The following is a 42,960-nucleotide window of genomic DNA, read 5'->3' as shown; positions in this document are numbered from 1 at the left end:
GAAGTAGTCAACGCCGGTCAGGCACATCACCTGCCACCAGGGATGCGCGGCCGCCCGGGGTGCTCCCGCCGGGCCGCCGCGGGGCTCGGCTCAGCCGGTCAGGCCGACGCGCCGGCCCGCCGTCGGTCACCTCGCCGTGCAGGTGGCGGTGCCGGACGGGCCGACGCCGGTGCCCTGGAAGCCGAACTCGGTGCTGGCTCCGGCGCCGAGCTGGCCGTTGTAGTCGACATTCCGGAAGTTGACCGTGCCGGTGGTGCCGCTGGGCTGGGCGCTCCAGGTGTTGGTGATGGCCGCCCCGCCGGGCAGGGTGAGCACGACGGTCCATCCGTTGATCGGGTTCGCGCCCGCGGTGACCCGGACGTAGGTGACGAAGCCGCCCTGCCACTGGTTGAGGGCCAGTGTGGCGGTGCAGCCGCTGCCCGAGGGCGGCGGGGTGGTCGGCGGGGCGGTCGTGGGCGGGGGAGTGGTGGCCGGCGGGGTGGTGGTCGGCGGGGGAGTGCCGCCCCCGTTCAAGGCGTTGAGGACGGCGGTGTAGGCCGGCTTCTTGTTGCCGCTGCCGTCGAAGAGCAGCGGGGTGCCGCTCGCCCGCCACGAGTCGGTGTCGCGGATGCCCCAGACGGTGATGCCGGTGCAGCGGGACACGGCCAGGCAGGCGCGCACGACCCGACCGTAGTTGTCGGCCTGGGTGGTCCCGGAGCCTTCGATGTCCAGCTCGGTGATCTGCACGTCCACGCCGAGGTTGGCGAACCGCTGCAGGTTGGCCTGGTAGTCACTGGGCACCGGCGAGGCGCTGTTGAAGTGCGACTGGAAGCCGACGCAGTCGATCGGTACGCCCCGGGCCTTGAAGTCCTGCACCATCGCGTAGACGGCGTTGGACTTCGCGTTCTGCCCGTCGGTGTTGTAGTCGTTGTAGCAGAGCTTCGCGCCGGGGTCGGCGGCCCGGGCGGTGCGGAAGGCCACCTCGATCCAGTCGTTGCCGGTGCGCTGGAGGTTCGAGTCGCGCCGGGCGCCGCTGGTGCCGTCGGCGAAGGCCTCGTTCACCACGTCCCAGGCGTAGATCTTGCCGCGGTAATGGGTGGCGACCTGGGTGACGTGGTTGACCATCGCCTGCCGCAGCGCGCTGCCGGAGAGGTTCTGCGCCCAGCCGGGCTGCTGCGAGTGCCAGGCCAGGGCGTGCCCGCGCACCCGCATCCCGTTGGCCTGAGCGTGGCTGACGATCCGGTCGGCGCTGGTGTAGTTGAACTGGCCCTGGGACGGCTCGGTGGCGTCCCACTTCATCTCGTTCTCGGGGGTCACCATGTTGAACTCGCGGTTCAAGATGCCGACGTACGTGCTGTCGGACAGCTTGTTCGCCGCCACGGCGGTGCCGAAGTAACGGCCGCTCTCCGCCGCCGAGGCGCCCAGGGTCGTGCCGGCGCTGGCACTGGACGCCACCGCCACCGTCGCGGCGACCACCGCGGCGCCGGCCACCATCGACAGCAGCACGGCACGGGGGCGTGGCCGGGCTGTCGAGCCGCTCCCGCTGCCGCGGGCGAGCATCTTGTCCATCAGGAAGCCTTTCCATAGTCGGGTGGATCAGAGGAACTTCGACCACTGCCCGCCACGGTGACCGGCTCGCTGCGCGACCGCCCGGAGGCCGCGCGGATCGGGAACATCTCCCGCGCACCGTGAGTTGATCGAAGGTTATCTCTCGAAAAAGTACCGGTACCGTTCCGAATTCTCAACCTGTCGTCCGGCGGTAGCCGGCGGCAGCCGGCATGGCCTGGGGCGTTGCCTGATGCGGCGCCGGATGCCGAGGGGCGCGGCCCCCGTGTGGGGCTCGCCTGACGTGCCGCCATCCGCGGGGCCGAACGCGGTGCTGCGCCGGTGGCGTCAACAATTTCCGGAAACTATCGGGCCTGACGCCCGCCCGGCCGGTCACGAACGACGGCGGGGTCGGTCGCTGGACCTGCCCCGCCGTCGTCGAGCGGATGCCTACCGGCGCGGATTCCGCACCACCCGCGGCCGCATGTGGGGCGGCCCGGCGTAGCTCAGGTCGGCCTTGAGCTCCTGGTACGCCGCTTCGGCTGGTAGTTCTCGTCGTAGACGGTGGCCAGGCGCTCCGGCGGGTTGCTGAACCAACCCGGCACCCACGAGTGCCGGTCGGTGAAGCCCCAGAGGGTGAACGACAGGCAGCGCCGCTCGGCCACCTCCACCCTGGAGCCACCGCTGCAGGCCGAGCTGCGTCGTCTCAACATCCCCGTCGTGATCGTCGACCCGGCCGGGGTGCCCCCGCAGGAGGCGCCCACGATCGGCACGACCAACTGGGTGGGCAGTCTGCGCGCCACCGAGTACCTGCTCGGTCTCGGCCACCGGCGGATCGGCTTCATCGCCGGGCCACCGCAGCTGATGTACAGCCGGGCGCGCCTCGACGGCTACCGCGCGGCGATCGAGGCCGCCGGCCTCACCGTCGACGACCGGCTGATCCACCAAGGAACTTCTACCACGAGGCCGGGTTCGCCGGAGGCACCCAGCTGCTGCGCCTGCCCGACCGCCCCACCGCCATCTTCGCCTCCAGCGATCAGATGGCCCTCGGTGTCTACGAAGCCGTACGGCAACGCGGCCTGCGGGTGCCCGACGACCTCAGCGTCGTCGGCTTCGACGACCTGCCGGAGGTCCGGTGGTGCTCGCCGCCGCTGACCACCGTCCGGCAGCCCTTCGCCGAGATGGGCCTGCTCGCCGCCCGCACGGTCCTTCGGCTGGCGCAAGGCGAGCAGATAGAGAGCCCGCGGGTGGAACTGGCCACCGAGCTCATCGTCCGCGACAGCGCCGCTCCGCTGCCCGCCTGACAGCGCCTCGGGCGGGCCTCGGCCTCGGCGTCAGGGGTGGGGACAGCAGGACGCGCGGACGACCAGCTCGGTGGGCAGCCGGATGTGCGTGTCGCGTTCGACGCCGCCGATCAGGTCGACGAGCAGGCGCAGCGCCTCGGCGCCCATGCGTTGGAGCGGTTGCATGATCGTCGTCAGCGGCGGGTTGACCAGCGCCGACTCCGGCACGTTGTCGAAGCCGATCACGGACAGGTCGTCGGGCACCGTCAGGCCCATGCTTCGGGCGACGTCCATGGTGGAGATCGCCGAGAGGTCGTTTCCCGCGAAGATCGCGGTCGGCCGGTCAGGGAGCGCGAGCAGCTCCGCGGCGGTACCGGCGGCGCTCTCGATCCGGAACCCACCAACGCGCACGAGGCTCTCGTCCACCGCGACCCCGGCGTCGGCCATGGCCTTGCGGAAGCCCGCCTCGCGCAGGCGTGCCGACTCGAGGTCGGGGCGCCCGCTGATGTGCCCGATGCGGCGGTGACCGAGCGACAGCAGGTAGTTGGTCGCGAGCACGGCGCCGGCGAAGTTGTCCGAGTCGACGGTGGGCAGACCGGACGGGCCCGTGTGGGGGTCGACGGCCACGACGTGGAAGCCGTGCTTGGTCTCGACCACCGTCGGCGTGACGATCACGGCCCCGTCGATGAGCGTTCCCGACAGGCGTGCCAGCGACCGTCGTTCCCAGCCGACGGCCGCGCCGTCGCCGTCGCCGCCGGAGTACGCCAGCAGCTGGTACCCGGTGCCGGCGACCTCCCTGGACGCCCCCTTCAGCAGCTCGGCCGAGAACGGCTCGAACTCGGCGACCAGGATGCCCAGCACGTTCGTGCGGTGGCTGCGGAGGCTCTGTGCGCCCAGGCTGGCCTCGTACCCGAGCTCGTGGATGACCTGCTGGACGCGCTCCACCGTCGCCTGCGCCACGCCGTACCGTCCATTGACTACCTTCGATACGGTTGCCACCGAGACGCCGGCGACATGAGCCACGTCCGACATCTTGACGCGCTGCGGGAACGCCACGCCGACGATGATAGAGGGGCGGCCCGAGCCTCGTCATGGGCAGTCGAAAACGTTATCGATACCGATTGACACAGGGATAGACGACTGTAAAACTCGCCGGCAGGCCGAGTACCGCGACTGACTAGTCGAGGAGACAACGATGGCGATGAAAAGCCGCGCAGGCACGGTCCTGGCGCTGCTCACGACCAGCGCACTCCTTGTCGCCGGGTGCAACAGCGGCGACAGCGAGGCGCCCACCGAGAACGAGCTGTACCAGAACCCGGTGACCCTGACCTGGTGGCACAACGCCTCGCAGGACGGGCCCGGCAAGACCTACTGGGAGAAGGTGGCCAAGGACTTCTCCACGGCCCACCCGAGCGTCACGATCAAGATCGAGGCGATCGAGACGAACCAGCTCCAGCGCACCCGGCTGCCCGCCGCGCTCCTGAGCAGCGACCCGCCGGACATCTTCCAGGCGTGGGGCGGTGGTGAGATCCGCGAGCAGGTGGAGGCCGACTACCTGAAGGACATCACCGACCAGGTCAAGACGGAGGTCGCCAGCATCGGCAGCGCGGCCGAGATCTGGCAGGTGGACGGCAAGCAGTACGGCCTGCCGTACCGAATGGGCATCGAGGGCATCTGGTACAACAAGGATATGTTCGCCAAGGCGGGCATCACCTCTCTTCCGACCACGTTCGAGGAGCTCAACGACGCGGTCACGAAACTCAAGGCGATCAACGTCACCCCGATCGCCCTGGGCGCCGGCGACAAGTGGCCCGCCGCGCACTGGTGGTACAACTTCGCGCTGCGCGCCTGCTCGGTCGACACGCTGAAGAAGGCCTCCGCCGACCGCGTCTTCGACGATCCGTGCTTCGTGACGGCCGGCGAGAACCTGAAGACCTTCATCGCCACCAAGCCGTTCCAGCCCAACTTCATCGCCACGCCCGGCCAGAACGATCCGACCAGCGCGAATGGCCTGCTCGCCAACGGCAAGGCCGCGATGGAGCTCATGGGCGACTGGAACAAGGGCACCCTGGAGACCGTCGCCGAGGACCCGGCCGTCCTCAACAAGTTCCTCGGCTGGTTCCCCGTACCGGCGATGTCCGGAGCCGCGGGTGACCCGAAGGCGGCCCTCGGTGGCGGCGACGGGTTCGCCTGTGCCAAGAACGCCCCGGCCGAGTGCGTCGAGTTCCTCAAGTACATCGTGAGCCCCGAGGTACAGAAGGGCTACGCCGAGACCGGCGTCGGTCTGCCCGTCACCAAGGGCGCGGAGGCCGGCGTGGCCGATCCCGCTCTCAAGTCCATCCTGGCGGCCACGTCCAACGCGACCTACGTACAGCTCTGGCTGGACACGGCCTTCGGCAGCACCGTCGGCAACGCGATGAACGACGCGATCGTCGCCATCTTCGCCGGCACCGGCACCCCTGAGCAGGTCGTCTCAGCGATGAAGTCGGCTGCACGCAAGTGACCTCCACCAACCCGACCCTGAGCCCCGCCGGCGGCGCGTCCGCGCCGCCGACGGGCCTCCGGCCCGGCCGCTCGTCCGCCCGCGCGGCCGAAACCCGCCGCAAGTGGTACGAGATCGTCGGGCTGACGACGCCGGCGATCCTCGTCTACGTGCTGTTCGTGCTGGTGCCGATGGGCTTCGCGGTCTACTACAGCCTGTTTCGCTGGCGCGGGGTCGGGCCGCCCACCGAGTACGTCGGCTTCAACAACTACCTCCTCGCCTTCCAGGACCCGATCTTCCTCGACGCGCTGCGCAACAACGCCCTCATCGTCGTCGGGTCGCTGCTGGTCCAGGGCCCGATCGCACTGGGCGCAGCCCTGCTGCTCAACCGCCGCTTCCGCGGGCGCACCGTGTTCCGCCTGCTGGTGTTCGTGCCCTACGTGCTCGCCGAGGTCACCGTCGGCATCATGTGGAAGCTGATCCTCACCGACGGCGGCACGGTCGACGCGCTGCTGCGGTCACTGGGGCTGGGCAGCTGGGTGCAGGCGTGGCTCGCCGACCTCGACGTCGTCATCTGGACGCTGCTGCTCATCCTCACCTGGAAGTACGTCGGCTTCGCCATCATCCTCCTGCTCGCCGGCCTGTCGAACGTGCCGCGCGAGCTGAGCGAGGCTGCCGCGATCGACGGCGCGAGCTGGTGGCAGATCCAGCGCCACATCACGCTCCCACTGCTGGGCCCGACGATCCGGATCTGGATGTTCCTGTCGATGATCGGCTCGCTGCAGGTCTTCGACGTGATCTGGGTGACCTCGGTACCCGCGGTGCGGTCGCTCGGCGCCTCGGCCACGATGGCGACGTACATGGTGGACAACGGCTTCTTCGCCCGGCTGTGGGGCTACGGCAACGCGGTGGCCGTGATCCTGTTCGTCATCTCGTTCGTCGCGGCGCTGCTGTTCCAGCGTTTCCTCCTCCGCCGCGACATCGAGGGCGCCATCACCAGGAGGGTGAACTGACCGTGGCCACGAACGCCGTCCCTGCCCTGTCCTCGGAGCGGCGCCCGGTGTCGTGGAGCACCGCGCTCACGTACGCGCTGGCGCTCGCGGTCGCAGCCGTGTCGATCGCCCCGGTGGTCTACGTGATCGTCGGCGGTTTCCGCACCACCCCGCAGATCGTCGCGAACCCGGCCGGCCTGCCCGACCCGTGGGTCTGGGACAACTACGCCAGGGTGCTGACGCAGAGCAACTTCTGGCGGCAGGCGTTCAACAGCGCACTGATCGCGCTGGCCACGACGCTCGGCGTCGTGGCACTCGGTGTCTGCGCCGCGTACGTGCTCGCCCGGTACACCTTCCGGGGGCGTGAGGCGCTCTACACCTTCTTCACGCTCGGCCTGCTCTTTCCGGCCGGGGCCGCGATCCTGCCGCTATACCTCCTGCTGCGCGACCTGAACATGATCAATTCCTACTACGCCGTGATCCTTCCGCAGGTCGCCTTCTCGTTGCCGCTCACGATCGTGATCCTGCGTCCCTTCCTGTCCGCCATCCCCCGCGAGCTGGAAGACGCCGCGGCGATCGACGGCACGGGCCGGCTCGGTTTCCTCTGGCGCATCGTGCTGCCGCTGTCGCGGCCCGCGCTCGTCACCGTCGGGGTCCTCGCGTTCGTGGCGAGCTGGAACGCCTTCCTCCTGCCCCTGCTCGTCCTCGGCGACGCCAGCCGGCACACCCTGCCGCTGGGTGTCCAGAACTTCTCGAGCCAGTACACCACCGACACGGCGGGCGTCCTCGCCTTCACCTCGCTGGCGATGCTGCCGGCACTACTTTTCTTCACGTTCGCCGAGAAGCAGATCGTCGGTGGCCTGCAGGGCGCGGTCAAGGGCTGAGCGACAGCGGTACCAGCACAACCCAAGGGGGAGGCACAGCATGACTGAGGTCCGCGGGACGGTGGACGGGCCGGCGCCGGCTCGGACCGGGCCGGACCACGGCCGGTCGGACGGCCGGGACGGCGAGGCACGCGTACGTGAGCTGCTCGGCCGGATGACGATCGAGGAGAAGGTCGCGCAGCTCGTCGGCTTCTGGGAGAAGGAGGACGGCGAGGCCGTCGCACCGCTGCAGGGCGAGTTCGGCGACATCGCCAAGCTCGAGGACTTCACCCGGCACGGGCTCGGCCATCTCACCCGCGCCTACGGCACGCGCCCCATCGACGCCGCCGCGCGTGCGTCGTGGCTGTGGAAGTTCCAGTCCGACCTGGTGACGGGTACCAGGCTCGGCATACCGGCGATCGTCCACGAGGAGTGCCTCACCGGGCTCTCGGCGTGGAAAGCGGCCACCTTCCCCACACCACTGGCGTGGGGCGCCGCGTTCGATCCCGAGCTCGTCACCGAGATGGCCGCGGCGATCGGGGCGTCCATGCGCGCCCTGGGCGTCCACCAGGGCCTCGCCCCGGTGCTCGACGTGATCCGTGACCCGCGCTGGGGCCGGGTCGACGAGTGCATCTCCGAGGACCCGTACCTGGTCGGGACCGTCGGCACCGCGTACGTGCGTGGTCTGCAGTCGCAGGGGGTGCACGCCACGCTCAAGCACTTCGCCGGCTACTCCGCCTCGCGCGCCGGGCGCAACTTCGCCCCCGTGCACGCCGGCCCGCGGGAGCTCGCCGACGTGCTGCTCCTCCCGTTCGAGATGGCGATCCTCGACGGCGACGCGCGCTCCGTCATGCACTCCTACGCCGAGATCGACGGCGTGCCCGTCGCCGCCGATCCGACGATGCTGACCGGCGTGCTGCGGGACAGGTGGGGCTTCGACGGTACGGTGGTGGCCGACTACTACGGAGTGGCCTTCCTGAACCTGCTGCACCATGTCGCGGGCGACCACGCGGAGGCGGCCGTGCAGGCGCTGACCGCCGGTGTCGACATCGAGCTTCCGACCGGCGACGCCTACCAGACCCTGCGGGAGTCGGTGCGGGCCGGCAGGCTCGACGAGGCGCTCATCGACCGGGCGGTGCTGCGGGTCCTGCGCCAGAAGCTGGAACTCGGCCTGCTCGACGCCACCTTCACCGACGAACCGCCCCCGGCGGTCGACCTCGACCCGCCCGAGCACCGGTCGATCGCCCGCCGCCTCGCGGAGGAGTCGATCGTCCTGGTCGCCAACGGGGACGTACTCCCGCTGCCCCCGGGTCGCCGCGTGGCGGTCGTCGGCCCGAACGCCGATCGGCAGGGCGCGCTCTTCGGGTGCTACTCCTTCCTCAACCACGTGCTCGTCCAGCATCCCGGCGTGGAGGCCGGAATCGAGGTGCCGACGGTCCTCGACGCGGCGCGCGTCGAGTTCGGTGCCGATCTCGTCACCTGGGCGCGCGGCTGCGACGTGGACACCGAGGACCGGTCCGGGTTCGACGAGGCCGTCGCCGTGGCCTCCGCCGCAGATGTCGCCGTACTGGTCGTCGGCGACCACGCCGGCCTCTTCGGGCGCGGCACGGTCGGCGAAGGCTGCGACCGCGACGACCTGGAGCTGCCCGGGGTCCAGCGCGAGCTTGTCGAGGCGGTGCTGGCGACGGGCACCCCGGTCGTCCTCGTGCTGGTCACGGGCCGGCCCTACGCGGTCGACTGGGCACTGTCGCGATGCGCGGCGGTGGTGCAGGCGTTCTTCCCGGGTGAGGAGGGCGCCGGGGCGATCGCGGGCGTGCTCTCCGGGCGGGTCAACCCGTCGGGCAAGCTGCCGGTCAGCCTGCCCCGTTCGGCAGGGGCGCAGCCGTACTCGTACCTGCATCCCACGCTCGGCGAGGGCAGCGAGGTGACCAACCTGCCGGCGACGCCCGCGGCACCGTTCGGCCACGGCCTCTCCTACACGGCGTTCGCGCACACCGGCCTCACCGTGCCCGCCACGGTGCCGACCGACGGGTCGCTGCACGTGGCCGTACGCGTGACGAACACCGGTGCGGTCGCCGGCGACGACGTGGTCCAGCTCTACGGCCGCGACGTGGTGGCCTCGGTCACCCGGCCGGTGGCGCAGCTGCTCGGATACCGGCGGGTCCACCTGGCGCCGGGCCGGTCGGTCACGGTCGAGCTGACGGTGCCCACCACCCGCCTGGCCTTCTCCGACCGCACGCTGACCCGCGTCGTGGAGCCCGGCGACGTCGAACTGTGGGTCGGTACGAGCGCACGGCGGGACACCGAGACACTGACCACGTTGGTCGGCGACACCGTGCCGGTCACCAACGCCTCCCCGCGCTGGACGACGTCCGAGATCAGCTGAGTCCGTCCGCCGGCTGCCACGTCGGAGACGGTCGGCCCGTCGTCGCCCCGTGGCGCGAACCGGAGCATTTTGCGCCACCAGGGGGCCAGGAAGGCGGCCGGGGTGAGGAGTCGATGTCAGCCCGTACCCGATGAGGCGACCTGCGCTGATCGTCAGATTCAGGTGTGACAACCTTTCCGCACCGTCGTGAAATCGCACGTTGGGCTGTGCACCGCGGCGCGAGGCGCGTGGCGAAGAGGCTGGTTTCCTGTTGAAAGGTGGCGGGTGGTGGCACGGTTCCGGATGTCGCGGCGGCAGGTACTGACGCACGGGGTGACGGCGACGGGAGCGCTGGTTGCTGGTAGTGCGGCTACTGTCGCGGTAAGCCGATGGGCGGAGCAGGGCAGGATCCCACCTACCAATCCGTCTGCGGCGTTGCTCGACGACGCGAGCAGGCTGAACCCGACCGCCGTGCGGGGAGTCCTCTTCGCTGGCAACTCGGTGGAATCCACCACCCAGGTCGTCGCGCCGCTGCTGCGCCGTATCGCCGAAGGCGATGACCCGCCGTTGGCGATCGCAGGCGTACGTCATTCCATGGGCCGGCAGAGCCTGCTCGCCGGCGGCTGGGTCCTCGACACCCGGCCCATGAACGAGATCTTGCTGGACAGTGCGGCTGGTGTGGTGCGTGTCGGCGCGGGCGCGACCTGGCGCGAGATCGTTCCGGTGCTCAACGCGGCCGGCTTTGCGCCAAAGGTGATGCAGTCCAACCACGACTTCTCGGTGGGTGGCTCACTGAGCGTGAACTGCCACGGCTGGCACACCAACCATCCCCCGATCGCCGCCACCGTACGCAGCTTCCGGCTGCTCACTGCCGACGGCGACGTGATCACCTGCAGCCCGACCGAGAACGTGGAACAGTTCGGACTGGTGCTCGGCGGCTACGGCTTGTTCGGGGTGATCCTCGACGTTGACCTCGACGTCTGGCCAAACGCGCTGTACAGCCCGCATTTCAGTACCGTGCGCACCCGCGACTACGCGACCACCTTCACCGAACGGGTGTACGCGGCCGGTTCCGCGGTGGAGATGGCCTACGGGCGGCTGTCGGTGGATCCGCGCAGCTTCCTGGAGGAAGCCATTCTGGTCACCTTCACCCCCGATCCTGGCACCCGTGGTGCTGCGCTGCCCTTGACCAGTCCAGGCATGCCGCAGCTACAACGTGCCGTGTTCCGTAACTCGGCCGGCAGCGACGTGGGCAAGGCGCTGCGCTGGGGGGTGGAACGCGAGATGGCTCCATGGCTGGCCGGGCCGCTGAGCCGGAACAGCATCCTGAACGAGCCCGTAGCGGTCTTCGCCGACCACTCGCCGGGGACGCGTGACATCCTCCACGAGTACTTCGTCCCGCAACAACGACTGTGGGAGTTTGTCCAGAAGGCCCGCGGAATTCTCGAACGTGGCCGGGTGGAGCTGCTCAATGTCACCGTCCGCGACGTACGTCAGGACCATCGCACTGCACTGGCGTACGCCCGGCAGGACGTTTTCGGCCTGGTGATGAACTTTCGGCAGGAGGACACCAGCGAGGCTGAGGACCGCATGTGCAGCACCACCCGCCAGCTGATCGACGCGGCGATCGACGTCAACGGCACGTTCTATCTGCCGTACCGGCTACACGGCACCGACGACCAGGTCCGCCGCGCCTACCCGGCCTGGGAGAGGGTCGTGGCGGCAAAACGCCGCCACGATCCGGGCGAAGTCTTCCGCAACCACCTGTACAACTCGTACGCACGCTGATCGAAAGCCGGATCAGAACAGTGTCGACGGTCCGACCGGCGCCGGCTCGGGCAGCGGCGCGACCTCGGGCAGGCGTGCCCGTACCTCGTCGTGGAACCGGCGGGCCAGCTCCGGCGCGTCGGCGTTGTCCGGCGTGTGCACGAAGACCGTCGGCGAACGGCCCTCGCGCAGCCAGCCGGTCACCACGTCGAGCCACGGTTGCCAGCCCTCCGCCGTCCGCGCGGGGTCGTCCCGGCCAAGGTACCGGACGATCGGCCGCTCGGTCAGCGCCCGGGTGCGCAGCGGCGTACGCGGCTTCCTGGTCCACACCTCCCGCTCCGCGTCGCTGGTCGGCGGGGTACGGAAGAACGCGGTGGTGTCGAACGGGATCCACTCCGCGCCGACCCTGACGAGCGTCTCCTCCAACGTCCGCACCGCCCCGGGATCGTCGAAGAAGGCGGGGTGGCGGACCTCCACGGCGTACCGGTGAGCGGTGGGCAGCCCGCGCAGGAATCTGGCGAGCGCGGGTACGTCGGTGGGGCCGAACGAGGCCGGAAGCTGGATCCAGAGGGCGTGGGCCCGTGGCCCGAGGGGTTCGATCGCGTTCAGGAAGAGCCGGAGCTCCTCGTCGGCGCCGGTGAGCCGGCGATCGTGCGTGACGGCCCTCGGCAGCTTGAGCACGAACCGGAAGTCGGGGTCGGTCTGCCGCGCCCACGACGCCACCGTCTCCCGGTCCGGAGTCGCGTAGAAGGTGGTGTTCCCCTCGACCGCACTGCACCACCCGGCGTAGGCGCGCAGCCGCTCGTGGGCCGGCAGCGGGTGCGCCAGGAAGCGTCCCTGCCAGGACCTGTGCGTCCACATCGCGCACCCCACGTGCAGGCGCATCGGTTCCTCCCATCGTTCGGCCGCCCGGCGCGGAGCGACCCGCGCCGCGGGTACGGTATCCGGCCGGGACGCCGGGCGACCGACGACAGTCAGGCCGGCCGGAAGGAGTCGCGGGCGGCCGGCGCCGCGTGCTTGATCATGAGGTGCCGGGTGACCGAGTACTCCGCGACCGCCTCCTGGCTCATGTCCTTGCCGAAGCCGGAGCCCTTCACGCCGCCGTGCGGTGCCTCCGAGGCGATGGGCAGGTGGTCGTTGATCCAGGTGACGCCGACGTCGAGGCGGTGGCTGACCCGCAGGGCCCGCGAGACGTCACGGGTCCAGACCGACGACGCCAGACCGTACTGGCTGTCGTTGGCCAGGCGTACCGCGTCGTCCTCGTCGTCGGCGGGGAGCACCACGACCACCGGTCCGAACACCTCGCCCTGCACGATCTCGCTGCGTTGCTCGGCGCCGACGACCAGGGTGGGCGGGAAGAAGAACCCGGGGCCGCCCAGGGGCGTACCGCCGACCGCGACGGTGGCGCCCTCGGCCGCCGCGCGGGCCACGAAACCCGCCACCCGGTCCCGGTGGTCGGCCGAGATGAGCGGGCCGATGTCGGTCTCGCTCGACCAGGGGTCGCCGGTACGCACCTTCGCCAGCGCGGCCTCGAGCGCATCGACCGCCTCCGCGTAGACGGATCGCTGGACGTAGACGCGGGTGGCGGCGGTGCAGTCCTGGCCGGAGTTGTAGGTAGCGCCCATCGCCACCCCGAGCGCCATCTCGGTCAGGTCCGCGTCGTCGAAGACGATCGCCGGTGCCTTGCCGCCGAGTTCGAGGTGCACCCGCTTGAGCCCGGTCACCGCGCCGCGCATCACCTCCCGTCCGGTCCGGGTCGACCCGGTGACGCTGACCATGTCCACGCCCGGGTCCGCGACCAGGGCGGTTCCCACGTCGGCGCCACCGGTGACGACCTGGACCAGGCCCGCGGGCGCGCCCGCCTCCTCGATCAGGCGGGCCAGCGCCAGGGTGGTCCGGGGCGTCTGCGGTGCGGGCTTGATGACCACCGCGTTGCCGGCGGCCACTGCCGGGGCGATCTTCCAGATCGCCATGATCAGCGGGAAGTTCCAGGGCGCGATCGAGCCGACCACACCGACGGGCCGGCGCACCAGCAGGGACGTGTAGCCGGCGGACAGCGTGCCCGCACCCGTCCCGTCCAGCGAGCGGGCCGCGCCGGCGAAGAACCGCAGGTTGTCCACACCGAACGGCACCTCGCCGTCGCGCATGACGGACACCGGCTTCCCGGTCTCCTCGACCTCCAGCCGGGTCAGTTCCTCGGCGTCCCGTTCCACGAGGTCGGCCAGGCGCAGCAGGACGCGCGAGCGGTCGGCCGGGGTGGCGTCCCGCCACTGTTCGAACGCGCTGCGTGCCTGGGCCACCCGCTTCGCGACGTCCCCGGTCTCGGTGTCCGCGAGTTCGCCGATGACGGCGCCGGTCGCCGGGTTGGTGAGTATGGCCACGGTCGCTCCTCAGCTGTTGAATCCGACACCGAACTTGTCCAGGAGCCGCAGCCACGGCCCCCGGCGCCCGTCGCGCGCGTCCGCCGCGGCGAGCGCGCGGCGGGTCATCTCCACCGCCGGGTACCGCAGCGGCTCCGGCGGGAAGGGCACTGGCCGCCGCCGTACCATCCGCAGCCGGGTCCGTTCGGTCTCCCGCCCGGCCAGCAGGTCCAGTGCCACCTGCGCGCCGAAGCGGGACGCGGCCACGCCGAGTCCGGTGTAGCCGACCGCGTAGGCGATCCGCCGGTCGCGGGTGGTGCCGAACATCGGGGTGAACCGGGTGGTGGAGTCGATCACTCCGCCCCAGCGGTGGGTGAACCGGATCCCGTCGAGTTGGGGGAACGTCTCCGCGAAATGCTGGGCGAGCAGGCGGTGGGTGGCGTCGCGCTGGTCGAGGGCCGCGTCCACCCGGTTGCCGAACCGGTAGATGGCGTCGTAACCACCGAACAGGATCCGGTTGTCGTCGGTGAGGCGGTAGTAGTGGAACTGGTTACCGGCGTCGGTGATGCCCTGCGCCTCGGGCCACCGCAGCTCGGTGCGCTGGGCGTCGCTGAGCGGTTCGGTGACCAGGACGTAGTCGTAGACCGGCAGGATCCAGTGCCGCAACCGCCGCAGCGGCGGGGGATAGGCGTTGGTCCCGATGACGACGTGGTGCCCGGTGATCCGTCCGTCGGTCGTCCGCACCACGACGCCGCTGCGGGACCGGTCGAAGCCGGTGACTCTGGTGTCCTCGTGGATCGTCACTCCGAGCGACTCGGCGGCGCTCGCCAGCCCCCAGGCTAGCCGGGCGGGGTCGACCAGACCGCCGGAGCCGCGCAGCCGGACGCCCGCGAGGTACAGCGCCGAGGCCACGTCGGCGCGTACCTGCTCGGCGTCGAGCAGCGTCGCGTCGTCGCCGTACGCCCGATGCAGCTCGGCCAGGCCGGCGAGTTCGGTCACCTGATGGGGGGCGACCGCCACCGTGGTCTTGCCGCACAGCCGCAGGCCCGCGTCGATGCCGAACCGCTGCACGGTTTCGACGATCGCCGCGAGGTTCTCCCGCCCCTGGCGGACGAGCGACTCCATCTCCGTGGGCCACTGCGACCTGCCGTGCGACAGGCCGTGGGTGAGCGAGTCCGCGACGAAGCCGCCGTTGCGCCCGGACGCGCCGAAGGCGACGCGCTCGGCCTCCACCAGCACGACGTCGGCGTCCGGGTTGTCCTGCTTGGCCAGGATGGCGGCCCACAGGCCGGTGAACCCGCCGCCGATCACCACCAGGTCGGCGGTGCGTGCGCCGGTCAGCCGTGGGCGTGGTGGTGGCCGGTCACGACGGTCGGTCCAGAAGATCGCGGGTGCCGCGTCGGCGAGGGCCTGCTGCGCCCTCACCGACGCGGCTGCGGCCGAGCCGTCCCGCGCCGGGGCGTACCAGTTCGTCAACGACGGGCCCCGGCCGGGCCGGCCAACCGCTCGATCGCGTCGGCGGCCTGCCGCAGGCCGTCCGCGGCTCGGATCGCCGCGCCGTGCTCCGCGAGCCGCTTGCGCACGTCGTCGTCGCCGAGCAGACGCTCGATTGCCCCGTGCAGCTGCTCGTCGGTGAAGCGGTACGGGTCGAGGCGTACCCCGAAGCCGAGTTCGTCGACCCGCTGCGCGTTGTCGTACTGGTCCCAGAACAGCGGCAGCACGATCATCGGCTTTCCGAAGTGGAACGCCTCGGTCGTGGTGTTGTTCCCGCCGTGGGTGATGACCAGGTCGGCCTGAGGAATGATCTTCGTCTGGGGCAGGAACTCCGCGCCCCACATGTTGTCCGCGAGCTCGATCTCGGCGTGCAGCGGGCCCTTGGAGACGATGTAGCGGTGCGGCGTCTTGGCCAGCGAGTCGATGACCCGCCGCATCAGCTCGACGTCGGCCGAGCCGAGCGAGCCGAGGCTGAAGTAGATCAACGCCCCGTCCCGGTCGGCGAGCTCGGCCGGCATGGTGAACTCCTCGTCGGTCTCGCGTACCGACGACTCGAGCCGTTGCCAGGTCGGGCCGAGCGGCCGGGCGTCGACGTAGTCGGCGATGCCCGGATAGACGTAGAGGTTGAGGTCGCCCTCGTGGATGAACTCCAGGTCGGGCAGGCCCGGCGCACCCTGCTCGCGCACCCAGGCGTCGAACTCCTCCCACACCGGACGGTGGACGCGGTCGTACTCGGCCCGGAACGCCGCCCACCCGGACCGGTCCGTCGCCGGGTACCCGGAGAAGACGGGGGCGACGTCCGGACCCTTCATTTCCAGCGGGTTGCAGGAAACGATCCGGACGAAGGGCACCCCGGCGGTGTTGAGCGCCGGGAAGGCGACCACATTGTCCTCGACGATGATGTCCGGCCGTACCCGGTCGATGATCTCCAGCAGCCTGGGCTGGCAGTACCTGGCGCCGTTGATGAGCTCGACCCACACCGGCTTGACCCAGGTTTCCAGCTGCTCGATCGTCGGCTTGCGGAACTCGGGCGCGGTGTCGCGGATGAAGTCCTTCCAGAACTGACCGGCGTCCTGTTCCTCGGCGTTCTCCGGCGGTGGGGCGAGGTCGACGAGGTCCTCCTCGAAGCCGAGCGCGGTCAGCTTGCCCCGCCACGACGCCTCGGCCGCGAACACCACTCGGTGTCCGCGTCGGCGCAGCACGTCGCCGATACCGATGCAGTTGTTGGTGGGGCCGTACGCGCTCTCGGGCATGAACAGGACCGTCAGCTGAGACATCGGATCTCCCGGGGGTGACTGTTGAATCGAAATTCAACAAGGTCATCGGTCGGCAGTCAATACGCAGGCACTATGGTGTTCGGGGAGAATCTGACGTCGTACCTCGGAGCGGTGCCACATGAAAACCCGCAAGTCGCGTGCCGAGCGACGGCTGGACCTGATCGAGGCCGCACGCCGGGCGATGCTGCAGCACGGGACCGACACGGTCCTGCTCAACCAGGTGGCCGAACAGGCGGGTCTCACCTCCGGCGCGGTCCTCTACCACTATCCCGACCTGCGGGACCTGTTGCTGGAAGCGCACCACGCCGGCATGGAGCGCTTCTACGAGCTACGGGTGAAGAAGATCGCCACCACCTCCGACCCGGTGCGGAAGCTCGTCGTGACCATCCGCTCCGGACTGCCCACCGACGCCGAGGACGCCGACGTGCGGCTGCTCTGCGAACTCGGCGGGGCGGCCGGCCGCAACCGGGTCTACGCCGCCCTGCTGACCACGCTCTACGACCGGCAGGTCTCCATGTACCAGACGATCCTCGAACTCGGCGCGGCCCAGGGCGTGTTCACCCTCGCGGCGGACTCGCAGACCATCGCCCGCAACCTGGTGGCGCTCGAGGACGCGTACGGCTACCGGATCGTCGCCCGGCACCCGACCCTGCACGCCGCCGAGGCGGTCGAGCTGATCCTGTCGTACGCCCGGCTGGTCACCGGCAACCCGCTGGACGTGCCCGAGGAGCCGGCCAAGCCACCGCGCGCCCGCAAGGCCACAACCTGACGGCCGCACCGGCCACGACCGGACGCCGCACGGACCGCGACCGGACGTCAGTACCGGCCACGACCGGACGTCGGCACGGACCGCGACCTGACGTCGGCGCGGGGCGCGACCGGTGCGCCGGGCGGACCCGGCGCGCGTCAAGCGGTCACGCCCCGTCGAGCAGCACCGCGTCGGCACCCGCCCAGTCCACCCGGGTCTTGTCCCCGAGCGCCACCGAGGCCGCGCCGGCGACCGTGGCAAGCAGCGGCCGGTCGAGCCCCGCCACATCCACCGCCACGCGCGTGGTTCCGCCGAAGAAGGTCACGTCGCGCACGACCCCGACCAGGCCGCCGTCGACCCCGAGCCGGACCCGCTCGGGACGGATCGCCACGGTCGCCGCGGCCCCGACGGCGTCCGGGGCGGCGGGGCAGGGCAGTACGCCGACGTCGGGCACCCGCAGACCGTCCGCGGTGACCACGCCGGCGATCAGGTTGTTGGCCCCGATGAAGTCCGCCACGAACAGGTCGGCGGGCCGCTCGTACAGGGGCACCGGCGCGTCGACCTGACGCACCCGGCCCTCGCTCAGCACGGCGATCCGGTCGGCCAGCGACATCGCCTCCTCCTGGTCGTGGGTGACGACCACGAAGGTGATGCCCACCTCGTGCTGCAACCGCTTGAGCTCCAGTTGCATCTCGGCACGCACCTTCTTGTCCAGCGCGGACAGGGGCTCGTCGAGCAGCAACAGCCGGGGCCGCTTCACGATCGCCCTGGCCAGCGCGACCCGCTGCCGCTGACCGCCGGAGAGTTGGTGCGGGCGGCGGCGGGCCAGGCCGGTGAGGCCGACGGTGGCGAGGACCTCGTCCACCCGCTCGCGGATCTCGTGCCTCGGCAGCCGTTCGCGTTCGAGCCCGTACGCGATGTTCCGGGCCACGGTCATGTGCGGGAACAGGGCGTAGGACTGGAACATCAGGTTGACCGGCCGCCGGTGTGGTGCGACGCCGAGCAGGTCGGTGCCGTCGAGGGTCACCGACCCGCTGTCCGGGTGCTCGAAGCCGGCGAGGATCCGTAGCAGGGTGGTCTTGCCGCAGCCGCTCGGTCCCAGCAGGGCGAAGAACTCGCCCTGGCGGATCTCGAGGCTGACCTGATCCAGAGCCTGGACGTCGCCGAAGCGCCGGCTGACGGACCGGATGCTGACCAGGGGCTCGCCGGCGTGGTGGTCGCTCATAGAGACTCCGTGAGGCGGGACAGGCGTTGGGCCGCGATGACGAACGTGAAGCTGACCGCCAGCAGCAGCGTCGCCAGGGCGTTGATCTCGGGGGTGACGCCGAAGCGCACCATCGAATAGATCACGATGGGCAGCGTCGGATCCTGCGGACCGGCGGTGAAGAAGGCGATCACGAACTCGTCGAGGGAGAGCGAGAAGGCCAGCAGCGCACCGGCGATGATGCCCGGGGCCAGCGACGGGAGCGTGATCCGGACGAAGGTCTGCAACGCCGTGGCACCCAGGTCGCGGGAGGCTTCCTCCAGCGATCCGTCGACGTGGGCCAGCCGGGTGCGTACCACGGCCGCGACGAAGGCCGTGCCGAACACCGTGTGCGCCAGCAGGATCGAGTGCAGGCCGAGCGTGAACTGAACCGCGGTGTAGAAGGCGAGCAGGCCGATGGCGAGCACGATGTCGGGCAGCACGGCGGGGGCCACCGCGATCGCGTCGAGCAGCTTCGACCTCGTGTGCCGGGCCAGGCCGACGGCGAGCAGGGTGCCGAGCACCGTCGACAGCGCGGTGGCGCCGGCCGCGACGACCAGCGTGTTGACCAGCCCCTCGCGTACCGCCCGGTCGGCGAAGAGCCGGCCGTACCAGGCGGTGTCGAAACCGTCCCACCGGTACGGGGTGTCGGCCGCGTTGAACGACATGATCACGAGGACCACGATCGGCAGGTAGAGGAAGACGTACGTCAGGCCCGCCGGGACGTAGAGCCAACTGAACCTACGCACGGTTGCCACCTGCCAGCCGTCGGGCCGCCCACGCCTGCACCATCAGCAGCAGGACGAGCAGGGCGATCACGATGAGCGCGAGGGTCGAGCCGAACGGCCAGTCCCGCGCCTTGAGGAACTGGTCGCGGATGAGGTTGCCGACCATCACCGTTCGACCGCCGCCGAGCAGTTCGGGGACCACGAAGTTGCCGAGGCTGGGCACGAACACGAAGACGCAGCCGGTCAGCACGCCGGGCAGGGTGAGCGGGAAGGTCACCGAGAAGAACGTCCGGGCCGGGCGGGCGCCCAGATTGGCCGACGCCTCGCGCAGTTGGGGGTCCAGGCGTTCGATCGCCGAGTACAGCGGCAGGACCATCAGCGGCAGGTAGGCGTAGAGCAGCCCGCCGACGACGGCGCCGGGGGTGTAGAGCAGCTCCAGCGGTCGGTCGATCGCCCCGATCCCGGTCAGCGCCCGGTTGAGCACGCCCTCGCTGTTGAGCAGGATGATCCACGCGTAGGTGCGGATGAGGAAGTTGGTCCAGAACGGCAGGACCACGAGGACGAGCGCCACCGTGCGCCAGCGGCGGGGGAGCCGGGCGATGAGGTACGCGGTCGGATAGCCCAGCAGCAGTGCCAGCACCGTCGTGAGCCCGGCCAGCTTCACCGAGCTCCAGACGACGCCGAGGTAGAGCCCGTCGGCGACCCGGCTGAAGTTCTCCGTCGAGGCCTCGTAGACGATCCCGCCGAAGCGACCCCGGTGGAACAGCGTGTAGCTGAGCACGAGGGCGAGCGGCACCAGCATGAAGACGATCAGGTAGCCCAGCCCGGGTCCGAGGGTGGCCAGCCGCCCGACGAGTCGTTCCCGTCGGGCGGCGCGCCGCCCGCGCGGACTGACGTCCGCACGGGCGGCGCGTTGAGGGGCGAGAGTTGAGCTCACTTGCTGGCCGACACCTCGGTCGCGATCCGGGTGTACGCCGGCGCGGCGTCGCCCAGGTCGACCGGAACCTCCTGCTTCAGCAGGTCGGCCGGGGGGAACTTCAGCTGCGGGTGGGTCGCCAGCAGCTTGGCGTCGACCTTGGCCATGGCGGCGGCGTTCGGCACCTTGTAGAGGATGTTCTCCGCGGCCCAGGAGTGGTTGTCGGCGTCGAGGATGTAGTTGATGAAGGCGTGGGCCGCCTCCTTGTTCTTCGACGTCTTCAAGATGACCATGGTGTCCACCCAGAGGTCGCTGCCCTCCTTGGGGACCACGAACTTGATCTTCGGGTCGTCAGTGGGGCACCAGCCGTCCCACGCCTCGACCAGGGCGGCCTCGCCGGACTTGAGCCGGTCGCCGAAGGTGGTGTCGTCGTAGGCCAGCAGCGTCTTCTTCGCCGTGAGCAGCTTCTGCTTCACCTGCGCCAACTGCTCCGCGTCAGTGGTGTTGGCCGAGAAGCCGAGCGTCTTCTGCGCCGGGAGCATGAGCCACCGCTCGGTGGCCATCATGGTCACCTTCTTGGCCAGCTGCGGCCGGGGTGAGAGCAGGTCCTCCCAGCTGTCGGGGGTGTAGCCGGTCAGGTCCGTGCGGTAGCACAGGCCGGTGGTGCCCCAGGTGTACGGCACGGAGAACCTGTTGCCCTTGTCGTAGGCCAGCTGCCCGGCCTCCGGGTAGAGGTTCTTGAGGTTGGGCACGAGATCGGCGTGGATCGGCTCGACCAGGCCCTGCTCGGCGAGCGCCTGGGCGAACTGCCCGGACACGAAGGCGACGTCGATGCCGCTGTCCGCGCCCGCGGTCAGCTTCGCCATGATCTCTTCGTTGGTGGCGTGCTTCGTGACGGTGACCGCCGGGCCCTTCGCCGCCTTGAACTTCTCGGGCAGGTCCTCCGGCATGTAGCCGTCCCAGTTGGAGACCGTGAGCTTCTGCTTGCTCAGGTCGGCGTTCGGATCGAGAGCGTCCGGGCCCGCGGCGCCGGCGGTGTCGGCGCCACCACCGCACGCCGCCAGGGCGACCACGAGGCCCGCGGCGAGGGCGGCCGGGACGGCGCCACGCCGGACATTTTTCCACGGAAACACTCGGCACTCCTGTCGGGAGTCGAGACAGTGAACCGGAGTGTTGCAACGAGAGTCAACGTGCGCAAGACTCATGCCGCCTTTCGTAGCTGAGTTTTTACGTCGGAAACTGAACTTGGATTCAACAGACGCCCGAGTGCCGCACGGCGCCTCCGCCGCGCTCGTCGACGCCATCGCCACCGGTGGCGCGGTGACCGGTCTGCGGGTGCACCGCCTCGTTCCGCTCGCCCGGGGCCCCCTCGGGGAACGGCTGATCACGGTCGACCAGACCAACACCTCGGTCGTGGTGGGTGAGCGCGTGGTGGTGAAGTGGATGCGGCCCGGCGGCTCGCCCGACCGGGCTCCCGCCCTGCTGGCGCACCTGGCGGCCGTCGGCTTCACCCGCACGCCGACGCCGTACGCGGCCGTCTACCGCGACGGACCGGACGCCGGCCTGGTCGCGGTCGTGACCGGTTTCCTGCCCGAGGCGGCCGACGGCTGGGACTGGTGCGTCGACGCCCTGCTCGGCCAGCTGGACGGGGGACCGCCGGCCGACCTGGCCGGCGACCTGGGGGTGCTGGCCGCGGAGCTGCACTGCGCACTGGCCACGCCATCCGGGACCATTCCGGCACCCGTCGCGGTCAGCCACCGGGACTGGGCGGCCGACGGCCTGGCCGTCCTCGATCAGGCGCACCGGCTCATCGCCGCCGACGACGACGAGGAGGCGCGCTGGTTCGCCGCCCGGCTGCCCCGGCTCGCCGCCGACATCGGGCGGTCCCGCGAGGTGGACCGGGCGCACGCGATCCAGCCCCACGGCGACCTGCACGTCGGGCAGGTCCTGCGGTGGCGCGGCGGGCTCGCCGTGACGGACTTCGACGGGAACCCCACCCTCGCGGCCCCGGGCGGCGCCACCCTCACCGAGCCGCCCGCCCGGGACGTGGCGCAGCTGCGCACCAGCCTGCTGCACGTCGGGGAGATCGCCAACCGGCGCACCGAGGACCGGCACCGGCCGGCCGTGACCGACTGGTGCCGACGGGCGACGGACGATCTTCTCGCCGCCTACCGCCGCACCCTGGCCGAACGCGGCATGACGCACCTGTTCGACGAGCGGCTGCTGCGGCCGTTCGAGGTCGAGCAGGAGTGCCGCGAGCTGTGCTACGCCGCCCGTTTCCTGCCCCGCTGGCGGTACGCGCCGATGGGCGTGCTGCGCCGCTGGTACGACTAGATCGAGGAGCCGATGGACCCGCGCCTGTTCCTGGCCGACCTGGAAGCCAAACCGGAGTCGCTACGCCGCCTGGCCGCGGTGCTGGCCGACGGCGACGTGTGGCACGGGCTGCCCGATCCGGTCGAGCGGGTGCTCCTGCTCGGCATGGGCAGTTCCCGCTACGCGGCCGAGATGGCCGCGCTGCGGCTGCGCGCCGCGGGCGTCGACGCGGTCGCCGAGTACGCCTCGGCCGCCACCAGCTATCCGCCCGGACCGCGGACCCTGGTGGTCGCCATCTCGGCCACCGGGGCCAGCCAGGAGACCCTCGACGCGACGAGCCGCTACCAGGGATCGGGCCCGCTGGTCGCCCTGACGAACGCGGCGGACTCGCCGCTGGCCGACGTCGCCGACCTCGTCGTCCCGATGCACGCCGGGGCCGAGACCGGCGGGGTGGCGTGCCGGACCTTCCAGCACACCCTCGTGCTGCTGCTGGACCTGGTGGCGCGACTGACGGCCGGGCCGGACGTCGCGGGCGCCCGGCGGAACGTCGTCCACCTCGCCCGGCGCGCCGCCGACGCCACCGAGGACCTGCTCGCCCGCCGGGACGAGTGGCTGCCGGCGGCCGCCGGACTGCTGGACGGGCCGAACGGCGTCTACACCCTCGCGCCGGCCGAGCGGCTCTCGTCGGCGCTGCAGTCGGCGTTGATGGTCCGCGAGGGTCCCCGCCGTCCCGCCACCGGTTGCGAGACGGGTGACTGGTCGCACGTCGACGTCTACCTCACCAAGACGCTCGACTACCGGGCCCTGCTGTTTCCCGGTTCCCGCTACGACGCGCCGGCGCTGGACTGGCTGCGGCAGCGGCAGGCCACCCTGCTCGCCGTCGGTGCGGAGGTGGCCGGCGCCGCGGCGGTGCTCCGCTACCACCACGACGACGAGCCCGGCGTACGCCTGCTCACCGAGACGCTGGTCGCCGAGCTCGTGGCCGCCCGGTGGTGGGCCCAGTCCTGAACTCGAGACCAGCTCTGGTGGGTGGCTACGTTACTGGACAACGAAGTTCTTGACTACCTAACTGAACTCGACTTTAAATGTCGGGCACGCCAGCTCAGGCGCTTCCGACCGGAGGTCAGTCATGGGTTCCAGGGGTCGAACACCACTCACCAGCCGTCTGCGTGCCATGCTCGCCGCACACGCCGAATCCGAACGGACCGGGATCCCGGTCGACGAAGTCATCGAGATGCACGCGGCGGGCCTGTCCCGTCGCAAGCTGCTCGGCGGCGCCGCGGTCGTCGGCGCGGCCGCCGTCGCCTCGGCCGCCGGCCTGCCCCGCCCCGCTGCCGCCGCGGCACCGTCGGTGACCATCGTCGGGGCCGGGCTCGCCGGCATCCGCGCCGCTCACTGGCTCTACAAGGTCAAGGGCATCCGGGCCGCCGTCTACGAGGGCAGCTCCCGGATCGGTGGTCGCTGCTACAGCCTGCGTAACTTCTTCGACGACGGGGTGGTCGTCGAGCACGGCGGCGCGTTCATCAACACCGAGCACCACACGATCCGCAACCTCGCGAACAGTCTCGGGCTCAGCCTGCGCACGGTGAACGGCGGGAACCAGCCACCCGGCGGCGACAAGTACTGGATCGACGGCGCGAACTACCCGTACAGCGCGGCGAACGCCGACTGGGGCCAGGTCTACCAGGCGTTCAAGGCGGCCCAACAGGCGGCGCCGTGGCCGCAGCGGTACGACAGCTACACCTCGGCGGGGCTGGCGCTGGACAACCAGACCGTCAACCAGTGGCTGGACGCGAACATCCCGGGCGGTCTCTCCAGCCGCTTCGCGAAGCTCATGCAGAGCAACGTCGTCGCCGAGTACGGCCTCGACCCGGACCAGCAGTCGGCGCTCAACCTCATCTACCTGCTCGCCTGGAACTCGCAGAATTCCCTCGCCCCGCTCACCGGAGGCGACGAGAAGTACACGATCATCGGCGGCAACGACCAGCTGCTGACCGGCATGACCGCCCAGCTGCCGGCCGGCACGGTGACCCTGGACCGCCGGCTGGTGGCGGTCAAGACGAACGCCAACGGCTCGGTGACCTGCACGTTCCAGGCCGGCAACAAGTACACCGACGTGACCTCCGACAAGGTCATCCTCGCCCTGCCGTTCACCCTGCTGCGCGAGTGCGACCTGTCCAAGGCCGGGTTCTCGACGGTGAAGATGCGCTCCATCAACGAGTTCGACCTGGGCAGCAACGCGAAGATCCACGTGCAGTTCACCAGCCGGCCGTGGGTGGCGCAGGGCTACGGGGGCGCCACCTACACCAACGTCACCGGCTTCCAGTGTGCCTGGGACGACGCCGTCAACCAGCCGACCACCACCGGAGTGCTGTGCGAGTTTCCCGGTGGCAGCCAGACGACGGCGTGGACCGGAGCGCCGTTCGGCGCGGCACCGGCCGCCCAGGTCACGTCGTTCCTGAACCAGCTGGAACCCATCTACCCGGGCATCACCGCCGCCTACACCGGCAAGTCCTACCGGGACGCCTGGCCGCTCAACCCCTGGTCGAAGGGCGCCTACTCGGCGCAGAAGCCGGGACAGTACACCCGCTTCTTCGGCATCGAGGCCGTCCGCGAGGGCAACGTCCACTTCGCCGGCGAGCACACCTCGATCGAGTACTTCGGCTACCTCAACGGGGCGGTCGAATCCGGTGAGCGCGCCGCCAAGGAGGTCGCCGGCCCGTAGCCGACCGGGTACCAGCGGGAGTGCGCGCAGATGGTGCTGCCTCATCCGGGTGCCGTCCCGGGAGATGAGGCAGCACCGCGCATGCGCCGCGTCGCCGCCGCGACGCCCCGAGGAGCTCGCCGAGTGAGCTCCTCGGGGCCGTGGCGCTACCCGCGGATCACCACTTGTCCCACGGGATGGTCCAGTCGCCCACCCCGTCGGTGAGCCCCATCCGTCGCGGGGTGTTGCGTACGTCGACCACGTCACCGAGGCGGAACGTGTCGTAGAACCATCGGGCGTGGGCGGGCCCGACGTTGATGCAGCCGTGCGAGGTGTTCCGGTTGCCCTGCGCGCCGATGTTCCAGTCCGCCATGTGGACGAACTCGCCGGAGTACGAGATCCGCAGGCAGAGCTGGATGACCTCGTCGTAGTAGTTGGGATCCTTCGGGTCGGCGACCCCGTAGCTGGACGAGGTCATCCGGTGCGAGGGCTCCCGGGTCATCACCACGTGCGGGCCGGAACGGGTCCAGTAGTTGATGAGCTCACCGTTCGTGCCCCGGGTGGTGCCGCCCTTGCCCATGCTGATCGGGATGTCCCGCACCATCCTGCCGTCGATGTAGACCTTCATGCGGTGGGACTCGGCGTCGGCGATGGCGATCCGGGACGGCCCGATGCTGAAGTTCGTGCCGGCGTTGGCGCCGCCGTAGACCCCCTTGCCGAGATCCCGACCGAAGAGGTTGACCTTCACCGAGATCTTCGTGCCGGAGGCCCAGTACTTGGCCGGCCGCCAGTGCGCGTTCCGGTCGTCGATCCAGCGCCATCGTCCCTCGACGGCCGGCGTGGTCTCCACCAGCATCGCCTTCTCGGCCTCGGCGCGGTTCTTGACCGGCTTGCTGAAGTTCACCATCACCGGCTGGCCGACGCCGTACGTGCCGCCGGCCTTCAGGGCGGTCAGCGCGTTGGCCTGGAAGGTGACGGCGGCGACCCCGGACGGCTTGATGGTGCTGAAGGTGCTCTTGTGCTCGGTCAGCGCGCCGGCCGAGTCGGCCACCGACACGGTGACCGTGTAGGTCTTGCCGTAGGCCAGCTTGCCGGTCGACCGCCAGGTCTGGTCGTCGCCCAGCTTGCCAGCGACGGTCTTGCCGCCCGCGGCCACCGAGACGTCCTTGAGCGTGCCGCCCTCGGCCGTCACGACGACCTGTTCGAGCGGCGACACCTTCTTGGCGTCGGCGGCCGGCGTGACGCTCACCCGCACCTCCTCCGCGGGCGCGCTCTCCGCGAGCTGTCCGGGCTGCGACCACGCGGCGTCGGACGGGGACTTCTCCTTGCAACCTGCCGTCACCAGGCCGGCTGTCACGCCCAGGCCGGTGGCGATCAACTTTCGACGACTGATCATCGCGTTCCTCTCCGCCGGGGAGAGTACTTGTCGGCGGCGCGCCATGGGAGCCCCCGCCCGCACGGTGCTGGTGGCGCTCTCGGCGGGCGGCGAATCTGCGCCCGCCGCCCGTCCGGGGCCAGAAGTTCGGCCAGCTCCAGCCGAGGAGCTGATGTTCCAGAAGACGAGGGCGCCACGGGGTGCGTTCAGGTCGCCCCAGTGGGCGGTCCCGCGAGCGACGGCGTCGTTCCAGTCGGCCATGGCCGAGGCGTAGATGCCGGTCCGGCCTTCCGCGGCGCCGGCGACCCCGCGTTCCGCTCCTTCGCGCTGATCGTGCTCCGCCCGCAGGCCGGCCTCCTTGCCGCGATCGACGCGTTCGAGGCGCCGAGCGTGGTCGCCGCGTCCGGCCTCCCGGCACGGCTGGACACCTAGGCCCGCGACCCCCGCGCCGTCGTGCGTCCGACGACGGCGTCAGCGCAGCGATACCCAGGCGGTGGCCACCGCGTACCTGTCGGTGCGGGCGCGCAGCCGGACCGGGCCGGGTGGGGGAGCACTCAGCGAGAAGAAGCCCACCGCGTCGACCGGCGCCTCGTCGTACGTGCCGGCGGCGGTCTGCGCGCTGACCCGGCCGCCGCGGGGCGGGGAGAGCTGGCCGACGATCCCGTCGTCGGTCACCTCGATCTCCAGCACCACCGGGCCGCTGCGGAACGACAGCGTCCGCGTGGCGCCGGACGACCGGGTCAACCCCGCCGGCTCGGCGTCGCACGCCGAGTCGAACATCAGCTCGGCGAGCGCCAGGTCGGTGTCCACATGCCGCCAGGCGAACGCCGCCCGGGCCGCGGTGAGGAACTCCTCCGGCACCGGCCCGGTGTTCCACAGCGCCGCGCCCAGCTCGGCCGTCAGGGCGTCGTCATCGACCGGCGGCCACGGTTCCATCGCGTTCACCTCCGGTCGGGCCGGTCGCCGGCGCCCTGAGGAACGGGGCCAGGGCCGGGCACTCGCGCAGCCGGCGCAGACAGCGGGCCTGGGTCGGCCCGATGCTACCGATCGGCACCCCCAGCCGTTCGGCGATTTCCCGGTAGCTGGCCGGCGGATCGGCGGTCAACAGGGAAAGCAGCTCCTGGCAGCGCGGCGGCAACTGCGCGAAACCCTCCCGCAGCGCCTGCCGCCGCTCCGCGCGCAGCAGTTCCTCGTCGGGGGCCGCCGCGTCCGCCGCGCGGGCGAGATCGTGGTACGCGCCGAGCGCGTCGTCGTACGGGTCGAAGGGCTGGGTGCGCCGGCCGAGGCGGGACAGCCGCTGGCACTCGCGCCGGGTCGTGGTGGACAGCCAGGCCGCGAGGGCCTGCGGGTCCCGCACCCGGCCCAGGTGCTCCACCAGGCGCAGCCAGACGGTCTGGTTGACGTCGGCGGCGTCGGCGCGGCTCAGGTCGTACGAGCGGATCACCGAGTAGACGAGCGGCGTGTACCGACGGACCAGCTCCGCCCACGCCGACTCGTCCCCGCCCGCCGCGGCGGTCACCAGGCTGGTCGCGCTCCGGTCGGTCTCCGTGCCACCGCACCGATGATTCGCTCGCTGACGCTCGCTCATGCCGCCACCTCGCTACGCTCGGCGTCGGCATGAGGCACCACCCCACCGCACCGATGATTCGCTCGCTGACGCTCGCTCATGGGACGAGCACGCCGTAGTCGGGGTGCCAGCGGGGCGCCGCCAGCAGCGCCCACCGCGCCTCGTCGGCGCTCAGCCCGCGGGCGGTCATCAGGGCGGCGAGCCGGCCAGCGACGTACGCCGTGGCGAACGAGGTGCCCGCCCAGGCGGCGAAGCCGTGGAACACGCGGGTCGGCCGGCCCGGCAGCGGCAACTGGCCCTCGACGTACGTGCTGTCGCGCTCGCCGACCGCGCAGGCGTCCACCCACGACCCGAAACCGCTGTACGTGGCCGGCACCACGCCCTCGGGGCCCTCGGTGACCGCCGCGACCGCGACGACCCGGGCCAGCGCGGCCGGCCAGACGGGTCGGCTGGTGCCGGCGTTGCCCGCGGCCGCGACGACGGCGCTGGTCGCGGGCAGCGCGGCCACGGCGTTGGCCAGCGGCAGCGACGGCCGGTCGTCCTGGGTGAACCCGCCCAGGGACAGGTTGATCACGGCCACCTCCGGCGCGAGCCGGCCCATGGCCGCCACCACCGAAGCCTCGTCCCCGATCCCGGTGGAGTTCAGCGCCTGCTCCGGGTCGACGCGTACGCCGGGCGCGGCCTGACGCACCACGCCGGCGACGAACGTGCCGTGGCCGCCCTGCGGGGCGAGCACGTCGGCGCGCACGTACAGCGGATCCTCGTCGTCGGCCTCCGGCACGTACGCCCCGCCGAGCCACTGCGGGTGGTAGCCGTCGGCCTTCACCCAGATGCCGGTGTCGCAGACCCCGACCGTTACGCCCGCGCCCTCGCCGAGCCGGGCCTTGTCGGGCGGCGGCAGCGCGACCACCGCGTAGGGCGGACCACCCGGGTTGCCCATGATGTTGCCCAGGCCCAGCAGCACGTGGTGCGGCTGCACCTTCGGCACCGGCTGGCCGGGCCACTGCTCGGGGTCCCGCAGCTTCGTCACGAGCGCGGGGACCTCGGTCTCCTTTTCCAACAGCAGCCGGGTGACGCCGGCGAAGCCCGGCCCCGGGACCGCCGGGTAACCGTGGGTGCGTAGCCAGCCGACGACCCGCTTGGCGTCGGCGTCGGCGGCGAGCAGTTGCCGGGGCCGGTAGAGGAACTCCCGGCCCTGGACGGTGTGCCGGCGGACGTTCTCGTCGGCGGCCAGTGCCTCGTCGAACGCCCGTTGGTAGGCGTCGTCGTCCGCGCCGTCGGCGCGTGCCGGGAGCGGGCGGGACCCGGCGCCGAACGACGCCGCAGCGGCGAGCGCGGACGCGGCCAGCAGCCGCCGTCGGGACAGTCGGCCGGCCGGGCGCGGCACGGCGGGATGGTCAGGCGGCACGGGTCCTCCACGCGGTCGACAGAAGCGCCCGCCATTGGCCGGCGTGGAACATTTCCCGGGTGCCGTCGATTCTTCCAAAGCATCATTCTGTGTCAATGACGCGGGCGGTCGGTGCGGATTCCCGACACTCTCTCGCCGGCATTGACGCCCCGGCCGCCGGTGGGGAACTCTGTGGGGCATGCCCGAGAGCACCGGGTCCGGTGCCGGGACGGCCCAGGCGGCGCTCGACGCCGTCCAGCGCTATCCGTGCGAGGCGATCGCGATCGCCCGACGAGTGCTCGCCGGCGGGCCCACCGTCGGCGCCGACGAGCGCTCCACCGCCGAGCGAGCCGTCGGCCTGGCCCTGCGGGAGCTCAACGACCTGCCCGGCGCGCTGCGCCACCTACGGCGGGCGGTGCGGGCCGCCGGCACGCCGCGGGCCCGGGCGTTGGCCCGGATGAGCCTCGGCTACGTGCTGGCCAACGCCGGCCGCACCGGCGCGGCGCTGCGGGCCGTGACCGCGGCGCTGCCCCGACTCACCGGCGCCGACGCCGGGCGGGCCCGGATGCAGCGGGGCGTGGTGCTGCACTACCGCGGACGCTACGACGAGGCGGTACGCGACTACGGCCTGGCCATCGAGATCGCCCAGCGCGAGGGCGACCTGCTGCTGGAGGCGCGGGCGCGCAACAACCGGGGGCTGCTCAACGCTCACCGGGGCGCCGCGGGCGGCTCCGGCGACGACCTGTCCCAGGCGGCGGACGCCTTCCACCGGCTGGGGCTGGACCTCGCCGCGGCCGACGCCCGCTGGAACGGCGGGATCGCGGCGGGCCGGCGCGGCGACATAGCGGGCGCACTGCGCTGCTTCGCCGCCGTCGACGAGGAGTACCGGCGGCTCGCCGTTCCCCGGCCGGCGCTGCTGCTGGACCGGTTCGAGCTGCTGCTGTCGGTGCCACTGGTCGACGATGCGGCCGAGGTCGCGCGCGCCGCCGTGCAGGCACTGCGCCGCCGGGGACTGGCCTCCGATCTCGCCGAGGCGTTGCTGGCGCAGGCCCGGGCGGCGCTGCTCGCCGGTGACCTCGACACCGCGACCGAGGCTGCCGCCGCGGCCCGGGTCCGGTTCCGCCGTCAGGGCCGCCGCACCTGGGCGGTCTTCGCCCGGCACGTCGAGCTGCGCGCCGAACACCGCCGGGGGGCCCGGTCCGTGGCGCTGCTCACCGCGATGGTGCGTACCGCCGACCAGCTCGATGCCACCGGGTGGCGGGGTCCGGCACTGACCACCCGGCTCGAGGCCGGCCTGCTGGCCGCCGCGCTGGGACGCACCGGCCGGGCCCGGGACCTCCTGACGGTGGCCGCCCGGGCCCGCCGCCGGGGCACCGCGGACCGGCGAGCACAGGGCTGGTACGCCCTGGCCCTGTCCCGCCGGATCCTCGGGGACGACCCCGGGGCGGCCCGGGCGCTGCGCCGCGGGCTGTCCGTGCTCGACCGGCACCGCATGTCGCTCGGCGCCACCGAGCTGCGGGCCCACAGCGGGGCGTACGGGCAGGAACTGGCGGCCGAGGGCCTGGACATCGCGGTGCGGTCGGGCGCACCGGCGCGGGTCCTGGCGTGGGCGGAGCGGTGGCGGGCCAACGCGCTGCGGGCGCGGCCGGCCCGGCCGCCCGACGACCCCGACCTGGTGGCGGCGCTCGCCGAACTGAGGCTGGTCAGCGGCCTGCTCGAGGACGAGGTGCTGGCCGGCCGGCCCGCGCACGCCCTGCGCGGCCGGCAGGCCCGGCTGGAGCAGCACATCCGCGACCTGGCCCGGCGGGCGCCCGGCGGGGACGTCGTGGTGGTCGCGCCGAACGTGGCGGCCCTGGCCGCGCGGCTCGGCTCCCGGGTGCTGGTGGAACTGGTGGCCCACGGTGACCGGCTCCGGGCGGTGCTGGTCCGCGACGGCCGGGCCGGCCTGCACGACCTCGGCCCGCTCGCCGACGCGGTGGACCTGGCCCGGCGGCACCGGTTCGCCCTGCGCCGGCTCGTCACCACCGGAGACTCGGCCGCCGCGCGGGCCGGAGCCGCGCACGCGGCGGCGGCCCTGGACCGCCAGCTCTTCGATCCGCTGCGGCGGCGCCTGGCCGACCGGGCGCTGGTGATCGTCCCGGTCGGGGCGCTGCACGCGGTGCCCTGGTCGGCGCTGCCGACCTGCGCGGGGCGCGCGGTCGCGGTCGCGCCCTCGGCCGCCGCCTGGCTCGGTGCGGACCGGCGGGAACCGCCGGCCGGGCCGCCGGTCCTGGCCGCCGGCCCGCGCCTGCCGGCCGCGCACGCCGAGGTACGCCGGCTCGCGTCGGTGCTGCCGGGTGCGCGGCTGCTCACCGGGACCGACGCGACCGCCACCGCGCTGACCGACGCGTTGGACGGAGCCGGCCTGGTGCACATCGCCGCCCACGGCACCTTCCGCGCCGACAACCCGCAGTTCTCCACGTTGGAGCTGGCCGACGGGCCGCTGTTCGCGTACGAATGGGAGCGGGTCGCCCGCCCGCCGGGCTGCGTGGTGCTGTCCGCCTGCGACTCGGGGCTGACCGGGGTGCGGCCGGGCGACGAGGTCCTGGGGTTCACCGCGGTCCTGCTGGCCCTCGGCGCCCGGTGTCTGATCGCGGCCGTGCTGCCGGTGCCGGCCGAGCCCACCACCGCGCTGATGCTGGACCTGCACCGGCGGATGCGGGCGGGTGCCCGCCCGGCGCGGGCCCTCGCCGACGCGCAGCGCGCGTTCGGCGTGGCCGACGACGGTCCCGCCCGGGCCACCGCCGCGGCGTTCGTCTGCTTCGGGGCCGGCTGACCGCCGGACCCGCTGCTGATTGTCGGCACGTGCTGAGCAGCAGCAGCGCGTACCCACCGTGGCCGGTGCCGTCCCGGATGACGAGCGTCCGGGCGGCGACGCCGCGCGCCGGACCGGTCCAGCGAGGTGTCCGGCAGGGTCACGGGAAGTCGTCGGGCACGGTCCCGGGGAGCGTGGCCAACAGCTGCGCGGCCAGTCGGCGTACCGTGTCGTCGTCCTCCTGATGCGCGAGCCGGACGAGCACCTCGCGCGTCCGGGCGTCCGCACCGTAGTGGCGTGCCAGCGCGAGCAGCGCGGTCCGGCGGATCTCCCAGTCGTCGTCGTCCACCAGCCGCATCAGCAGCTCCTGTACCTCCCGCCGGTCGGCCGGCATGGCCGCCAGCCGCTCCACGGCCCGGCGCCGGACTTCCAGGTCCGGATCGTCGTTGACCAGGCCCATCAGCAGCACCCGGACCTCCGGGTCGGCCCCGAAGTGCTCGCCGAGCGCGGCGGCGATGCGGGCCCGGATCGCCGGGTCCTGATCGGCCAGCCGGCGCATCAGCCGCAGCGTGACGGGCATGGCCACCGAGCTTCGCTCGGTCAGGCAGTGCACCGCCGCGTCGAACACCGCCGGGTCGGTGTCCGACTCGACGCACTCCAGCAGCACGTCGGTCACCGCGTCGGTGCTCCCGTACGCGCAGAGGGCCCGCACGGCGGCCAGTCGGATGCCGGCGTAGCTGTCCCGGCGGGCCCGGCGGCCCAGGGTGCCCACCAGGTCGGCGGTCTCGCCGTCACCGGCCAGCGCCTGCGCGGCGGCGCGGAGCACGTTCGGGTCGGGATCCCGGCGGACCTGCTCGGCCAGGCACTCGCGAGCCTCGGCGTCCAGCGGCGCTCCGGTGCGGGCCAGGCTGTGGGTGACCCGCAACCGGACGATGGGGTCCCGCTCCTCGGTGGCCCGGGCGATGAGCAGGTCACGAGTGGCCTCCTCGAACAGCGGGCGGCTGGTGAGCAGGTCGACCGCGGCGAGCCGGAGTCTGGCGGTCGGGTCCTGGTGGGCCCGCTCCAGCAGCAGCTCCCCGGTGCGGTGGTCCGGGTAGGCCTCGGCCAACGCGCGCACCGCGGCGAGACGGACCGTGGCGTCCTCGTCGGCGTGTGCCGCGTGCGCCACCACCGCCCACCCCGTGTCGTCGGGGCGGTACCGGTCGGTCAGCGCGGTCACCGCGGCGGCCCGCACCGAGGCGTCCTCGTCCTGTTCGAGCCGGTCGACCAGCCGGTCCTGGCAGCGTCCCTCGGGGTCAGGTGCGACCGCCAGCCGCTGCACGGCGACCGCGCGGACCCGCGCGGAGGAGTCGGAGCCGGCCAGCTTCAGCAGCAGCTCGGTGCTCTCCGGGCCGGGTTGCCCGGGCGGCAGTTCGGTCACCAGGCACCGGCGTACCTCGTCGTGGGCGTCGTCGGTCACCCGCGCCAGTGCCCGCGCCCGGGCCGACTCCGCGTACCCGGGCAGCGTCAACAGGCCCTTCAGCGCGCACTGCACCACGCCGGGGTCGGTGTCGGTGGCGAGCAGCCGCTGCAGCGCCTCGGGTGCGTCCGGCAGGTCGGCGCAGCGCGCGGCGAGCACCGCCGCGGCGGCCCGCCGGACCGCGTTGTCCCGGTCGTCGGTGGCCCGGGTCAGCAGCAACCGCCGGACGTCCTCGGCCGAGTCGACCCGGCTGCCGAGGGACTGCACGGCGAGCGCGCGCACCGCGGGATCGGGTGAACCGGCGAGGCTGCGCAGCACGTCGACGAGGTCGGTGTCGGCGGCGAAGTGGGTGACGAGAGCGCGGACCGCGGCCTGCCGTACGGCGGTCGAGCCTTCGGCCCGGGCCTGGGCGAACAGCAGGTCCCGGCAGTACCGGTGGCTGCGGCTGGTGGTGTTCTGTCGGCCGGCGGCCTCGGCCAGCCCGGCGACCAGGGTGATCCGGGCCTGCCGTTCGCGGCGCTCGCCGAGTTCCCGGATCAACAGCTCTTCCAGCTGCTCCTGCGCGGTGGACAGGGCCGCGGCGGCCCGGGTGGCGAACGTGGAGCCGGAGCGCCAACTGGTCCGTACGCCCCGGCGGCGGTACCAGTGCAGGAAGGTGCCCCGGCCCGGCCAGTGCGGGCCGAGCGCCCGGATCGAGGAGAGGAGCTCCTGCTCGGTGAGCTCGACCAGGTTCGGGTCGTCGGCGGCGATGCCGTGCTCGACCAGCAGGACGACCTGGCGGAGCACCGCGCCGCCGGCGTCGGCCAGCTCGGCCGGCTGTGGCGCCTCGGCCACGCACTGTGCGGCGAGGACGAGGTTCCAGGGTGGACTGGGCAGGTTCAGCGGGGGCCAGGGCTGGTTGACCTCGGTGGCCAGCAGGGTGATCAGATCGTTGGCGGCGTCGGCGGGCAGTGCGCTGGCGACCAGCCGGAGCACCTCCCGCCACGACGGATCGGCCCAGTGCTCTCGGAACAGCGCGCGCATCTGCTCGAGGCTCCAGGCGTTCGGATCGTGTTCGAACCTGTTCACGATCTCCTCGGCGCAGAAGAACTCCAGGAACGTGCGGTGCACGAACCCGAACAGGTGCAGTCCGTACCGCTCCAGGATGAAGCTTCGCTGGCGCAATTTGTCGATCATCGAGTTGGCCATGGCGTGCGCGCGCTCGTTCTCGAAGCCGTAGAACTCCACCAGGTGGTCCCGGAAGACGCGCGCCAATTCGTCGGATTCAATATAGTTGCCCGCCGGCCCGGAGTCCCTGCACTGCATCCGATACGCCAGGTGGCGCAGCAGCCGCAGCTTCGCCTGCGGGTCCAGCGGCGGTACGTCGCCGTGGCTCTCGCGCAGTTGCTTGGTCACGTCCCATTCGGAGATCAACACGTCCGCGACGTGCGCGTAGAGGCGCCGTCGGTTGCGCGGCAGCGGATGGTCCCGGCCGACGATGGCCATGAGCGTCAGCAGCAGCGGGTTGCCGGCGATCTCGTGCATCGCCCGGGATCTGTGCACCACGTCGAGGATCTGCCGCTGCTGCCGGTCGGCCTCGGCCGTCGGGGTGGGCACGACGTGGCGGTACCAGTTGCCGAGGAACCGTCCGATCCGCTCGTCGTCGAGATCCTCGAGCGTGAAGTGGTCGAAGCCGGCGTTGGCGAAGGTGTGTCGCCGGTACCCGGCCGCCCGCGAGGTGACGACCGTCCGGACTCCCGGGTACTCGTTGGCGAAGGCGGCGATCTGCGCGGCGACCTCCTCCCGGTGCGCCGGGTCGAACACCTCGTCCAGGCCGTCGAACAGGAACAGCGCCTGGCCGCCCTGCCGCAGGTACGCCTCCAGCACTTTCCGCTCGATCCCGGCCAGCCCCTGCTGGCGGCGGTGGCCGACATAGTCCAGCAGGCCGTCGCACCGGCCGTCGCCACGGTGGGTGGAGTACGAGCGCAACTCGATCAGGACGGGCAGGTGCCGGTCCAACGCCGCCAGCCGGGGCTCGGTGCAGACGCCGGCCAGCGCCAGCGCCAGGTACCGCGCCGCCGCCGACTTGCCGGAGCCGGGGTCTCCGAGCAGTACGACGGCCCGGTGGCTCGGATCGCACACCACGTCGAACAGGGCCAGTGCGTCCTTGGCCGCGTACTCCTCCCAGAGTCGCTCCACCTCCTCCGGGTCCACCACGCCGGGCAGTCCGCCGGCGTCGCCGCCCGGAGTGGAGCCGGCCCAGCGCCACCAGGCCAACGGCATTTCCGGCCGGGCGTCCTCATGCACCCTCGGTTCGACGAACACGTTCGGCAGGCCGACCGTGAGGTATCCGACGGTGGGGCGCGGCGCGACGGCGTCCAGGGGCACGGCCTGGTACATCTGCCGCAGCTGCCGCTGATACTGGTTGCGCACGCTCTCCGGCAGGTGGGTGTCCGGGTCGCCGGGCTCGCGGGCCGGGGACCGGCCACTGCGCATGTCGGCCAGGGCCACGGTCACCTTGGCCGCGAGGTCGTCCACACTGGTGAAGAAGGCGCACAGGTGGCGCTCCTTGAGCTCCCGGCGCAGCGCGACGATCTGTTTCCAGTCGGCGTCCCGGTCGATCATGTCGACCGGCCAGGGCGTGTCCTCGGCCAGCAGGAAGATCAGGCACGGCTTCCCGGCGGCCAGCGCTTCCCGGTACTCCAGTTCGGTGATCGAGGACTTCTGCCCGGCCGGCCGGAACCCGTACCGCCAGGCGAAGAGCCCCACGTAGAGGTCACACCGGCGCACGTCGGCCAGGCAGCGTTCCAGCGGTGGCCGGATGTCGGCGCTGTACGCCTCCATGGCCACGTCCTCGATCTCGAGGCGACGAGCCGCCGCGTGCACGGCCGCTCGATATTCCAGCAGATCCTTTTGGGTGGCCGATATGTAGACCTTCATGGACGGCAAACTCCAGGGGTGGCTGGGACCGCACCATTCAAAATATCAGCCACCTTCACATCCGACGGGCCCGCGAACGCGCCCGCCGCAGACGCCGTTCGCCGCACCGGTGGGCCTATGATGGCCGCGAAACGGATCCGGATCCGGGCGCGGGCCGGAGGAGACCTGTCGATCTGCCGGCAGCCCCGTAGCGGATTCGTGTCGGTGGGGGCCGGTGCGGCGTACGTCAATCACCATGGGGAGCGGATTCCGCGGGGCGACCGCGGCCCGGTGGCGGCGATGCGGAGGAAGCCATGCTCATGGTGGGTGAGGTGCACACCAGCCTGCTGCAGCACAGCACGGCGTTGGCGCAGGAGCAGAGCTCCGAGGTGCTCAGCCTGGTGGAGGGAGAGGCCGTGCTGACGTCGCGGCGCCCCTCGCTGTACGCGGTGTCGCCCGACGTCCGTACCGGGGTGGACTGCTGGCTGCCCAGCGCCAAGAACCGGCAGCTACGCGGGGTGGGCGCCGTGGTCACCCGGGCCATCATCACCGGCGGTCGGATCGTGCAGGCCTCCTCGACCGTCCAGGTCGTGGCGGGGGAACGCCGCCGGCCGTGGTCGCACTACCTGGCCAGTCCGGGCGTGCTCGAGACGGTCGGCAAGCTGGACGCGGCGGACCTGGCCGCGGGCTTCCTGTACGGCAACGCGGCCGACGTGCTGAACCTGGCGGCGATCACCGGCCGGGTGCTCGACGGCGTACAGATGTCCGAGCTGCTGGACCGGCGGCCGCCGCTGCGCGCGGCGCGCACCCGGCTGCGCTGGGCCGCGCAGCTCGACCAGCGGCCGGGCGCGGCCGGCCGCGCGGTGGTCGCGGTGGACTCGCCGACGGTACGCACCGTCAAGCTGGAGGTGGGTTCTCCCGACGTGCTGGCCGCGGTGGCCGGGTTCTGCGAGGATCTCGCCCTGCACGACTGGCTGCTCACCACGCTGTCCGCGCTGCAGGAGGCGGCGGTTACCCGGGCGGTCCCGAGGCAGGAGCACATCGAGCGGCTGCGGCCGGTGCTGGAGCACCTGCTGCACCTGTGGCTGCCCGGAGCGCGGGTGGACCCACGGCTGCGGCCGATCTGGGATCAGCTGGAGCAGGTGCCGGGCTTCAGCCGGCAGTGGAAGGCGTCGGTCAACTGGATCCGGGACCAGATCACCGTGGGCAACATGACCCTGCTGCGCGAGCTGGCCGACCGGGTCGGGTCAACCAGCCGCGCCCGTGCCGACCAGGCTCACTCGCCGATGAACACGTAGCTCAACCGGTCGACCAGCTCGCTGGGCAGCTGCAGGCCCTCGCCGCGGGCTCGCTGGGCGACCTGTTCGGCGACCGCCGGTGGCACCGCCACCTGACCGAGGATGGTCCGCACGGCCAGCTCCACGGGCAGGTAGCGGGTGTCCATCAGGGTCACCGTGCGGTACGCGCAGAACGGCGCGGCGACCGGGTTCAACTGGACGATCGCCGGCAGTTCGTCCCAGTCGGTGGGCAGCAGCTCGCCGGGCGGCAGCCGGTACGGCTGGGCGACGGTCTCGCCGCGGTGCCGCAGCACGCCCAGCCGGGTCATCTGCCACACGGAGGCGAGCAGCGCGCAGGCCCACACCCGGCCGTTCGGCTCGTCGGACCACAGCTCGATGTCGACGAAGATGGAGTGCCGCGGATCCCCGGACTGCAGCGGCGGGGACCACGGCAGCGGCAGGGTCATCGCCGGCGCGCCGGCGTGCACCGGCAGCGGCGAGCGCTGGCCGTTGGACAGCCAGCCCGACTCGCTCAGCGGCGGGCGGCTTCCGGTGGTGTGCCGGGGTGGCTCCACCACCAGCGTGTCGACCACCAGTTGGGCCAGCTCGACGTTGTCGTGCCGGGCGAAACAGGACTCCCGGGCGACGTAGTCGAGCACCAGGTCGTGCGCCGCCGCGGCGGCCTGCACCTGCGGGATCACCTCCCGCGGGTTACCGAACCGGTGGAAGTAGTCGTCCACCAGGAAGCACGTGCTGACCCGGGGCTGCCGGTGCGGACGCAGCCCGCGACGGGCCAGCGCCGGGATCGCCTGGGCCCAGTCCGCGATCCGCTCGAACTTGCGTCGCAGCTCCCGGCCGTCGTCGCCGAAGTCCTCCGCGTAGACGTGCCCCAGCTCCACGGACAGGTGTGAGTAGGGCACGGACTCCGTGCGACGCACTGCGGCTGCCTCCTGGAACCTGACATCCACGGTTATCACACGGTCTCCCATGCGGTGTCGTCGAAGAGTTTCTCGGTAAGTTCCACGAAGGCGTCCACGGTCCTGGCGTTGGCGATCTTGGTCTGCACGTCGTGGTCCGAGATGAGCTGCTCGCGCCACTGCAGCAGCGGGTCCAGCGGTACCGCGCCGAGCAGCGTCGTGCGTCCGGTGCCGCGCCGCCGGGCCAGTTCCGACAGCTCCGCGTCGCACTTGCGCAGGAAGGCCTGTTGCGCGAGGTCGAGGTGGCCGACCTCAGGGCCGCGCGGGTTGATCACCGCGGTGCGGATGAACCGGAGTGACTCCCGCAGCCGGTCGGGCTCGTGGCCGTACTCCTTGCCCATGGCGAGGATCCCGCCGGCTTCGAAGGCCAGGTCCGCGGCGGCGGTGACGTGCTGGGGGGTCCACCGGTGGAAGACCAGCCAGCGGGCGTTCACCTTGCGCATGGTCGAGGTGGCGGTGGCGGCCAGGGCGATCTGGCTGGCGTACGACCGGCCGGCGCTGAGATCCACGAGGGTGAGGTCGAACTCCTCCTCGAGCCGGAGGAACAGCTCGGCGCAGCGCTTGGCGATGTCGTTGGTGAAGCCGAACTCGCTGCCGTTGCGCTGCCCGGGGAGCAGCACCAGCGAGCCGGAGCCGGCGGGGCGCTGGCGCAGGCTGGACCGCTCCGAGGTGGCCCACACGTCCAGCTGCTCCGGGGAGGGGATCTCCCCGCGCAGGTACCGGTGCAGGCCGCCGCCGTTGGGCCCGGCGCCCTCGATCCCGTTGGTCGCCTGCGGGATCTGGAACGTGATGCCGGCCGTCGGCGAGCCGAAGTCGTAGTCCAGGTAGCAGGTGGGACGGCCGGACAGTGCACTGCGGTAGGCGATGTTCGCCGCGGTCACCGAGCGCCCGGTGCCGCCCTTGTGGGAGGTGACGAAGACCAGCATTCAGATCCCCTCGCTGGCCTTCTGCTGCCCGGTGGTGATGTCGTTGAGCAGCAGCAGGAGATTGTTGGCCAGGGCGGCGGCCGTGCCGGGGCGCTCGTCCACCAGCGACTGGGCCCAGCGTAGGCTGGCCCGGATGCTGCGCATGCTGCGCTGCATCGTCGTGCCGGCGAACGTGCCCCGCATCAGCTCCCGGTCGAACAGGTACTCGGCCTCGTCGATCAGGTCCTGGGCGTACCCGGCGAGCCGGCCGGCCCGGGGGAACGGCCGCTCCCACAGCAACTGGCCGGCGCTCACCAGCGCCTGCACCACCCGCTCCGTCAGATACCAGGAGGGCGCCTCCGGCACCGGCGCCAGCCCGGGGAAGGCCCCGCCGGCGTGATCCCACAGCCCCCCGTGCTGGCCGTCCGGGATGCGCCGCAGCAGCAGGTGATCCCACACCTCGTCGGCCAGTTCGAGCAGCTCGCTGCGCCGCCTGGCGTTGTTGAGCAGGCCGGCGACGGTGGCCGCCCGTTGGAGCAGCACGGTGGAGAACTCGTTGACGTTCCACGCCATGATCGGCTTTGACGTGTCGTCGTTGAGGGTCACCCGCTTGCCCGGCGCGTGCACGGTCAGCGCCGCCTCGTGCGGGGCGGCGCGCCGGGTGATCCGGGCCCGCTGGGCCAGCTCCACCAGGACGGCGGCGATCCGCCCGAGCTCCTCGTCGGCGCCGCGTCCGCCGGCGATCAGACCCTTCACGGCGAGCGAGGTGGCCTGCAGGGTGTAGTAGTCGGTCCGGTCGCCGTCGGTGGTCCGCCACGGGACGTCCTCGATGGGCCACCGCCGCCGGTTGTCGAACGTCGCCACGGTCGCCCAGTACGTCCGGGTCAGCTCCCAGCGGAGTTGCAGCGCCCGGGACAGGCGCTGCTGCTCCTCGTTGAGCAGCCCGAGCAACCGGGTGCGTTCGGAGTTCAGGTCCTCGATGGCGTCCATCGCGATGACCGTGAAGTAGAGGTAGGGAGCGTTCTCCGCCGAGCCCTCGCGCTGTCGACCGATCGGCTCGCTGGTGGGCACCTCCTCGGCGCCGGAGATGATCCCCCAGGACCAGCCGCACTCGAACAGCATCTCGCTGTTGTCCAGATCCTCGTTCACCCGGCCGGATCCGATCACCACGCTGCGCAGGCTGGCCATGGTGTCCCGGAGCTGATCGCGCAGCGCCGCCACGACCTCACGGCGGGGCAACTCGTCCTGGTTGACCATGTCGCACAGTCGGGCGCCGTACTCGTCGGTCGAGGTGAAGACGAAGGTACTGAAGCTGCGCAGCAGCCCGACCATGGCCGCGGAGAGTCGCGCACTGGCCATGGCCTCCAGCTCGTCCAACTGGGCCAGCAGGTCACGGCGCTGGGTGGAGCCACGGTAGACCTTCACGAAACCGATCGTCGCCAGGGTGAGCGGAACGGAGACCGCGAACGAGTCGACGATGTCCAGGGACCGTTGCTCCTCCGTGAGGTCCGGCCCGTCGTCGAGCGGGTTGAGGTAGCTGCCACCGCTGAAGACCGGGGTGCCGGCGTCGTCGGTGTAGCGGGTGAAGTAGTCGGTCATCACGCCGACCAGCCGGCGGGGGATCTCGATGGCACCGCCGATCGCGCTGAGCGCCTCGAGGATCTCCTCGTCGGTGCGGTCCGGGTCGTCGAGCGACAGCACCGGAACCTTGGTCGCCGGCAGCAGCAGCGTCAGCAGCTGCTCGGCGTCGCTGATGGAGTTGCTGCCGCTCCGGCCGCCCCAGTGCCATTCACCGTTCTGCCAGCAACTGCGTACCGTGGCCCGCCAGATGTCGAGGATCTCCTGGCGCGGCTGTATCCGCATGGTTCACCGCCGTCTGCTGTAGTCGTCGACTCGGAACTGGTGTTGCCTTGCACAGGATGATCCACGGTGAGGTGCGTTCCTCATCGTATCCATCCGGACCGAGTGCCGCGTGAACGGCTTCGATGCCCCGTGTGTCGGCGACCCGAGGTGGGTGCGGCGGCGTCAGTCGTCGCGGGCACGGCCGGTGGCCAGCAGCATGCTCAGGTGCCCGTCGCGCAGAGGCGGCTTGGGCCACACCTCGTGGAGGTCCAGGTCGTACGCGCCGGTCGCGAGGCTCGCCGCCACCTCGGCGCGCTGCAGCCGCACGGCCGGGAACCGACGCGGGCCGACGCTGTAGCCGTGGGAGCCGAGCATGAACGCCGCGGCGAACGGGGAGCCGGGCCGTAACGCGTCGAGAAACCGGCCGATCGCGTGCTCGCTCTCGGCCCGGTCGGCCGAGATCGAGCAGGCCACGAAGAACATCGTGCCCGCGTCCCAGGCGTGCCTCGGCAGGTCGAAGACGTTGACCCTCCGCACCCGGCCCACCTGCGCCAGGCGCCGGCGTGGCTCGGCCAGCGCCGCGTACGCCGGATGTTCCGTGCACACCTGCCAGTACGGGTCCCAGAGCTCGTCGTAGCTGTCGACCTGGGTGCGCAGCCAGCTCACGTTGGAGGTCGACCATTCGCACAGGTCCACCGTGCGCGCGAACGGCAGGATGGAGAGCACCGGGTAGAGATTCGCACCCGAACCCACGTCGACGCAGCGTGCGTCCGACAGTTTCGTGCCGGCGAAGAAGTCCCTGAGGCGGCAGAGAATTTCGTGATCGTCGGCGCGCAGTACCGAGTAGTTGTGCCGAACGTACGCCAGAGGATCGAAGCTGTCCCACTCGACCTCGGAATTAACCGGCCGCGGGGAATGGATTCGTGGCGGCGGAGCCGACGATGCGTTGCACCCGGAGCCAGCCGCCGGCGTCAATGCCACGGAAGTGCCTCCATGAGGTAGGCGGATCACTTTGGCCGTTGTCCCGACGCGCTGAGCACGCTGTCCAATTTGTATCGGAAGTGATAGCGGCTCGCAAGGGGCTCCCCAGCAGTGCCAGTTTCCTCCGGACGATCCGGAGATCCGGACGTGTCAGGTGTGGGATTTGCGCCCCGAGCTCCCGTCCTCCTGCTCGCCGATGTTCCACCACTCTTCAGCTGCCGATCATGCGGAATCCGTCGTAGCCCACCTCGGCCGCCTAGCGTGCCGGGAGCACCCTCTTCAGGCGAGAAGGAGTCGATTCATGACGTCCGCTATTTCACGACGTGGCGCGCTGAAACTAGGAGCCGCGATCGGGATCGGCACGGCTGTCGGGCCGGTCCCCGCCAGGGCGATTGCATAGTCGGCCAGCGGGCTGTTGACCAGGAGTTTCGAGACGTTT

At 71.7% G+C, this 42,960-nt stretch carries 32 protein-coding genes and 1 pseudogene; 13 read left to right on the top strand and 20 right to left on the bottom strand.

Features of this window, described 5'->3' with window-relative positions; genetic code table 11:
* Window positions 1-126: 126 nt before the first annotated feature.
* Both ABZ570_RS22365 and ABZ570_RS22360 read right to left on the bottom strand, forming a co-directional pair.
* Complete coding sequence (locus tag ABZ570_RS22365; protein WP_358066751.1) at window positions 127-1,548, bottom strand: endo-1,4-beta-xylanase; 1,422 nt, start codon at window positions 1,546-1,548, stop codon at window positions 127-129.
* A 482-nt stretch (window positions 1,549-2,030) separates the two neighbouring features.
* Window positions 2,031-2,237: an endo-1,4-beta-xylanase gene (locus ABZ570_RS22360; protein ID WP_358066748.1), complete on the bottom strand. Its 207-nt coding sequence runs from the start codon at window positions 2,235-2,237 to the stop codon at window positions 2,031-2,033.
* On the opposite strand from ABZ570_RS22360, the pseudogene ABZ570_RS22355 reads away from it, so the two are divergent.
* Window positions 2,188-2,828, top strand: a pseudogene (locus tag ABZ570_RS22355) (substrate-binding domain-containing protein); the annotation flags it as partial. The gene ABZ570_RS22360 and the pseudogene ABZ570_RS22355 overlap by 50 nt on opposite strands.
* 30 nt (window positions 2,829-2,858) lie before the next feature.
* Here ABZ570_RS22355 and ABZ570_RS22350 read toward each other — a convergent pair.
* Complete coding sequence (locus tag ABZ570_RS22350) at window positions 2,859-3,863, bottom strand: LacI family DNA-binding transcriptional regulator (RefSeq protein ID WP_358066745.1); 1,005 nt, start codon at window positions 3,861-3,863, stop codon at window positions 2,859-2,861.
* Window positions 3,864-4,002: 139 nt separating this feature from the next.
* Between ABZ570_RS22350 and ABZ570_RS22345 the strand changes: the two genes are divergently transcribed.
* From ABZ570_RS22345 to ABZ570_RS22325, 5 genes are all read left to right on the top strand, one after another.
* Window positions 4,003-5,310: an extracellular solute-binding protein gene (locus ABZ570_RS22345; protein WP_358066742.1), complete on the top strand. Its 1,308-nt coding sequence runs from the start codon at window positions 4,003-4,005 to the stop codon at window positions 5,308-5,310.
* Window positions 5,307-6,302 (top strand): sugar ABC transporter permease, encoded by a 996-nt coding sequence (locus tag ABZ570_RS22340; protein ID WP_358066739.1) that lies wholly within the window; start codon window positions 5,307-5,309, stop codon window positions 6,300-6,302. The genes ABZ570_RS22345 and ABZ570_RS22340 overlap by 4 nt, the downstream gene beginning before the upstream one ends.
* Entirely contained in the window at window positions 6,299-7,165 is an 867-nt protein-coding gene (locus ABZ570_RS22335) for a carbohydrate ABC transporter permease (protein WP_358066757.1), read from the top strand. Before ABZ570_RS22340 ends, ABZ570_RS22335 begins: the two co-directional genes overlap by 4 nt.
* 40 nt (window positions 7,166-7,205) lie before the next feature.
* On the top strand, window positions 7,206-9,530 hold the full coding sequence (locus tag ABZ570_RS22330) for a glycoside hydrolase family 3 N-terminal domain-containing protein (RefSeq protein WP_358066736.1): 2,325 nt from the start codon (window positions 7,206-7,208) through the stop codon (window positions 9,528-9,530).
* Between the two features lie 414 nt (window positions 9,531-9,944).
* The gene (locus ABZ570_RS22325; RefSeq protein ID WP_358066733.1) at window positions 9,945-11,297 is read left to right on the top strand and encodes an FAD-binding oxidoreductase; all 1,353 of its coding nucleotides are present in this window, start codon (window positions 9,945-9,947) and stop codon (window positions 11,295-11,297) included.
* A gap of 12 nt (window positions 11,298-11,309) precedes the next feature.
* Here ABZ570_RS22325 and ABZ570_RS22320 read toward each other — a convergent pair whose 3' ends face one another.
* The 4 genes from ABZ570_RS22320 to ABZ570_RS22305 all read right to left on the bottom strand — a co-directional run bounded on the left by ABZ570_RS22320 (window position 11,310) and on the right by ABZ570_RS22305 (window position 16,407).
* Entirely contained in the window at window positions 11,310-12,137 is an 828-nt protein-coding gene (locus ABZ570_RS22320; protein WP_358066754.1) for a DUF72 domain-containing protein, read from the bottom strand.
* 113 nt (window positions 12,138-12,250) lie between these two features.
* A complete protein-coding gene (locus tag ABZ570_RS22315; RefSeq protein ID WP_358066730.1) occupies window positions 12,251-13,657 on the bottom strand; it encodes an aminobutyraldehyde dehydrogenase in 1,407 nt (468 codons plus the stop codon).
* A 9-nt stretch (window positions 13,658-13,666) separates the two neighbouring features.
* A complete protein-coding gene (locus ABZ570_RS22310; RefSeq protein ID WP_358066727.1) occupies window positions 13,667-15,112 on the bottom strand; it encodes an FAD-dependent oxidoreductase in 1,446 nt (481 codons plus the stop codon).
* Window positions 15,109-16,407, bottom strand: a complete 1,299-nt coding sequence (locus ABZ570_RS22305) for a nucleotide disphospho-sugar-binding domain-containing protein (protein WP_358066724.1) — start codon at window positions 16,405-16,407, stop codon at window positions 15,109-15,111. The genes ABZ570_RS22310 and ABZ570_RS22305 overlap by 4 nt, the downstream gene beginning before the upstream one ends.
* 118 nt (window positions 16,408-16,525) lie before the next feature.
* Here ABZ570_RS22305 and ABZ570_RS22300 point away from each other — a divergent pair, with 118 nt between their 5' ends.
* Window positions 16,526-17,176 (top strand): TetR/AcrR family transcriptional regulator, encoded by a 651-nt coding sequence (locus tag ABZ570_RS22300; RefSeq protein ID WP_358066721.1) that lies wholly within the window; start codon window positions 16,526-16,528, stop codon window positions 17,174-17,176.
* 145 nt (window positions 17,177-17,321) lie between these two features.
* Here ABZ570_RS22300 and ABZ570_RS22295 read toward each other — a convergent pair whose 3' ends face one another.
* From ABZ570_RS22295 to ABZ570_RS22280, 4 genes are read right to left on the bottom strand one after another with little or no spacing between them, the layout of a single operon-like run.
* Window positions 17,322-18,380: an ABC transporter ATP-binding protein gene (locus ABZ570_RS22295; RefSeq protein ID WP_358066718.1), complete on the bottom strand. Its 1,059-nt coding sequence runs from the start codon at window positions 18,378-18,380 to the stop codon at window positions 17,322-17,324.
* Window positions 18,377-19,147: an ABC transporter permease gene (locus tag ABZ570_RS22290; protein WP_358066714.1), complete on the bottom strand. Its 771-nt coding sequence runs from the start codon at window positions 19,145-19,147 to the stop codon at window positions 18,377-18,379. Before ABZ570_RS22290 ends, ABZ570_RS22295 begins: the two co-directional genes overlap by 4 nt.
* Window positions 19,140-20,063: an ABC transporter permease gene (locus ABZ570_RS22285; RefSeq protein ID WP_358066711.1), complete on the bottom strand. Its 924-nt coding sequence runs from the start codon at window positions 20,061-20,063 to the stop codon at window positions 19,140-19,142. The genes ABZ570_RS22290 and ABZ570_RS22285 overlap by 8 nt, the downstream gene beginning before the upstream one ends.
* Window positions 20,060-21,175 carry a spermidine/putrescine ABC transporter substrate-binding protein gene (locus ABZ570_RS22280; protein ID WP_358066708.1) on the bottom strand — a complete coding sequence of 372 codons (1,116 nt, stop codon included), beginning with the start codon at window positions 21,173-21,175 and terminating at the stop codon, window positions 20,060-20,062. The genes ABZ570_RS22285 and ABZ570_RS22280 overlap by 4 nt, the downstream gene beginning before the upstream one ends.
* A gap of 112 nt (window positions 21,176-21,287) precedes the next feature.
* Here ABZ570_RS22280 and ABZ570_RS22275 point away from each other — a divergent pair, with 112 nt between their 5' ends.
* The 3 genes from ABZ570_RS22275 (at window position 21,288) to ABZ570_RS22265 (ending at window position 25,080) form a co-directional block, all read left to right on the top strand.
* Window positions 21,288-22,376, top strand: coding sequence for a hypothetical protein (locus ABZ570_RS22275; RefSeq protein ID WP_358066705.1), 1,089 nt, complete (start codon window positions 21,288-21,290; stop codon window positions 22,374-22,376).
* Window positions 22,377-22,388: 12 nt separating this feature from the next.
* Window positions 22,389-23,363, top strand: a complete 975-nt coding sequence (locus ABZ570_RS22270) for an SIS domain-containing protein (protein WP_358066702.1) — start codon at window positions 22,389-22,391, stop codon at window positions 23,361-23,363.
* A gap of 166 nt (window positions 23,364-23,529) precedes the next feature.
* Entirely contained in the window at window positions 23,530-25,080 is a 1,551-nt protein-coding gene (locus tag ABZ570_RS22265; protein ID WP_358066699.1) for an NAD(P)/FAD-dependent oxidoreductase, read from the top strand.
* 157 nt (window positions 25,081-25,237) lie between these two features.
* On the opposite strand, the gene ABZ570_RS22260 is transcribed toward ABZ570_RS22265, so the two are convergent.
* Complete coding sequence (locus ABZ570_RS22260; protein ID WP_358066696.1) at window positions 25,238-26,455, bottom strand: Ig-like domain-containing protein; 1,218 nt, start codon at window positions 26,453-26,455, stop codon at window positions 25,238-25,240.
* Between the two features lie 198 nt (window positions 26,456-26,653).
* Between ABZ570_RS22260 and ABZ570_RS22255 the strand changes: the two genes are divergently transcribed.
* Window positions 26,654-26,866 (top strand): hypothetical protein, encoded by a 213-nt coding sequence (locus ABZ570_RS22255; protein ID WP_358066693.1) that lies wholly within the window; start codon window positions 26,654-26,656, stop codon window positions 26,864-26,866.
* A 39-nt stretch (window positions 26,867-26,905) separates the two neighbouring features.
* On the opposite strand, the gene ABZ570_RS22250 is transcribed toward ABZ570_RS22255, so the two are convergent.
* The 3 genes from ABZ570_RS22250 to ABZ570_RS22240 all read right to left on the bottom strand — a co-directional run bounded on the left by ABZ570_RS22250 (window position 26,906) and on the right by ABZ570_RS22240 (window position 29,409).
* Window positions 26,906-27,370: a hypothetical protein gene (locus ABZ570_RS22250; RefSeq protein ID WP_358066690.1), complete on the bottom strand. Its 465-nt coding sequence runs from the start codon at window positions 27,368-27,370 to the stop codon at window positions 26,906-26,908.
* Entirely contained in the window at window positions 27,345-28,022 is a 678-nt protein-coding gene (locus tag ABZ570_RS22245) for a sigma-70 family RNA polymerase sigma factor (protein ID WP_358066687.1), read from the bottom strand. The genes ABZ570_RS22250 and ABZ570_RS22245 overlap by 26 nt, the downstream gene beginning before the upstream one ends.
* A gap of 76 nt (window positions 28,023-28,098) precedes the next feature.
* On the bottom strand, window positions 28,099-29,409 hold the full coding sequence (locus ABZ570_RS22240; protein WP_358066684.1) for a S8/S53 family peptidase: 1,311 nt from the start codon (window positions 29,407-29,409) through the stop codon (window positions 28,099-28,101).
* Between the two features lie 178 nt (window positions 29,410-29,587).
* On the opposite strand from ABZ570_RS22240, the gene ABZ570_RS22235 reads away from it, so the two are divergent.
* Complete coding sequence (locus ABZ570_RS22235; protein ID WP_358066681.1) at window positions 29,588-32,203, top strand: CHAT domain-containing protein; 2,616 nt, start codon at window positions 29,588-29,590, stop codon at window positions 32,201-32,203.
* 139 nt (window positions 32,204-32,342) lie between these two features.
* On the opposite strand, the gene ABZ570_RS22230 is transcribed toward ABZ570_RS22235, so the two are convergent.
* A complete protein-coding gene (locus ABZ570_RS22230) occupies window positions 32,343-36,560 on the bottom strand; it encodes a HEAT repeat domain-containing protein (RefSeq protein WP_358066678.1) in 4,218 nt (1,405 codons plus the stop codon).
* Window positions 36,561-36,853: 293 nt separating this feature from the next.
* On the opposite strand from ABZ570_RS22230, the gene ABZ570_RS22225 reads away from it, so the two are divergent.
* Complete coding sequence (locus ABZ570_RS22225) at window positions 36,854-37,837, top strand: SCO2521 family protein (RefSeq protein WP_358066675.1); 984 nt, start codon at window positions 36,854-36,856, stop codon at window positions 37,835-37,837.
* On the opposite strand, the gene ABZ570_RS22220 is transcribed toward ABZ570_RS22225, so the two are convergent.
* The 4 genes from ABZ570_RS22220 to ABZ570_RS22205 all read right to left on the bottom strand — a co-directional run bounded on the left by ABZ570_RS22220 (window position 37,816) and on the right by ABZ570_RS22205 (window position 42,521).
* A complete protein-coding gene (locus ABZ570_RS22220) occupies window positions 37,816-38,754 on the bottom strand; it encodes an SCO2522 family protein (RefSeq protein WP_358066672.1) in 939 nt (312 codons plus the stop codon). The genes ABZ570_RS22225 and ABZ570_RS22220 overlap by 22 nt on opposite strands.
* A gap of 35 nt (window positions 38,755-38,789) precedes the next feature.
* Window positions 38,790-39,719, bottom strand: a complete 930-nt coding sequence (locus ABZ570_RS22215) for an SCO2523 family variant P-loop protein (protein ID WP_358066669.1) — start codon at window positions 39,717-39,719, stop codon at window positions 38,790-38,792.
* Window positions 39,720-41,561 (bottom strand): SCO2524 family protein, encoded by a 1,842-nt coding sequence (locus ABZ570_RS22210; protein ID WP_358066666.1) that lies wholly within the window; start codon window positions 41,559-41,561, stop codon window positions 39,720-39,722.
* A gap of 162 nt (window positions 41,562-41,723) precedes the next feature.
* A complete protein-coding gene (locus ABZ570_RS22205) occupies window positions 41,724-42,521 on the bottom strand; it encodes an SCO2525 family SAM-dependent methyltransferase (protein ID WP_358066663.1) in 798 nt (265 codons plus the stop codon).
* Window positions 42,522-42,960 lie beyond the last annotated feature (439 nt).

The organism is Micromonospora sp. NPDC007271 (assembly GCF_040634005.1).
In the GTDB taxonomy this organism is placed as follows: Bacteria; Actinomycetota; Actinomycetes; order Mycobacteriales; family Micromonosporaceae; genus Micromonospora.
Note: the sequence above shows the minus strand (reverse complement) of the source record. Positions and strands in the feature narration are given on the sequence as shown.

Coding starts and splice junctions, on each gene's coding strand:
- ABZ570_RS22365 (WP_358066751.1), bottom strand. CDS start 1,548: ATGGACAAGATGCTCGCCCGCGGCAGCGGGAGCGGCTCGACAGCCCGG.
- ABZ570_RS22360 (WP_358066748.1), bottom strand. CDS start 2,237: ATGTTGAGACGACGCAGCTCGGCCTGCAGCGGTGGCTCCAGGGTGGAG.
- ABZ570_RS22345 (WP_358066742.1), top strand. CDS start 4,003: ATGGCGATGAAAAGCCGCGCAGGCACGGTCCTGGCGCTGCTCACGACC.
- ABZ570_RS22330 (WP_358066736.1), top strand. CDS start 7,206: ATGACTGAGGTCCGCGGGACGGTGGACGGGCCGGCGCCGGCTCGGACC.
- ABZ570_RS22320 (WP_358066754.1), bottom strand. CDS start 12,137: ATGTGGACGCACAGGTCCTGGCAGGGACGCTTCCTGGCGCACCCGCTG.
- ABZ570_RS22305 (WP_358066724.1), bottom strand. CDS start 16,407: ATGTCTCAGCTGACGGTCCTGTTCATGCCCGAGAGCGCGTACGGCCCC.
- ABZ570_RS22300 (WP_358066721.1), top strand. CDS start 16,526: ATGAAAACCCGCAAGTCGCGTGCCGAGCGACGGCTGGACCTGATCGAG.
- ABZ570_RS22295 (WP_358066718.1), bottom strand. CDS start 18,380: ATGAGCGACCACCACGCCGGCGAGCCCCTGGTCAGCATCCGGTCCGTC.
- ABZ570_RS22270 (WP_358066702.1), top strand. CDS start 22,389: ATGGACCCGCGCCTGTTCCTGGCCGACCTGGAAGCCAAACCGGAGTCG.
- ABZ570_RS22265 (WP_358066699.1), top strand. CDS start 23,530: ATGCTCGCCGCACACGCCGAATCCGAACGGACCGGGATCCCGGTCGAC.
- ABZ570_RS22260 (WP_358066696.1), bottom strand. CDS start 26,455: ATGATCAGTCGTCGAAAGTTGATCGCCACCGGCCTGGGCGTGACAGCC.
- ABZ570_RS22250 (WP_358066690.1), bottom strand. CDS start 27,370: ATGGAACCGTGGCCGCCGGTCGATGACGACGCCCTGACGGCCGAGCTG.
- ABZ570_RS22245 (WP_358066687.1), bottom strand. CDS start 28,022: ATGAGCGAGCGTCAGCGAGCGAATCATCGGTGCGGTGGCACGGAGACC.
- ABZ570_RS22235 (WP_358066681.1), top strand. CDS start 29,588: ATGCCCGAGAGCACCGGGTCCGGTGCCGGGACGGCCCAGGCGGCGCTC.
- ABZ570_RS22230 (WP_358066678.1), bottom strand. CDS start 36,560: ATGAAGGTCTACATATCGGCCACCCAAAAGGATCTGCTGGAATATCGA.
- ABZ570_RS22225 (WP_358066675.1), top strand. CDS start 36,854: ATGCTCATGGTGGGTGAGGTGCACACCAGCCTGCTGCAGCACAGCACG.
- ABZ570_RS22215 (WP_358066669.1), bottom strand. CDS start 39,719: ATGCTGGTCTTCGTCACCTCCCACAAGGGCGGCACCGGGCGCTCGGTG.
- ABZ570_RS22210 (WP_358066666.1), bottom strand. CDS start 41,561: ATGCGGATACAGCCGCGCCAGGAGATCCTCGACATCTGGCGGGCCACG.